This is a genomic window from Streptomyces sp. MK7, assembly GCF_032658145.1.
In the GTDB taxonomy this organism is placed as follows: Bacteria; Actinomycetota; Actinomycetes; order Streptomycetales; family Streptomycetaceae; genus Streptomyces; species Streptomyces spiralis.
Map to the genome: position 1 here is coordinate 57,435 of NZ_JAVACL010000022.1, position 54,789 is coordinate 112,223.

Below are 54,789 nucleotides of genomic sequence, written 5' to 3' on the forward strand. Positions count from 1 at the left end.
GTACGTCTTCGCGGGCGTCGCCGCCGCGTTCCTGCTGCACGTGGCCCTCGCCGTGGCGGCGGGCAGCGCGCTGACCCTGCTGCCGCAGCGGATCGTGCACGCGCTCACCGGCGTGCTCTTCCTCGGCGGCGCGGCGGTGCTGCTGCTCAAGAAGGACGACGGCGACGAGGAGATCCGCCGGCCCGAGGACCAGTCCTTCTGGAAGGTCGCCGGAACCGGCTTCATGCTCATCCTCGTCGCCGAGTTCGGTGACCTCACCCAGATCATGACGGCGAACCTCGCGGCCCGTTACGACGACCCGGTCTCCGTGGGCCTGGGTGCGGTGCTGGCCCTCTGGGCGGTGGCGGGCCTCGGCATCGTGGGCGGAAAGGCGCTGATGAGGCGGGTTCCGCTGGCCCTGATCACCAAGATAGCGGCCCTTTTGATGGCCGCGCTCGGCGCGTGGAGCCTGTGGGAGGCGGTGGCCTGAGCGGGCAGCGGAAGGGCCGGCTCCGGGTGAACGGCCGGCGGGGCGGTGGCGGGAAGCGGCTAGGTTTTGTACCGTAGGGGAACAAAGTGGTTCCCGCCCGCTTCCCCTGACCGGCGGGCGGGGCCGCCTTGTCCCTCCGGGAGCTCCGAGGGGCTCCGGGATTCCGGGGGCACCGGGGCCCGTCCTTACGCCCCTGCCGTACTTCCGTACGCCCGACCCTTCCGCCGCCTTGGAGCTGCCGATGACGGCCACCGCCGTGCTCACCGCCCGCGCCCTCCTGCTGGACATGGACGGCACCCTCGTCAATTCCGACGCCGTCGTGGAACGGATCTGGCGGCGCTGGGCCGACCGGCACGGTCTGGACGGCGACGACGTGCTGAAGGTCGTCCACGGCCGCCAGGGCCACGCCTCGATGGCGGTGCTGCTGCCTCACCGGTCCAAGGAGCAGAACCTCGCCGACAACGCCCGCATGCTCGCCGAGGAGACCGCGGACATGGACGGCGTCGTCCCGGTGCCCGGCGCGCCGGAGTTCCTCGCCTCCCTGCTCGGGGTGGAGCACGCGCTCGTGACCTCGGCCGACGTGGGCCTGTCCACCGCCCGGATGGCCGCCGCCGGCCTGCCGCTGCCCGACGTGCGCATCACCGCCGAGTCCGTCGGCGCGAGCAAGCCCGACCCCGAGGGCTTCCTCAAGGGCGCCGCCGAACTGGGCGTCGCCCCCGCCGACTGCGTCGTCTTCGAGGACTCCGGCGCGGGCATCGCGGCCGGGCGCGCCGCCGGGATGCGCGTGGTCGGCGTCGGCCCGCGCGCCGGCATCCACTGCCCGGACGCCGTGGTACGGGACCTCACCCAGGTCCGCGTCGAGCCGGCGGAGTCCGGCGCCGTCCGTCTGCACATCGGCTGACGTCCCGGGCTGACGTCCCGGGCTGACGTCTCGCCCGGGCAGCGGATGACGTCAGGGGCGTGACGTCTCCGACTCCAGGCTCGCCCGTGTCGCCGGGCCGTAGACCCCGAGGCCGTCCGAGGTGACGCCGCGGGCCCACTGGTAGGTGCGTACGGAGTTCTCCAGCCGCTGGCCGAAGACGCCGTCGATCCGGCCGGTGTACAGGGACAACTGCGCCAGGCGCTGCTGGAGTTCGGTCACCTCGGGACCGCGGTCGCCCCGGCGCAGGACGGGGGCGGGCTGCGCGGTCGCCGTGGCCCGGACGGTCGCCGCGGTCTGTGTCGGCGCGGGGGACTCCGTGCCCGGCCCGGAGCCGGACCCGGAACCCGACGGGGACGGCGTCGGCGAGGCACTCGTCGCCGAGGGCGACGGTGACGCCGACGGACTCGCGCTGCGGGACGGCGACGCGGTCGCCGACGCGGACACCGACGGCGAGGACGACGAGGCGGTGGCCGTCGCCGAGGACGGCGGAGCCGTGTGCGACGGGCCGTCCGGGATGCTCTCCCGCACCTCCTGGGCCGCGGCCCCGTCCCGCGCCGGGGACTCGTACGAGAACAGCCCGCTCGCGTACCCGGCCGCCGCCACGACCGCGACCACGGCTCCGGACACCGCGAGCAGGGCGCCGGGCCGGCGCCGGCCGCGTGCGGCGCGTCCCCGCGCCCCGTCCGCGCCGGGCCGGCCCGGCGCGCCCGCCGGGTCGCCGTCGCGGCCGTCGCGGCCGGAGTCGAACAGGCTGAGGTCCGAGGCACTCGGCTCGCCCGCCCGCGGCGCCAACGGAGTGGGCAGCGTGGCCGGCCGCAGCCGCATCGTCGCCTCGACGGCAGCCACCGGCCGCGTCTCCGCCTCGGGAGGGCCGGCGGCGCCCGCGCCGTTACGGGTGGGCACGGCCCCGGCGGAACCGGGGGTGCGCGCCGCAGCGCCCTCGCCGGGGTCGTGTACGTCGTCGGGGGCTCCGGGGGCGTGCACGGTGCCGTCCACGCGCGGGATGCGTACGGTGTCGCCCTCCCCGGAGGCGCGTACGGCACCGCCCGAGCCGGGGCCGTGCCCCGCGCCGCTTGCGTGGCCGGGGTGTGTCGTGCCGCTCTCGCCGGGGGTCTGCGGGGTGCTGCCGGTGCCGGGCGTGTGCCGGGTGCCGTCCGCGTCGGGTGCGTGTGCGGTGCCGTCCGTGTGAGGGGTGTACACGGCACCGCCCGAGCCGGGGCCGTGTGCTGTGCCGCCCGCATGGCCGGGGGGCGTCGGGGCGCTCTCGGCGGAGGCGTGCACGGTGCTGCCGGTGCCGGGCATCTGCTGGGTGTCGTCCGCGAGGGGGCTGGGCGCAGCACCGTTTGCGCCGCCGGGGTGTGCCGTACCGCTCTCGCCGCGGGCCTGTCCCGCGCCGCTCTCTGCGCCGGTCTGCCCCGTGTGGCCCATGTCCTCCCCGCGATCGCCGCGGCCCGTGCCGGGCGCACCCTCCGCCAGGCCCACGGCGTCCACCGCTCCCCGGCGGCCGGTCGCGGCGGACTCAGGGCCGCCCGCGTCCCCGGAGTGCCCGTCGGGCTCCGCGCCCCCGTGGCTCCCCGTGTCCCCGGCGCGCCGCGCGATCTCCGCTTCCTCCACCCCCGTAGCGCCCCTGGTCCCCGTCGTCCCCGTCGTCCCCGTCGCCCCCGGCGTCCTGCCCGCGTTCACGTATGGGCGTATGCGCAGGGGGTTGAAGTCCTCTGCTGCGGCTGCCTCGGCTGTGCGGGTGTCGCGCAGGGCATCGGCTGCCCGCCGGGCGCAGGCGCACGACGGGGAGTTGTCCGTGGCCCGGGGTGCTCCGCACTCCGGGCAGACGTGCCCGTTCGGCTGTTCCACGCGTCGGTCCCTCCCCTGGAGAACTCCAAGGATTATGCAGATCCTCTCCACACCGTCTCCCCGAAGCCCCCGGAATGGCGGCCTCCGGGCGGGACTCAACAGGCCATAGCGGGACACACCAATGAGGATGGAACAAGTCAGGCGAGCGTCGGGAGGTCTCCATGGCCGGGGATGGGCACGGCAGGACCGGGATAACGGGCACCGCGGGCGATGTGCCGGACGGTGACGGCACCCGGTCCGCTCACGTCGACGCCCCGGTCCGGCCGGACGAGCACGTCCCCGGGAACGTCCTGGTCTCGATCGGCGCCCTGCTCCTCGGCATGCTGCTGGCCGCGCTGGACCAGACGATCGTGTCGACCGCGCTGCCCACCATCGTCAGCGACCTCGGCGGCCTGGAGCACCTGTCCTGGGTGGTCACCGCCTATCTGCTGGCCTCGACGGCCGCGACCCCGCTCTGGGGCAAGCTCGGTGACCAGTACGGACGCAAGAAACTCTTCCAGACCGCGATCGTGATCTTCCTGATCGGCTCGGCGCTGTGCGGGATGGCGCAGAACATGCCCGAGCTGATCGCGTTCCGGGCGCTCCAGGGCCTGGGCGGCGGCGGGCTCATCGTGCTGTCCATGGCGATCGTCGGCGATGTCGTCTCGCCCCGCGACCGCGGCCGCTACCAGGGTCTGTTCGGTGCCGTCTTCGGCACGACCAGTGTGCTCGGGCCGCTGCTCGGCGGACTGTTCACCCAGCATCTGAGCTGGCGCTGGGTCTTCTACGTCAACCTGCCCGTCGGCGTCGTCGCCCTCGCCGTGATCGCCGCCGCCCTGCGCATCCCGCGCAAGTCCCAGCAGCACGTCATCGACTACCTGGGCACCCTGCTCATCGCCTCGGTCGCCACCTGCCTGGTCCTGGTGGCCTCGCTCGGCGGCACCACCTGGAGCTGGGGTTCGCCGCAGATCACCGGCCTGGCGGTGCTGGGGGTCGTCCTCGCGGTGGTGTTCGTGGCCGTGGAGCGCCGGGCGGCGGAACCCGTTCTGCCGCTCAAGCTCTTCCGCATCCGCACCTTCGCCCTCTCCGCCGTCATCAGCTTCATCGTCGGCTTCGCCATGTTCGGCGCGATGACCTACCTGCCGACGTTCCTCCAGGTCGTGAGGGGCATCTCCCCGACCCTCTCCGGTGTCCACATGCTGCCGATGGTGGTCGGCATGCTGCTGGCCTCCACCGGTTCCGGGCAGATCGTCAGCCGCACCGGCCGCTGGAAGGTGTTCCCGGTCCTGGGCACCGCCGTCACCACCCTCGGCCTGCTCCTGCTGCACCAGCTCGACGAGCACAGCACCACGGCCGAGATGAGCGGCTACTTCTTCGTCTTCGGCCTCGGCCTCGGCCTGGTCATGCAGGTGCTGGTGCTGATCGTGCAGAACGCCGTCAGCTACCAGGACCTGGGCGTGGCCACCTCCGGCGCCACCTTCTTCCGCTCCATCGGCGCCTCCTTCGGCGTGGCCATCTTCGGCACGGTCTTCGCCGGCCGCCTCGGCGACAAGCTCGCCGACGCATTGCGGGGGGTCGCGCTGCCCCCGGGGGTCTCGGCGGACTCCCTGAAGTCCGACCCGCGCGGCATCGCCGCCCTGCCGGCCGCGCTGCGCCCGGCCGCCCTGCACGCCTACGCCTCCGCCATCACCGACGTCTTCCTCTACGCCGCACCGGTCGCTCTGCTCGGCTTCGTCCTGGCCTGGTTCCTGAAGGAGGACAGACTGCGCGGCTCCGTCACGGCCCCCGACGGCACGGAGACCTATGCCACGAACCCCGTCGAGCGGTCCTCGTACGACGAGGTGTGCCGCGCGCTGTCCGTGCTGGGCACCCGCGAGGGGCGGCGGGAGGTCTACCGGAGGATCACCGAGCGGGCCGGCTACGACCTGAAGCCCGCGGCGAGCTGGCTGGTGCTGCGGATCAAGAAGTACGGCTGGGTGGAGCCCGCCGTGCTGGCCGAGCGCAGCCCCGTGCCGCTGAACGTCATCATCGAGGCCGCCCGCCAGGTCGAGGAGCGGCGCCTGGCCGAACGCCAGGGCCTGGACCTCGTACTGACCGCACAGGGCCGGGAGGTCGCCGAGCGGCTGGCGCACGCCCGCGAGGAGTCGCTCGCCGAACTGCTCGGCGACTGGTGGGGTCCCGAGCGGCAGACCGACCTGGTGCAGCTGGTGAAGGGACTGACCGAGGAGCTGTGCGGCTCCGACGCCGAACGCCCGCACGCCGAACCCGGGGAACGTCCGGTGCCCCGCCTGGCGTGATACCGGGCGGACCGGTGACGTGGCGGTCCGGCGGCCGGACCGGGGTCAGGCGAGGGACTTGGCGAACCAGTGCTCGGCGTACGGGGCGTCGTTGTGCGGTGTGGTCTCCCCGTAGCCGAGACGCGTGTACAGCGTGCGGGCCTCCACCAGGTCGCTGCGGGTGTCGAGGACCATCCGCCGGGCGCCGAGCGCGCGGGCCGCGTCCTCGGCCGCCGTGACCAGGAGGGTGGCGCCGCCCCTGCCGCGCAGCTCCTGGTGCAGGAAGACCCGGGTGAGCTCGGCGGTCGCCGCGTCCAGCAGCCGCACGCCCGCGGTACCGGCCGGCCGGCCGTCGTACCGGGCGAGCAGCAACTGCCCCGTGGGCGGCGCGAGTTCGGCGCCGGTGCAGGCGGCGACCTCCCGTTCCAACTCGTCGGGGTCGGTGCGGTGTCCCTCGTGGAGCAGGTACCAGCGGTCGCTGACCTCGGTGTAGTACGCCCGCCACAGCGCGGCGGCGACGGGGGAGCCGTACGGTTCCGGGGCCACGGTCCAGGTCATGCCGGACATTGTCGCCAGCGGGCCCACCGGCCGCGCAACCGGATATCCGGCGACGGCCGCCCCCGGCCCCGCGGTCACCCTGCTCGCGCTCGGTCACCTGCTCGCGCTCGGTCACCTGCTCGCGCTCGGTCACCTGCTCGCGCTCGGCCGCCGCTACTCGTGCTCGGCCGCCGCCCGAGCGGCCCGCCGTCGCCGCCACTCGTGGACGACTTCCTCTACGTCGTACCGTTTCAGGCCCAGTGGAGGGCCGGGCGGGGGCTTGAGCATCATGTCGAGGATCTTGGTGTTGATCTCGGCGATGATCTTCCGCACGATCCGCTCCGAGGGTGCGGCGTAGGCCGCCGCCAGGGCGTCCTCCGCCTCCTTGCGCAGGGCCAGCGTCGGCGGCAGGACGGACAGGCCCTCGCGGGCCATCTTCCGCTTGATCCACCACAGTTCGTCGTACGTCATGTCGTCCGGCAGCGGCTTGCCCGCGCCCGGCAACCGGTCGAAGTCGCCCCGCCCCTGTGCGTCACGGATCTCCTTCTCGACCCAGGACTCGAACGGAACACCCGGTGGCTTTCGCTCGGTCATGAACCCATTGTGCCGGACGGGCCACGGCCGGTCGATTTATCATGCCGCGCGGTGCGTCAATCAGGCGCTCCGCCACCGGTATTGGCGCCTGCGGCCGGGCACGGCGCAGCGGCAGAGGCAGCTGCGCGGGCAGCGGCTCGGCGCCCGAACACGAGGAGCGCACGTGCTCGAACTCACCATGGCCTCGGTCTCCGGGACGGACGCGGGCGCCACGGCCGGCATGCTGATGGCCGACGCGCCCAGCGACCCGGGTGCCGCGCTGCGGGTGGGCCGGGACGGGGCCGTGTGCCGCCTGGTGACGCCCGACGACTGGTTGTTCGTCTCCCGGGTCCACCTGGAGTTCCTGTGCGGACCCGACGGCGTCTGGCAGCTGACCTGGCTGCGCGGCTCGCATCCGGAGCCGTCCTCCGAGGTCCGTCTGACCTCCGGCGAGCACAGCCAGGCCCTCGCCTACGGCGGCACGGTACGGCTGCCCCGGGGCGGCTCCGGCGAGATCGTCGTCCAGGACCGCACGAGCCCGCGCAGCGTCAACGTCGGCTTCTACCACGAGGTGTAGAGGTGTGGGCGCGGACCCCTCAGGCCAGGACCCGGGCCAGGGCGAAGCCGTCGTAGCCCTTGCTGCCCACCGTCTGGATCGCCGTGCCCTCCAGTCTCGGGTGCCCGGCGATGAGCTCCAGGGCGGCCCGGGTGCCGAGCACGCTCGGGTCGGTGCTGGTCGGGTCGGTCACCTCGCCGCCGCGTACCACGTTGTCCAGGATGATCAGGCTGCCCGCGCGGGTCAGCCGGAGGGCCCACTCCACGTAGTGCGGGTTGTTGACCTTGTCGGCGTCGATGAAGACCAGGTCGAAGGGGGGCGGGTTCTCGTCGGCGAGCTTGGGCAGCGACTCCAGGGCCGGGCCGACCCGCACCTCCGCGATCCGGTCGAGGCCGGCGTACGCGATGTTGCGGCGGGCCACGTCGGCGTGGTGCGCGTCGTACTCCAGGGTGATCAGCAGGCCGTCCTCGGGGAGCGCGCGGGCCAGCCAGATGGTGCTGTAGCCGCCGAGCGTGCCGATCTCCAGGACCGTGCGGGCGCCTTGGAGCCGGGCCAGGAGCTGGAGCAGCTTGCCCTGGTTCGGCGTGACGTTGATGTGCGGCAGGCCCTCCGAGTCGCTGTCGCGCTGTGTGGCCTGTAGCGCTTCGTCCTCCGGGGAGAGCAGCGTGGAGAAGTAGCTGTCGACCTCGTCCCAGAGCTGCGGGTCGCTCATGCACCAAACCTTTCGTTTGTCTAGTTAGATTTCCTAACTAGCTGCACTCACGAAATATAGCCGGGGACTGGGGAATTCTCCGGGAATCTCAGACTAGCGGCGGAGACGGCCGCGGGCAGTCGCGCCTCCGTGCGACTGCCCGCGACTTCGGCCGTCCTTGGCCGTCCCTCGCTGTCCTTGTCCGTCCTTGTCCGTCCTTGTTCGTCCTTACGACTCCAGCGACGGTGCCGAGCCCGGCAGCGGCCGGCCCGCCGACTCCGACATGCGCCAGACCGCGAAGCCGCCGATCACGGCCGCCGCCATCATGTAGTAGGCGGGCATCATCATGTTGCCGGTCGCGCCGATGAGCGCCGTGACCACCAGCGGGGTGGTACCGCCGAACAGCGAGACGGAGACGTTGAAGCCGATCGACAGGGAGCCGTAGCGGCACCGGGTCGGGAACAGGGCCGGCAGGGCGGACGGCATCGCGGCCGTGAAGCAGACCAGGAGCAGGCCGAGCGCGGCCATGCCCAGGCCCACCGCCGCCAGGCTGCCCTGGCGGATCAGCAGCAGCGCCGGGATCGACAGGAACAGGAAGCCCGCACAGCCGGCCGCGATCACCGGACGACGGCCGACGCGGTCGGTCAGCGCGCCGGCGAACGGCTGGACGATCATCATCAGGGCCATCACGCCGAGGATCACCAGCAGGCCGTGCGTCTCGTCGAACTTGAGCTCACTGGTCAGATAGCTCGGCATGTACGACAGCAGCATGTAGTCGGTGACGTTGTAGACCAGCACCAGGGCCATGCACAGCACCAGCGCCTGCCACTGCCCCGCGATCATCTCGCGCAGCGGTACCTTCGGGCGGTCCTCCTCCGCCTTCTCGAGCTGCGCCGCGAACGCCGGGGTCTCCTCCAGCCGCATCCGCAGGTACAGGCCGACGACGCCTATCGGGCCCGCGATCAGGAACGGGATCCGCCAGCCCCAGGACGTCAGGTCGTCCGAGGACAGCAGTGCCGTCAGCAGGGTCACCAGGCCGGCGCCGCCGATGTAACCGACGAGCGTGCCGAACTCCAGCCAGCTGCTGAGGAAGCCGCGCCGCTTGTCCGGGGCGTACTCGGCGATGAAGGTCGACGCGCCCGCGTACTCACCGCCGGTGGAGAAGCCCTGCACCAGCCGGGCCGCCAGCAGGAGCAGCGGGGCGCCCACGCCGATCGTCGCGTACGACGGGATCAGGCCGATCGCGAAGGTGCCCACGGCCATCATGATCATGGTGGTGGCGAGGACCCTCTGGCGGCCGATGCGGTCGCCGAGCGGGCCGAAGACCATGCCGCCGAGCGGGCGGACCAGGAAGGCCGCGGCGAAGGCGCCGAAGGTGGAGAGCAGCTGCGCGGTCGGGTTGCCGGAGGGGAAGAAGACCTTGCCCAGGGTCACCGCGATGTAGCTGTAGACACCGAAGTCGAACCACTCCATCGCGTTGCCCAGCGCGGCGGCCTTCACGGCGCGTTTCACGAGCGCCGGGTCGGTCACCGTGGGGGGTGCGGCGGCGGTGGGGGACTTGATGAGGGACACGGAACGGGGAGCGGTGACTGTGGCAGCCGACAAGGCTTCGCTCGCCTACCTCTCGTCGGGGACAAGGACGCGACCCACGCGGCGGCGCTGACGAGCGGGTCCAACCGGCCGGAACGAGTCAGGCCGAAAATCGACCATACGACCACTTGCTCCCCTGACGTGCTGTGCGCGAGTCGATGCGCAGCGCACGTAAACGCGTGATACGCAGGTACGTCTGCCCGACGCCGGGCAACGTGCCCGGGCCCGCGCTGTGATCCTTGTCGCGCCCGGCGGACGCAACCACATCGGGGGCGGACTATCGTCATCCGGACAAAAGGCGGGCGGACGACAGGTGAACCCGGGGCTGCCCGCGTCTCTCCACGGAGGGAACCGCGAGTCTCCCGAGGGACCGCACGCCCCAGGGTTCGTACCGGGACGACGGGGCGGGAGGCCGGCGGGGCGTGACGGATGCGGAGCACAGCGGGGCAGGGGCCGGAGCGTTCGGAGCGGCGGCCGGTCACCCGGCCGGAGCACGGCTGCACGCGGCCCGCCTGGGCCTGTGGCTGATCGCCGGTGTCCTCGCGGTACGGCAGGTGGCCGCCGTCCTGACCACTCCGCCCGGACAGAGACTCACGGACCTGGAGACCTGGGCCGGGCCGGAAGGCGTCCTGCACGTCAAGGGATCGCTGTACGACTCGACCCGGTTCACCGGCACCCCGTTCAGCGGCCTCGTCCTCAAACCACTGACCAAGGCCGCCGAGGACGCCCTCGGCTGGGGCTGGATCTTCGGCACCCTGCTCCTGGTGGTCGCGCTCGGCCTGATCGCCGCCCGCGCCCTGCCCCATCCGGTCGGCCGCCGCACCTCCCTCCTGGCCGCACCCGTCGCGATCAGCCTGCTCATGGTGTCGCTGCCGGTACGCAACGCCCTGTGGCTCGGCCAGACCAGCATCATCCCGGTCCTGCTCGTGCTGCTCGGCTGCTTCGTCGTGCGCGGACAGCGGACCACGGGCGCCCTGATCGGCGTCGCCGCCGCGATCCAGCCCACGATGCTGCTGTTCGCGCCCCTGCTGTGGTTCACCGACCGCAGGAAGGCCGCCGCCTCCACCGGCGCCGTGTTCGCCGCCTGCACCGCGCTCGCCTGGGCCGCGCTGCCGCACGACTCGTACACCTACTGGGTCCACCACATGGCGGGCGCCGGCCTCGGGGGGCGCGCCGACGCCCTCGCCAACCAGTCCCTGCACGGCGCCCTGCTGCGCCTCGGCCTGACCGGCCCGCTGGAGATCAGCCTCTTCCTGGCCCTGGGCACGGTGATCGCCGTCCTCGGCGTCCGCCGGGCCGTGCGCTACGCCCGCGACGGCCAGCTGCTCCTCGCGGTCGCCCTCACCGGCTGCGCCGCGATCGCCGTGTCACCCACCACCTGGCAGCACCAGCTGCTGTGGATGCTGCTCGCGGTCGTCGGCCGGGTCGGCCGCCGCGCCTGCGACCGCTACGTCTGGCCGGTCGCCGTGGTCCTGGTGACGGCCCTCCCGGCGAAGATGCTGCTGCCGAACACGGCGGTCGTGTACCCGCTGCGGGACAACGTGGTCCTGCTGGCCGCGCTGGCCGCGGCGACGGCCGTCCCCTTCCTCTCCCGCACGTCGGAGCACTACCAGAGACCCGTCCCGGCCCAGTACGCCGATGAAGTCCCGGCCCGCTGGAAGCGCGTCCCGCTGGTCCCGTTCCTGCGCAGGGTCCTCACCCGCCCCAATCTGCTCCTGGAACTCCTGCTGATCCGCGTGACCTACGCGGCCTACGCGCAGGTACGGCTGGTCGCGCGAGGCGACCGCGCCACCGCCGAGGCGCACGGTCACCAGATCCACTCCGTGGAGCACGCCCTGCACCTGGACATCGAGCACCGGGTCAACCACACCGTTGTCGGTCTGCCCGGGCTGAGTCATTTTCTCAGCTTCTACTACGAGACGTTCCACTTCGTCGTCCCGCTGACGATCCTCGCCGTGCTCTACGCCCGGCGGCCCGCGGACTACCGCTGGGCGCGTGCCGCCCTGGGCTTCGCCACGCTGCTCGGCCTGCTGGGCTTCTGGCTCTACCCGCTGGCTCCGCCCCGGCTCATGCCGGGATTCGGCTTCGTCGACACGGTGCACGGTGTCCAGGACCTCGCCAAGCCCGACTACGGGGCGATGACCGCGGTCACCAACCAGTACGCGGCGATGCCCTCGCTGCACTTCGGCTGGTCCCTGTGGTGCGGGATCGTGATCGCCGTGGTGGCGCGGAGGTGGTGGATGAAGGCCCTGGGCCTGCTGCACCCGCTGTTCACGGTCTGCGCGATCGTGGCCACCGCCAACCACTGGGTCCTGGACGCGGTAGGCGGCGCGGTCGTCGTCGGCACGGGCTTCGGGCTGACGCATCTGCTCCAGGGGCCGCGCGGGCGGACGGTCACGGCCGCCTCCGAGATCGGCAGCGAGGCGGCCGTCCCGAAGGACCGTGCTCCGAGATGATCTCGTGCGCGCCCGGCGCGGCGAGGGCCGGCCGGCTGCGGAGGGATCCGGCAGCCGGCGGTCACCAGTCCCGGGTGGCGATCAGTTCCTCGACGTCCGCGTCCGCGAAGCCGTAAGCGGACGCCACGAACCAGAAATCCTCGGCGATCAGCTCTCGCGCGACCGTCTCGATCTCGCTCCCGGCCGCCTCGAACTCCGCTTCCAGACGGTTGAAATCCTCCGTCGCGGCTTGGGTCAGCACGTACAGGGCTGCCAGGTCCGACGGCTGCTCAGCCTCGATCCGGCCGCACAGCCGCAGCAGGATCGCCTTCCCCTTGTCCACGACATGATCGGGGAAGTACTCGTCCGCGTACATCTGCCGCAGAAACGCGTGCCCTGTCACCTGCTGGTTCGTGATCCGCATGGCGCACCCTCGTCCCCTCGGAGAACCGACGTGCCGATCATGCACCACGCCACTGACAGGGCGTGCAGGCGCTTTGGCAAGTCCGTGGCGCGGGCATTCGAACCACACGGTCTTCCCGCCCGTCCCGTGCTGTTCCACACCCCACTTGTCGACGACGGCGTCGAGCAGCAGCAGGCCGCGCCCGCTCTCCGCGTCCGGGGACAGGTCAGCAGGGGCGGCGGGAAGTCGGGGTGAGCCGTCGCTCACCTCCACCCGGACTCCGGCCGTCTGCCGCAGGACCAGCAGCGTGCAGCGGCGGTCCGGGACATGGCGCACGACGTTGGCGATCAGCTCGGTCACGGCGAGCTCCAAAGTGTCCGCCAGCTCCGTCAGGTCCCATTCGGTCAGCTGAGATCGGACGATCCGGCGGATGTGCCGCGCCGAGTGCTCACCGGCGGTGAGCGTCATCCGGTACTTGGTGGGGCGGGGGCCCGCGAGGATCGAGGGAAAGTAGTCGTTCACGGGACGAGGCTGACGTGCCGTCACTACTCTGGGCTACTACGTGAATACAACCGGCCGGCCTGTGGGCCGGCGTGCGTAAAGGGGACCGTGCGTGACCAACATCAACGTCCTCGACCCGGGGGCCTCACCGCTCGACTACTACGGCTTCGAGCTACGGCGACTGCGGGAGGCCGCCGGCCTGACGCAGCGCCAACTGGGGGACATCGTCAACTACACCGGGTCGCTGGTGGGGCAGATCGAGACGGCACGGAAGCTGCCGACGCCGGAGTTCAGTGAGCGGGTGGACGCGGCGTTGGGGGCGGACGGGTCGCTGTCGCGACTCGTCGTGCTGGTGATGCGGAGTCAGCTTCCGGCTTGGTTCCAGCAGGTTGCTGAACTCCAGGCGAGAGCCACCGAGATCTACTCCTTCGAGATGGGCATGGTGCCTGGCCTGCTTCAGACCAGGGGGTACGCGAGTGCCGTGCTGGGCGCGTTGGACGACGCTGATCTCGATGACCGCGCCGCGGTGCGGCTTGACCGTCAACGCATCTTCGATAAGCGAGAACCGCCGCTCTACTGGGTCGTCCTCTTCGAGACGGCCTTGTACCTGGAGATCGACGGTCCTGCGACCATGCGAGAGCAACTGGCTCGCCTGTTGTCTTACGAACGCAACCCGTTGATCAACATCCAGGTGCTGCCGTTCAAGGCCGGCGCGCATGCGGGAATGACAGGCTCGTTCGACGTCTACCGTTTCGCGAGTGACCCGACCATCGTCTACACGGAGGGCTACGGCAGCGCGCACCCGACTGCTAACCCAGAGACCGTCAAAGACTGCTCGCGCCGTTACGATCATCTGCAAGCCGCCGCACTCCCCCTCAAGGACTCGGCGGACTTGATCCGGCGCGTGATGGAGGACCGCTATGGAGATCAAGTGGCGTAAGTCCAGCTACAGCGGTGACCAGGGCGGCGAATGCGTCGAGTGCGCGCCGCTCGGACCGCTGGTCTGGCGTAAGTCGTCGTACAGCAGTGACCAGGGCGGCAATTGCGTGGAGATCGCCGAAACCCCCTGCGCCACCGTCGCCATACGTGACTCCAAAATCCCCACCGGGCCGGTGCTCACCCTCCGGCCGGAGGCCTTCACCAGCTTCGTCACCTGGGCCTCCACCGCGGACTGACCCCATTGTCAGTGGCCCGGTCTAGTGTGGTCGCAGATGGCACCGGCAGGCGCAAGGGGGAACCATGAGCACACTTCAGGACCGGCCCAACACCGCACTTCTCGTCGTCGACGTGCAGAACGACGTCGTGGGCAAGGCGCACGCCCGCGACGCGGTCGTCGCGAACATCGCCGACCTGGTCGAGCGGGCCCGGCGGGAGGAGACTCCCGTCGTGTGGATCCAGCACGCCGACGAGGGGATGGTGAGGGGCAGCGACGGCTGGCGGATCGTGCCCGAGCTGACGCCGGGTGAGGGCGAGCCGCTCGTCCACAAGAACTACGGCGACTCGTTCGAGGACACCACCCTCGAGACCGTACTGTCGGGCCTCGAGGTGGGCCGGCTGTTCGTGACCGGGGCGTCGACCGACGTGTGCGTCCGCTCGACACTGCACGGCGCGCTCGTGCGGGGATACGACACGATCCTGGTCGGCGACGCCCACACCACGGAGGACATGTCGGCCTGGGGCGCCCCGCCGCCGGAGCAGGTCATCGCCCACACCAACCTGTACTGGGGTTACCAGACGGCACCGGGACGCACGGCCGGGACCGTCGAGACCAAGGACGTCGACTTCGGCGGCAGATGACGTCATTCGCGGCCCGACGTCACCGCCGCCAGCACCCCCGCCGCCACCGCCGCGATCAGCAGCGGTGTGCCCAGGTCGCGGTGGACCACCAGCCAGGCGCCGAGGGCGGCGCCGGCGAGCATCGCGATCACTGACGCGGCGCGGCGCGTGGAGCGGTGGCCGGTGCCGCCGGCGGCCCGGGAGTCGGCGGCGAGGCCCGTCAGGGTCCTGGTCAGGACGGTGGTCGTCAGGTCGGGCACGCCCAGCTTGATGACCGTCGCGTTGCGCAGGCCCATCGCGAGGGCGGTCAGGGCGATCAGCGTGTACGTCGTGCCGGCGGCGCCCGGGGCGGCGAAGGCCACCGCCGCCGACGTCCCGACCAGGCCCGTCTCGACGGCCAACGTCACACGGGCCCAACTGCGCCGCGAGCGGCCGCCGTAGCGCACCGCGAGCCGGCCGCCGGCCAGCGCGCCCAGCTGGAAGCAGGCCAGGGAGGTGGCGGTGTGCGACACGGAGAAGCCGGGCGCCCCGGCGGCGGCGAAACCGAGGACCACCACGTTGCCGGTCATGTTCGCGGTGAAGACGTGGTGGAGCCCCAAGTAGCTCACCGCGTCGATGATGCCGCTGACCACCGTCAGCCCCAGCAGCACCGGCACCAGGCGCAGGCCACGGGCCTCGGGGGCGTCCGGGCGGGCGTCCCGCGGCGGGTCTGCTGCCATGGCACCAGGAAAGCAGACGTGCGTGGTCGCACGGTGTCCGGACACGGCGAGGGCGGCGGTCCCGGGGATCGGGGGACCGCCGCCCTCGCGTCGGTGGCCGGCTCAGAGGCCGGGCGTGGGATCGGCTCAGTACCAGCCGTGGGCCTGCCAGAAGTTCCAGGCCTTGGCCGGGCTGCCGTAGCGGGAGTTCATGTAGTCCAGACCCCACTTGATCTGGGTCTTGGGGTTGGTCTTCCAGTCGGTGCCCGCCGAGGACATCTTCGAGGCGGGCAGCGCCTGGACCAGGCCGTAGGCGCCGGAGGAGGCGTTGGTGGCGTGGGGGTTCCAGCCGCTCTCGTGCTCGACGATGTGGCTGAAGGCGTTGAACTGCGCGGCGTCCGGGATCATCTGGTGCGCGATCGCCTTCGCGTCGGAGGCCGAGGCGGGCGTGGCCGCCTGGGCGGGAGCCGAAGTCAGGGCGATGCCGGCGGTGGCGGCGGCCACGGCGGCGGTGGTGAGGGCCTTCTTCGGGGTGGCGATGCGACGGATGAAGGAGACGGGCACGGAGAACCTCTTGCGTCGGGGACGTGGGTGTCGCGAGCAGCCGGAGCCCGCGGGAGCGGGAGGAGGAGCTGCCCTGGCACCGAAGGCCCCGGAGTCCCGGATGTGTCCGGGGTCCGGGGACCGTCGGCTCCTGACGACGTCGTCCAGACAAGCAGGCGGCGCATCTGCCCGCAAACACCCCGTTTACTAGTCGTCGTCGCATCCGCAGTGGGGTGTGTGGGTGTGAGCGGGCTCTCAATGCGCAGGTCGGCGCGAGCAAACGCGCGCATGTGTCCCGGGCTGGGCGGCTACGACCCAGGGCCGTAGGTGATCCGCGTCATGTGGGCCGGTTCACGGTGCGGGCGGGTCGAATGTGACCGGCGCCTCGAAGGCGGCCCGCCGGGTGGCGCGGCGCAGTGCCCTCAGCACCGCCGGTCCGACGGCCAGGGTCAGGACGACGGTGACGGCGGCCCGGCCCAGGTCCCAGCCGAGCGAGGTGGCCAGGCAGTACGCGACGAAGCGGGCCAGGTTGGCGGGGACCGTGGCGTGCGGGTCGAAGGCGATGGAGGAGGCGAGGGTGCCCATGAAGGGCCAGCCCGCGAGGTTCATGACCGTGCCGTAGGCGAAGGCGGCGAGGAAGCCGTAGCCGGCCAGCATCAGCAGTTCCGTACGGCCGCGCAGGCGGTCCGGGCCCGGCAGCAGGCCCGCGCCCATGGTGAACCACCCCATGGCCAGCATCTGGAACGGCATCCAGGGCCCCACCCCGCCCGTGAGCAGCGCGGAGGCGAACATGGTCATCGAACCCAGCACGAACCCGAAGCCCGGGCCCAGGACACGTCCGCTCAGCACCATCAGGAAGAACATGGGCTCGATACCGGCGGTGCCGGCGCCGATCGGGCGCAGCGCGGCCCCCGTCGCCGCCAGCACGCCGAGCATGGCGACGGCCTTCGGGCCGAGACCGGACTCGGAGATCGTCGCGGCGAGGACGGCGACGAGCAGCACGAGCAGGCCCGCGAAGAGCCAGGGCGCGTCCTGGGCGTGCGCGCTGAGCCGCGAGGCCGGCGGGGCCAGGAACGGCCAGCTGAAGGCCACCGCACCGACGGCGCTGACCAGGGCCAGGGCGATCACGGAGCGCGGGCCGAACCGGACGGCCCGCACGGAGCCGTGGGACGCGTCACGGCCGGTCGTCATGCCAGTGCCTCGCGGACCTGGGCGACCGTGAGCCACCTGTGCGGGGCCAGGATCTTGGTGACCTGGGGGGCGTAGGAGGGGGAGGAGACGACCACCTCGGCGGTCGGGCCGTCGGCGATCACCTCGCCCTCGGCGAGCAGCACCACCCGGTGGGCGAGCTCCGCGGCCAGCTCCACGTCGTGCGTGGCCAGCACGATGGCGTGGCCGGCGGCGGCGAGCTCGCGCAGCACGGCGACCAGGCGGGCCTTCGCACCGTAGTCCAGGCCGCGGGTCGGCTCGTCGAGCAGCAGCAGCGGCGGCCGGGCGGTCAGGACCACGGCGAGCGCGAGCGCCAGCCGCTGCCCCTCGGACAGGTCCCGGGGGTGGGTGCCGTCGGTGACCCCGGGCAGCAGCTCGGAGACCCTGGCCCGGCAGGTGCCGGGCGCGGCCTGCGCGTCGCGGTCGGCGGCCGCGCACTCGGCGGCGACCGTGTCGGCGTACAGCAGGTCGCGCGGCTCCTGCGGGACCAGTCCGACGCGGCGCACGAGGTCGCGGGGCGGGGTGCGGTGGGGGTCCGCGCCGCCCACGCGGACCCGCCCGGCGGAGGGTTCCACCAGGCCGACCAGGGAGCCCAGGAGGGTGGACTTCCCGGCGCCGTTGCGGCCCATGAGGGCGATGGTCTCGCCGGGGGCGACGGCCAGGTCCACATGCCGCAGCGCCTGGACGCGGCCGCGCCGGACGGCCAGCGCGCGGGCCTCCGCGACGACCGGCGGTGTGTCCGTGGGGCCGGTGTCGCGGGGCGCGCGCCTGCGCAGGAGCGGGAAGAGGGTGCGCGGGGCGGCCGGACGCGCGGGCGCCGGGGTGGTTCCGGGCGCGGGCCCGGGCGCCGGTGCGGGCTCGCGGCCGGTCAGTCGCTCGCGCAGGTCCCCCGCCCGGCGGCGGGCGTCGCGGACCGTCAGGGGCAGCGGGGACCAGCCCGCCAGGCGGCCCAGGTCCACCACCGGCGGGTACACCGGCGAGACGGCCATGAGGTCGGCCGGGGCGCCGATCGTCGGGGCGGCGCCCGGGGCGGGCAGGAGGACGACCTGGTCGGCGTACTGGACGACGCGCTCCAGTCGGTGCTCGGCCATGAGGACCGTCGTGCCGAGGTCGTGCACGAGCCGCTGGAGGACGGCGAGGACCTCCTCGGCGGCGGCCGGGTCCAGCGCGGAGGTCGGCTCGTCGAGGACGAGGACCTTCGGGTGCGGGGTGAGCACGGAGCCGATCGCGACCCGCTGCTGCTGGCCGCCGGAGAGCGTGGCGATGGGACGGTCCCGCAGATCGGCCAGGCCCAGCAGGTCCAGGGTTTCCTCCACCCGCCGCCGCATCACGTCCGGGGCCAGGCCCAACGACTCCATGCCGTAGGCGAGTTCGTCCTCGACGGTGTCGGTGACGAAGTGGGAGAGCGGGTCCTGTCCGACCGTGCCGACGACGTCGGCGAGCTCGCGCGGCTGGTGGCTGCGGGTGTCGCGGCCGGCCACGGTGACCCGGCCGCGCAGGGTGCCGCCGGTGAAGTGCGGCACGAGCCCGCTCACCGCACCGAGGACGGTCGACTTGCCGACCCCGGACGGGCCGACGAGCAGCACGAGTTCACCCTCGGGCACCTCGAGGTCCACTGCGCGGACGGTGGGTTCGGCCGCCCCGTCGTACGTCACGGAGACATCCTCGAAGCGGATCACGACGGCTCCTCGGGGGACATGCGGGCGGGCGCGGGTGCGGCGGCGAAGGCGGGCAGCAGGCCCAGGAGTACGGCCGCGGCGGGCCACAGGGGGAGGGTGGGGGCGGTGAGCGGCACGACACCGGGGTGCAGGGCCTCGGGGTCGCGGGCGGCGGCGAGCGTGAGGAGCGCCGCGACGGCCGCTCCCGCTGCGGCGACCAGACAGGAGCGGAGGTTCCAGGTGTCGGGCCGGTAGCGGGTGCGCGGCGATCGCCGGCCGCCCAGCCGGAGCCCGGCGAGGGCGGCGGCGACCCCGGCCAGCAGGACCGGCAGGCCGTAGGAGCCGCCCTCGGCGGTGAGCAGTCCGTACGTTCCGGCGCAGACGCCGAGCAGGCCCCCGAGGGTCAGGGCGGCGGTGGTACGGCGCACGGCGGGCGCGACCTCGGCCGTACGGCCGTAGCCGCGGGCGTCCATCGCGGCGGCCAGGGCGACGGACCGCTCCAGCGCGCCCTGAAGGACCGGCAGTCCCACGTGCAGCAGGCCGCGGACGCCCCGGTCGGGCCGCCCGCGCAGCCGGCGGGCCGCGCGCAGCCGGCGGCCGTCGGCGACCAGATGCGGGGCGAAGGTGAGGGCGACGACGACGGCGACGCCCATCTCGTACAGGGCGCCCGGAAGGGACTTCAGCAGCCGGGCGGGGGCGGCGAGGGCGTTGGCGGCGCCGACGCAGACGAGCAGCGTGGCCAGCTTCAGGCCGTCGTACAGGGCGAAGACCAGTGCCTCGGCCGTGACCCGGCCGCCCAGACGGATGCCCTGCGCCCAGTGCGGCAACGGCACTTCGGGCAGGGTGACGAGCACATGCGTGCCGGGGATGGGGGAGCCGAGGGCGACGGCGAAGACGAGGCGGATGAGCAGCACGGCGAGCGCGAGCCGGACGAACGCGGTGTACGAGCGGGCGGAGGGGGTGTCCGGGCGGCAGGTCACCACGACATGGCCGGAGACCGTGAGAAGCAGGGCGAGCAGAAGGGGGTTGGTGGTGCGAGTGGCAGCCGTCCCGAGGGCCAGGGCCCACAACCACCAGGCCCCCGCATGCACACCAGCGGCGCCACGCGGGTTCGCGCGTGCCCCGCCGGGCACTTCGCGCGGGTTCGCGCGTGCGGCGCCGGGCACTTCGCGCACGCCTGTCCGTGCCCCGCCGGGCACTTCGCGCACGGTTGTCCGTGCGCCGCCGGGCGCGCCGCGCAGGCCCGAGCGTGCTCCGCCGGGCGCTGGGCGCGTGTTCGTGTCGGCCGGCGTCCCGCGTGGGTTTTCGTCGCTGGTGGCGTCGCGCAGATCCGCGTGGGTGCCGTCCGGCGCGGGATGTGTGTCTGCGTCGTCTGCCGTCCCGTGTGGGTCTGCGTCGCCGGTCGTGCCGCGCGGAACCGCGCGGGCGCCGTCCGGTGCCGGGCCCATGTCCGCGCCGTCGGGCTCTCCGCGCATGCCCGGACCGTCTGCCGTCCGGCTCAGGGCCGCGTCGGCGGAGGCCGGGCGCGGCCCCGTGCCCGTGGAGGCCGGAGGCTTGCCCGTGCCGGCGGACGCCTTACGCATCTCCGCGCCGTCGCCGGGACTGCCAGACGGCCGCTCCGGCCAGTGCGAGCACGACGGCACCGCCCGCGACGAGACCGACCGAGGGGCCGCCGCCCTCGTCGGTCTTCTTCGCCTCGCCGGCGCTCTTGGACGGGGTGCTCTTTCCCGACGTGACCTGCTCGCCGCACCCCTTCCGCGGATACCCGGCGATGGCGCAGAGCAGGGCGTTGGTGTCGTAGCGCAGGGGCCCCGCGACCGCCGCCAGGGCCTCCGCCGTCGTGGCGTCGGCGGGGACGCGGGCGCAGGCCGTACGCGGCGCGGGCGGGGTCTCGCCGGAGGGCGCGTCGGCCTTCGTGCCGAAGTCGAGGACCAGCGCGATCCGCTTCTTGCCCTGCTGGGCGGGGGTCTTGGCACAGATGGCCGCGAAGTCGGCACTCCCGCGCGGCTGGGCGGCGTCCTGGGAGTCCTGGCTCACCGCGAAGCGGAAACCCTGTACGTCGCCGTCGGCGGGGCGGGCCGTGGACGGCCCCTCGGTGGCGTAGGTCCAGTGGCCGCCGTCACGGTCCCAGAAGGACCAGTAGCGGTAACCGGCCGCCTGCGCCTGGCCCACGCCCGCCGACAGCAGGCACACGGCGGCCGGCAGCACGGCGGACAGTGCGCGGAAGCGGCGCGTCACGGCTGCCGCACCTTGTCGCCCCTGCCGCGGCTCAGCATCAGGCCGACGGCGATCACGACGACCAGGAGGATCCCGGCGGCCCACCAGACGGCGTGGCCGGAGTTGTCCTTCGCGACGTCCGTGGCGCCCTTCTTGTCCTTGGCGGCGGCTGCCTGAGGCGCCGGGCCGGTGGCGTTGAGCCGCTCGACCAGGTCGGTGCCGCCGAAGTCACGCGGGTCGGTGCCGCTGGCGTGGGCGGCGAAGACGAGCTGGGCGTACGCGGCGGGACCGCTCTGCTTCGCCCACGCCTCGGAGTGCTTCTCCAGCCACTGGAGGGGCTTCTGCGCCGCGGCGGCCCCGCCCTGCGCGGCGAGCGCGACGACCGCGTCGGCGGTGTTGCCGTAGTCGGGCTGGTCGGTGGCGCCGGGGAGTACGGAGGTGAGGTAGCCGTCCTTGCCGACGGCGCGCGCGAGATACGCGGCGCCGCCCGCGGCGGCCCGGGCGGGGCCGGCCTCGCCGGAGTCCGAGCAGCGGGCGCCGCCGCCGTTCCCGTCGCCGCTCGCGGCCTTGGCGGCCAGGCCCTGTCCGAGGGCGGCGACCACACCCGCGGCGGTCGCGTCCGCGTTCGCCGCGAGCTTGCCCTTCTTGTCGGGCTGGTAGGCGAACGCGCCGGCGCCCGCGGCGTCACCGGAGCACGGCAGGGCGAACTTCAGCAGGGCGTCGTAGGGAGACTTCCCGCTCTTGCGCACGGTCTCGGGCTTCTCGCCCACAGCGGTGAGTGCTCCGATGACGACCGAGGTGGAGTTGGTGTCGCTGGGCCCGCCGGGCGTGTAGCCCCAGCCGCCGTCGCTGTTCTGCACGGACTTCAGCCAGGACACCGCCTTCCCGGTCGTGGCGTCGTGGCCGTCGAGCGCGGCGAGGGCCTGGACGGCGGCGGCCGTGCTGTTGGTGTCGATCACGACCTTGGCGTCGCAGGCGCGGGACGTGTCGGCGCGGAAGGCGGCGAAGGCGCCGTTCGCGCACTGCTGCCCCGTCAGCCAGTCCACGGCCTTCGCGGCGGGCCGCACACCGGCCGTGTGCTGCGCGAGCAGGGCGAGGGACTGCCGCCAGACGCCGTCGTACTTGGGGTCGGTGGTGCCGTAGAGCCCCGAGGGCAGCACGGGGGACCCGGAGGGAGAGGGGGACGAGTCGGCGGCGACGGCGGGCGCCGATATGCCGATCAGGGCGACGGCGGCCAGGGCCGCGGCGCTGCGGCGGATGTTCATGATCGGCGGATGCCTCTCCCTGAAGGGAGCCGGGCAGCACGGGACATCCCGGCGGCTCGGCTCCGTATACCTCGACGGTGCCGTGCGGCGGCGGGCTGCCGACGCACGTGAGCCGGTCACGCTCCCGCCCGGGGCAGTCCGGCTCGCCGCCCACGAGGGGCGGCTCACGGTTGCGGGTCAGCGCCGGATTCGCACCGGCTTCCCCCCGGACAGGCGTGAAGACGACCGGCTCACTCTACCGGCCCGGTTCCTGCCCCAGGTCCACGGGTGTCGGACCGCCGAAGGGCAGGCGCAGCGTCCGGGAGGCCGGGAGCCAGGCGCCGGAGATGCGGCGGAACCGGTCCTCGTGACGACCCATCCGGACGGGCGGGCCGGCGGGCACCATGCCGCCCCTGTGGCCGTCCACGCGGTAGGTCGTGGAGCAGGAGACGGCCGTGGCCGTGTCCGGGAAGGTGACCGTGACGACGATGTTCGACATCGGACGGCGGGAGAGCCGGTCGGCGGGGCGGGAGGCGAAGTGGCGAGGCGCTCGCAGGCGCGCTCGGCGAGGAGGTGCTCCAGGATTCCAGAGGTTCCGGAGATTCCCGGGTGCTGTGTTCCATGGGGCTGTACGGCAGGAGCGTGCTGCTCAGAGCATCGGAAGAAAAAAATCTTCCCGTTCGGGTGTTGTGTCCGGGCTTGGGCGTTCTATCCTGGTAAGTGCCTACGGGGCGAGTGAGGGAGTTCGACCGGAGTAGCCGACTTTGGCGAGACGCCGAAAGGCATCCGCTGAGGCCGACGTCGACGGTCGGGCTGAGAGGCCGGAAGGTCGAAAGACTGGAAGGCGACCCCTAGAACCTGATCCGGGCAATGCCGGCGAAGGGAACCCGTCTCGTAGGTTTCATCGTGCCCGGGCCGTGTGCCCGGGCTTCTTCGTGCCCGGGTTTCTTCGCGTCCGGGGCGGTGGGCTCTTCAGCTCTCGCCGGCAGCCGTCAGGTCGATCAGCCTGCACACCGTCTCTATGTCTATCTTCACCTGGGCGATGGAGGCCCGGCCCGAGAGCCAGGTGATCAGCGCCGCATGCCAGGTGTGCTCGATCACGCGGACCGCGGACAACTGCTGCGGGGTCGGGTCGTCCTGGCCCATCGCGTCCAGGATGATCGCCGTGGTCTGGCGGGAGACCTGTTCGACCTCGGGGCTCACACTGCGGTCCGCGAAGGTCAGCGCGCGCACCATGGCGTCGGCCAGGTGCGGCTCGCGCTGGAGGCCGCGGAAGGCACGCATCAGGGTCTCCGCGACCCGCTCGGCCGGGCTCTCGCCGGCCGGCGGCTTCTTGCGCAGCGTGGCGTGCATCCGCTCCAGCTGGTCCTGCATGGTGGCGACCAGCAGGTGCACCTTGGACGGGAAGTACCGGTAGAGCGTGCCGAGGGCCACCTGCGAGGACTCCGCGACCTCCCGCATCTGCACCGCGTCGAAGCCGCCCCGCCCGGCGAGCTGCGCCGTCGCGCGCAGGATGCGACGGCGGCGCGCCTCCTGCCGTTCGGTCAGGGGCGGCGACATGGCCGGCCCGTGCTCGCGCGCGGGGGTCGCGGGCTTCGCGGACGGCCGCGCGGTGCTGGCTTCCACCTTGGCTTGCGCAGGCATGGGTACCGCTCCGTGACAGTCGGTGAGTGCGTGCGATCGGACAGCATGGCAGGGCGCCGCACACCGCGCGAGCCGTGGCGTGAATCACCTGATCCACTGCTCACAGCGAGGCTACCTGCCGGTAGATTCAGAGCCTCCTGGACGATCAAGTCTGAAACTTGTTCTAGATTAGCGTCCCGGCGTAATCTCGCGGGACGGTGCAGTCAGAAGGGGGCCCAGAGTGACCGCTGAGGCCAGTCAGGCGGGGTCCCCCACGGACCTCGCCGCGGACGGCGAGCGACCGCTCGACATCGCGCTCCTCACCTACAAGGGAAACCCGTTCTGTGGCGGCCAGGGCGTCTACGTCCGTCATCTCTCCCGCGAGCTGGCCCGCCTCGGCCACCGGGTCGAGGTGATCGGTGCCCAGCCGTACCCCGTCCTCGACGCCCTGGAGGACGGCGCCCCGGGCCGGCTGAGCCTGACCGAGCTGCCCAGCCTCGACCTCTACCGCCAGCCGGACCCGTTCCGCACCCCCGGCCGCGACGAGTACCGCGACTGGATCGACGCGCTGGAGGTCGCCACCATGTGGACCGGCGGCTTCCCCGAGCCGCTGACGTTCTCCCTGCGCGCCCGCCGTCATCTGCGGGCCCGGCGCGGCGAGTTCGACATCGTGCACGACAACCAGACGCTGGGGTACGGGCTGCTCGGCGACGTCGGCGCGCCGCTGGTGACCACCGTCCACCACCCCATCACCGTGGACCGGCAGCTGGAGCTGGACGCCGCCGACACCTGGCAGCGGCGGTGGTCCGTGAAGCGCTGGTACGCCTTCACGCGCATGCAGAAGCGGGTCGCGCGCCGGCTGCCGTCCGTGCTCACCGTTTCCGGCAGCTCCCGGCAGGAGATCGTCGACCACCTCGGCGTACGGCCCGACCGCGTCCACGTCGTGCACATCGGTGCCGACACCGACCTGTTCTCGCCCGATCCGTCGGTGCGGCGGGTGCCGGGCCGGATCGTGACCACCTCCAGCGCGGACGTGCCGCTCAAGGGCCTGGTCTTCCTCGTCGAGGCGCTGGCGAAGGTGCGGGCGGAACAGCCCGAGGCGCACCTCGTCGTGGTCGGCAAGCGGGCCGAGGACGGGCCGGTCGCACAGGCCATCGAGCGCTACGGCCTCGAGGGCGCCGTCGAGTTCGTCAAGGGCATCTCCGATGCCGAACTGGTCGACCTCGTGCGCTCGGCCGAGGTCGCGTGCGTGCCGTCCCTGTACGAGGGTTTCTCCCTCCCGGCGGCCGAGGCCATGGCCACGGGCACGCCGCTGGTCGCCACGACCGGCGGCGCGATCCCCGAGGTCGCCGGGCGCGACGGGGAGACCTGCCTCGCCGTACCGCCGGGCGACGCGGGCGCCCTGGCCGCCGCGCTCTGCCGGCTGCTGGGCGACCCCGATCTGCGCACCCGCCTGGGCGCGGCCGGCCGCGACCGCGTCCTGCGCCACTTCACATGGGCACGCGCGGCCGAGGGCACGGTGGCCCACTACCGCGAGGCCATCGCCACCTCCGCCACCCCGCCCCGCCGCCGCCCCACACCCCCGAACCCCCACTGCTCCACCGGCCCGGCGGCCTCCGATGGCTCCGGGGTTCCGGGCTCGGAGCGCCTTGCCGCCCCGGATGCGCGCGGCGCCGCGGGCGCCGGCACCGGCAGTTCCGCCGGTCCGGGCGTCGATGACTCCGGGACGCCGGGCCCCGACCGCTCCGCGACTTCGGAGCCCGATCACTCCCCGACCCCGGAGCCCGACCGCTCCGCGCCCCAGGGCGCTGATCGTTCACCGGCCCCGGGCGCTGATCGTTCCCCGGCTCCGGGCGGCCGCCGCTCCGCGGTGCACGATGCCGGCCGTTCCGCGGCCTCAGAGGTTGTCTACTCCGAAAGCAGGGCCACGTGCTGACCGTCGACTTCTCCCGGTTCCCGCTCGCCCCCGGCGACCGCGTCCTGGACCTCGGCTGCGGCGCCGGGCGGCACGCGTTCGAGTGCTACCGGCGCGGCGCGCGGGTCGTGGCGCTGGACCGCAACGGCGAGGAGATCCGCGAGGTCGCCAAGTGGTTCGCGGCGATGAAGGAGGCCGGGGAGGCACCGGCCGGCGCCACCGCCACCGCCATGGAGGGCGACGCCCTCGCGCTCCCGTTCCCCGACGAGTCCTTCGACGTCGTGATCATCTCCGAGGTGATGGAGCACATCCCCGACGACAAGGGCGTGCTCGCCGAGATGGTCCGGGTGCTCAAGCCGGGCGGCCGTATCGCGATCACCGTGCCGCGCCACGGCCCCGAGAAGGTCTGCTGGGCCCTGTCCGACGCCTACCACGAGGTCGAGGGCGGCCACATCCGCATCTACAAGGCCGACGAGCTGCTCACCAAGATCCGCGAGGCCGGCCTCAAGCCCTACGGCACCCATCACGCGCACGCGCTGCACTCGCCGTACTGGTGGCTGAAGTGCGCCTTCGGCGTCGACAACGACAAGGCGCTGCCGGTGCGGGCGTACCACAAGCTGCTGGTCTGGGACATCATGAAGAAGCCGCTGGCCACGAGGGTGGCCGAGCAGGCCCTCAACCCGCTGATCGGCAAGAGCTTCGTGGCCTACGCGACCAAGCCGCACCTGCCGCGGGTGGCCGCCGCGTGACCACACCCCGGACAGAACACCTCGTCCTGCCCGGGGTCCTCACCGCCGGGCAGGCCGCCGCGACCGTACGGGGCATCCTCGCCGTGCAGCGGGAGGACGGGGCGATCCCCTGGTTCCGCGGGCACCACCTCGACCCGTGGGACCACGTCGAGGCGGCGATGGCGCTGGACGCGGCGGGCGAGCACGAGGCCGCCGAGCGGGCGTACCTGTGGCTGGCCCGCCACCAGCTGGCGGACGGCTCCTGGTACGCGGCCTACGCCGACGGCGCCCACGACGACGTCACCGACCGGGGCCGGGAGACCAACTTCGTCGCCTACACGGCCGTAGGGGTCTGGCACCACTACCTCTCGACCGGCGACGACACGTTCCTGGACCGCATGTGGCCGGTGGTGTACGCGGCGATCGAGTTCGTGCTCCGCATGCAGCAGCCCGGCGGGCAGATCGGCTGGAAGCGCGAGGACGACGGGACCGCGACGGCGGACGCGCTGCTGACCGGCTCCTCGTCCATCCACCACGCGCTGTGCTGCGCCCTGGCGATCGCCGAACAGCGCGAAGAGCCCCAGCCCGACTGGGAGCTGGCGGTCGGCGCGCTCCGGCACGCGATCCGCAGGCACCCGGAGCGGTTCCTGGACAAGGACCGCTACTCGATGGACTGGTACTACCCCGTGCTGGGCGGCGCGCTCACCGGCGTGGAGGCCAAGGAACGCATAGAGGCCGACTGGGACCGCTTCGTCGTCCCCGGACTCGGCGTGCGCTGCGTGGTCCCCAACCCGTGGGTGACGGGCGGGGAGTCGGCCGAACTGGCCCTGACACTGTGGTCGGTGGGCGAGTCGGACCGCGCGCTCGACGTGCTCCAGTCCATCCAGCACCTGCGCGACGGTGAGACGGGCCTGTACTGGACGGGCTACGTCTTCGAGGACGACGCCATATGGCCCCGTGAACTCACCACCTGGACCGCCGGATCCCTGCTCCTCGCCGTCGCCGCGCTCGGCGGCCACGAACCCACCTGCACGGTCTTCTCGCCCGACCGCCTGCCCAGCGGCCTCGACCCGGACTGCTGCGACTGACGACGGCGGCGGGCCGGCGCGCGCGGCAGGCCGGTGCGACCGGGCCGCGCGCCGTCGGCGCACGCGCGGCGCGCGGGATGCGCACGGTCAGTACGCGGGCTGCGCGCGGTCAGTGCCGGTGCATGCGGTGGGCGACGGCGTGGCCGACGAAGAGGTAGACGACGGCGGCCAGGCCGTAACCGGCCACGACCCTGGCCCAGGCCTCGTCGAAGGTGAACAGGTCCCGCGACCAGCTCGCAAGCCAGTTGGCCGCGTGGTGGACGAACTGCACCAGGTCATTGGCCCGGTTCGCCTCCAGCAGGTACATCAGGATCCACAGTCCGAGGATGACCGCCACGATGTCCGCGACGACCGCGATGACGGTACCGGCGGAGTTGGAAGCCGTGCGATATCGAGAGGACATACCTTCCGTCTGGCCGCGGAAAGCTGCTTGAAACCTGTAATGCGCACGGGGAGTGACACCGACAGCACGTCAGGTGCCTTGTTTCAGGTGAGGCGCCCGGATCACACGGACCTCCGGAGTGCCTGAAGTACCTCGAGTCCCTCGGGCACCTGCAGCGATTCCCATTTCGGAGGACACCGTGCCCGTACCGATACGGCGCCTCGCTGTGGCGCTCACTGTCTGCTGCGCCCTGCTCGCCGGCTCCACCGCCTGGGCCGCGCCCCGGAGCATCGGGCAGCACACCACCCCGGCCGTCGCGGCGGCCGATCCCACGCCCAGCCCGACCACGTCCGCGGAGAAGCAGAAGTTCGCCAAGACCCGCTTCGTGGCGAACGCGGCCCTCGCTGCCGGCGCCACCTACCAGTGGATCTGGAAACCGTACAAGGAGGGCAAGTTCAAGAAGGGCGCCAAGCACCGCAAGACGACCCTCGTCAAGGCCGGGCTCGCCGGCGCGTTCACGTACAACCGGCTCAAGGCGGCCGTGCGCAACGCCCAGGGCGACCCGACGCTGTCCAAGGCGCTCGCCCCGCTGAACGCGGCCATCGCCGACCTGAAGGACCTGCCCAACAAGCTGCGCAAGGGCGACGGTTCGGCGGCGAAGAGCTTCAACGACACCATCAACAAGGTGAAGGACGCGGGCAAGAGCGCGGGCGCCCCGGTCAAGGACAAGGTGCCGTCCGCCTCTCAGCTCAGGAGCGGCTCCTGACGGCCGACTCCCACCGACCGGCTCCGTGGGCCGCCGACGGCAACGGCCCCTCGCCCTGAAGAGCGAGGGGCCGTGCGGCCGTTGAGGATGTGACTCAGCCGCGCTGGATGTTCGAGGCGTCCTGGAGGACACCGCGGCGACCGTCCTGCATCTCCGTCAGGAAGCCCTGGCCGCGCTGCTCGACGGCCAGGTACCACACGCCCGGGGCGAGTTCGGCGATCGGCGAGGGGGAACCGTCCTCCCCGAACAGCGGACGCGGCGCGGGCACCGCGAACCAGAACGGCGAGAAGGCCGCCCCCGCCGTACCGGCCCCAGCCGTGCCGGCCGCCGCCGGCGCCTGCTGACCCGGCTGCGGCTGACCCGGCTGCGGCTGACCGCCGCCGAAGGACTGGCCCTGCTGCGGCTGCGCGCCGTACGGCTGCTGCTGGGCGCCCGGGTAGCCGTAGCCACCCGGAGGCTGCGCACCGTAGGGCTGCGGCGCGACCGGCTTGGGCGCCGGGACGAGGGCGGCCTGGAGGGCGGGCACCAGCGGAGTGGCGACGGCGGCGCCCGCCAGCGCCAGGGCGGCGATGAAGCCGAGGATCAGGCCGGAGGAGGCGCTGGCCCCGTCGGGGACGTCCACCAGCGACCAGAACAGACTCCACGCGACGAGCACCGTGAACGCCGCGCCGACCGTCCCGAGGTCCAGGCCGACGACCTTGCGCGGCTGCGGCAGGCAGCGGTTGACGACGATCAGGGCGGCCCCGATGACTCCGCCCATGTACAGGCCGAGGCCGTCGCCGAGGTTGTCCCACGCGTTGGTGTCCAAGCTGAACCCGGAGACGGAGTAGAGCTTGAGGAACGACGCGATGAACAGCAACACCGCTGCTCCGATCACCACGCCGTCGCCTCGAGTGAGGGAGCGGATATTCACTTCAGGTCCTTCGTAGTCGTCGTCTCGTCGTCGGTAGAGGCGTCGCTGTCACCATGTCGCCGCATGGCCCTGGTGTGAAGCGCGGGGGTGGCCCCTCATCGAACGGTGACACTACCGTCCGTCCGGGCGGGCTGTCCGCCGGGACCGTCGCGCCGATCACTACCCGCGCAGGAAACTCACGATTCCCTCAGAGATCCCTTCCGCCGCCTTCTGCCGCCAGGCTCCGCTGGTCAGCAGTGCCGCGTCCTTGCTATCGCGCATGTTGCCGCACTCGATGAACACCTTGGGAACCGTTGACAGATTGAGACCGCCCAGGTCCTTACGCGTGACGAGACCGGTGCCGTCGCCGATGTAGTTGGAGGGCGGCTCGCCCGTCACACGCACGAAGTTGCCCGCGACGCTCGCGCCGAGTTCGTGAGAGGCGGCGGCGATCGGCCGGGTGTCGGCGGCGCCGGAGTGGACGGACGCCGGGAGGATGACGTGGAAGCCGCGGTTGCCCGGCGCGGAGCCGTCGGCGTGGATGGAGATCGCGGCGTCCGCGTGCGCCGAGTTGCCGATCCGCGCGCGCTCGTCGACGCACGGACCCCAGGACGGTGAGCCGTCGTCGTGGGTCAACTTCACCGTGGCGCCCCGCTGTTGCAGCAGCGCGCGCAGCCGGTGCGCCACGTCCAGCGTGAACCGGGCCTCGGTGTAACCGGCGTTGGTGGCCGTGCCCGTGGTGTCGCACTCCTTCCAGTTGGTGCCGATGTCCACCTTGCGGTTGATCTCGGACGCGTGCTGGAAGTTGCCCGGGTTGTGGCCCGGGTCGATGACGATCACCTTGCCCTTGAGGGGGCCGGAGGCGGCGGGCGTGTCCGCCCGCTTGCCGTCGTCGCCCGGGGAGGCCGAGGACGGTGCCTTGCCCGACGTGGACGAGGAGGCCGGGGAGGAGGTCCCGCTCGTCGCCGACCGCTCGGCCGCCGTGCTCGAACCCGGGCCGCCCGCCGAACCGCCCGTGCCCCCCGAACCGCCGGACGACCCCACCGCCGCGTACGCCGCCCACCCCAGCAACGCGCCGGACACCAGCGCGACCAGGGCGACCACGGGCCCGCGACGGAAGCGGCCGGCGCTCTCACGGCGTTCGGGCCGCGGGGGATCGAACTCGGGACCTACGTACGACACGACAGCGACTCTAACCGCGGGCGGGGGTGGCCGCTTCGGTTCGCCGCAGGACGCGCAGCGAGTCGGTCACCGAGACCTCGGTGAACTCGCCGGACTCCAGGGCCCTCAGGTACACGCGGTACGGGGCCTGCCCGGTGAACTCGTCCGCCGGGTCCGGGAACACGTCGTGGATGACCAGCAGCCCGCCCACGGCCACGTGCGGCGCCCAGCCCTCGTAGTCCGCGCCGGCGTGCTCGTCGGTGTGGCCGCCGTCGACGAAGACCAGCCCGAGCGGGGTGTTCCACAGGGCGGCGATCTGGGGCGAGCGGCCGACGAGCGCCACCACGTGCTCCTCCAGGCCCGCCCGGTGCAGCGTGCGCCGGAAGGCGGGCAGCGTGTCCATCAGACCGATCTCGGGGTCGACCGTCTCCGGGTCGTGGTACTCCCAGCCGGGCTGCTGCTCCTCGCTGCCGCGGTGGTGGTCGACGGTGAGCGCGGTGACCCCGGCCTCGCGGGCCGCGTCGGCGAGCAGGATCGTGGACCGCCCGCAGTACGTGCCGACCTCGAGCAGCGGCAGCCCGAGCCGCCCGGCCTCCACCGCCGCCGCGTACAGCGCCAGCCCCTCGCCGGTGGGCATGAAGCCCTTCGCGGCCTCGAACGCGGCCAGGATGTCGGGCTTCGGTGCTGCCGCGGGCATGGGGATGGGGTCCTTCCGGTCGTACGTCGGCTCAGGGCGCCCATCGTGCCGCACCCCCGGTCGGCGGTTCGACCGGGGGTGCGGTGGGGTTTGTCTCGCAGTGGCGTGCGTCTCAGCGGCGGGAGTCCTGGGTCAATGCGGAATCCCGGCTCGCGCGGGGGTCCTGGCTCGCGCCGGAGTGCCGGCTCACGCGGTGACCGACTCGCCCGGCAGGGACAGGTCCAGGTCGACCGGGCGGTCGTCGCCCGCGTGGGTCGCCGCGGAGGCGTGCGGGCCGTGGCCGGCGGCGCGGGCGGCCAGGACGTACGGGCCCTCGGCGGGGACCGCGAGCGCGTAGCTGCCGTCCTCGGCGGAGAGGGTGGCGCCCGCCTGGCGGCCGCGGCGGTCGATCAGGGTGACCTTGGCGCGGGCGACCGGGGCGCCGCCGGCGTCCAGGACCCGGCCGCGGAAGCCCCGCAGCACCTGCTCCGCGCGGGCCAGGTTGGCCTCCTCCTCGCTGCTGGCGCGCAGCTGCGAGGCGGCCCGGCGGTTCGGCCGGGGCAGGCACAGGGCGAGCAGCAGGCCGAGGGCGACGGCGGCGGTGGCGATCAGGAAGGAGACGCGGAAGCCGTGCATGGTCGGGACGGCGACGCCGCCCACGTGGTCGGCGGTGTTCGCCAGCACCATGCCGACCACGGCGCTGGACACCGAGGTGCCGATGGACCGCATCAGGGTGTTGAGGCCGTTGGCCGCGCCCGTCTCGGAGGCCGGGACCGCGCCGACGATCAGCGCCGGCAGCGAGGAGTAGGCCAGGCCGATGCCGGCGCCCAGCATGACGGAGGTGACGACGGTCTGCCAGGCCGCGCTCATCAGCCCGAGGCCGCCGCCGTAGCCGATCGCGATGACCAGCAGGCCGAGGATCAGGGTGACCTTCGGGCCGTAGCGGGCGGACAGACGGGCGTAGACCGGCGCGGTGAACATCATCGTCAGGCCCAGCGGGGCCACGCACAGGCCCGCGACCACCATGGACTGGCCGAGGCCGTAGCCGGTGGAGGTGGGCAGCTGGAGCAGCTGCGGCAGGACGAGGGAGACGACGTAGAAGGCGACGCCGACCATGATCGAGGCGAGGTTGGTCAGCAGCACCTCGCGGCGGGCGGTGGTGCGCAGGTCGACCAGCGGCGCCGCGACGCGCAGCTCAAGCAGGCCCCACAGCAGCAGGACGACGACGGACGCGGCGAACAGGCCGAGCGTGGTGGCCGACGACCAGCCCCAGTCGCTGCCCTTGGTGATGGGCAGCAGGAACAGGACCAGGCCCGCGGACAGGCCGAGCGCGCCCAGCAGGTCGAAGGAGCCCCCGGCCCGCATCGGGGACTCGGGGACGGTGAGGAGGGTGAGGGCGATGGAGAGCACGCCGAGGCCGGCGGCGCCGTAGAAGAGGGCGTGCCAATCGGTGTGCTGGGCGACCAGGGCGGCGGCGGGCAGCGCCAGTCCGCCGCCGACGCCGATCGAGGAGCTCATCAGGGCCATGGCCGAGCCGAGCTTCTCGCGCGGGAGCATGTCGCGCATCAGGCCGATGCCGAGGGGGATCGCCCCCATGGCGAAGCCCTGGAGGGTGCGGCCCACGATCATGAGGAGCAGGGTGCTGGTGAACGCGCTGATCAGCGCCCCGACCACCATCACCGCGAGGCTGGTGATCAGCATCCGGCGCTTGCCGTACAGGTCGCCGAGGCGGCCCATGATCGGAGTGGCCACGGCGCCCGAGAGGAGGGTGGAGGTCAGCACCCAGGTGGCGTTGCTGGGCGAAGTGTTCAGCAGCTGCGGCAGGTCCTTGATGACCGGGACGAGCAGGGTCTGCATCACCGCCACAACGATGCCCGCGAAGGCGAGCACGGGGACGACGGCCCCGCTCGCGCTCCGGGTGGGCAGACTGGTCGTCGTGAGCGTCATTGAGGAAGGCCTCCGGGCCGTGGAGTTCGAGTGGGTGGTCATCCGTGCGGATCAAGTGCCGGGTTAACCTCGTAGGCCGAGGCAACTATTCCGATGCTTTGGCGTACTAACGAATCCTTGACCGTTCCGTAAGAATCTGACTCGATTTCAGGAAGTGGCGGTGGGTTCGGGGAGGTCGCCGGAGGGACTAGGACTTCCGGACCAAGCGGCCCGGTGCGAAATCCCGATGCAAGGGGCGCGGGCGGCTTGAGACCATGACACCCATGCTCGAAGCCGCCGACCTCACTCCGACCATCCGCCGGCGCACGGCGCCCCCGCCCACCTGGCTCGTGGTGGCCCTCGCCTGCGCCGGCCAGTTCCTCGTCGTGCTGGACGTGTCCGTCGTGAACGTGGCCCTGCCGTCGATGCGGACCGACCTCGGGCTGAGCGAGGCCGGGTTGCAGTGGGTGGTGAACGCCTACGCCATCGCCTTCGCCGGGTTCATGCTGCTGGGCGGCCGGGCCGGCGACCTGTACGGGCGCAAGAGCATGTTCCTGGTCGGGCTCGGTCTGTTCACGCTGGCCTCGCTGGGCGGTGGGCTGGCCCACGAGGGCTGGCAGCTGCTGCTCGCGCGGGCCGTCCAGGGGCTGGGCGCGGCCGTGCTGGCACCGTCCACGCTGACGCTGCTGACGTCGGCGGTGCCCGAGGGAGCGGCGCGGGCGCGGGCCATAGCCACGTGGACGGCGGTCGGCGCGGGCGGCGGCGCGGCGGGCGGCCTGGTCGGCGGGGTCCTGGTGCAGGGCCTGTCGTGGCGGTGGGTGCTGCTGATCAACGTGCCGGTCGGCGCGGTGGTGCTGGCCGCGTCCGTACGCTGGCTGGTGGAGAGCAGGGCCGAGGGCGGGCGGCGGCTCGACCTGCCGGGCGCGCTGCTGGTGACGGCGGGGCTGGCGACGCTGGCGTACGGCATCTCGCAGACCGAGGCCGAGGGCTGGACGGCGGCGGCCACCGTGGTGCCGCTGCTCGCCGGACTGGCGCTCGTCGCGCTGTTCCTCTGCGTCGAGGCGCGCACGGCCGCCCCGCTGATGCCGCTCGGGCTGCTGCGGCTGCGCTCGGTGGCGTCGGCGAACGCGGCGATGCTGGTCTCCGGTTCGGCGATGTTCTGCATGTGGTTCTTCATGACGCTGTACGCCCAGAACGTGCTCGGCTACTCGCCGCTGGACGCCGGACTCGCCCTGGTCCCCAGCTCGCTGGCCGTCGTCCTCGGCTCCAAGCTGGCGCCGCTCCTGATGCGGGGGGCGGGTCCGCGCAACGTCGCCGTGCTCGGGACGCTGGTCGCGGCGGCCGGGTTCGCCTGGCAGTCGACGATGCGGGCAGACGGGGCGTACCTGACGGCGATCATGATCCCGGGCGTGCTGATGATGCTGGGCGCGGGCCTGGCGGCGACCCCGCTCGCCGCGCTGGCCACCTCCGCTGCGGCCCCCGGGGACGCCGGCCTGGTCTCCGGGCTGATCAACACCTCGCGCACGATGGGCGGTTCGCTGGGCCTCGCGATCATGTCCACCATCGCGGCGGCCCGCACGGCCGACCGCACCACCCCGGAGGCCCTCACGGAGGGCTACGCCCTGGTCTTCCGCACGGCGACAGCGGTGCTGCTCGTGGCGGCCCTGCTGATGCTGGCGTGGCTGCCACGGCGACGGTCGGCCCGGCAAGCGGACGGGCCCCGGAAGGCGGGATAGAGGCAGGAGGGGCCGGGCTCAGGCGGCGGCTCGGGCGGCGGCCCGGCCGGGGCGGGCCGGGCCGCCGACGGGCCGCGCCTGTCGGGCGGGGTCGGGCCCGAAGAGCGGGCCGGGCCGGAGGGCAGGCCGGGCTGTCGGGCGGGCCGGCCCAGGGAGTGGGTCGGTCCCGGGCGTGGGTCGGGGACGGACGGGCGGCCCGTGCCCGGGCAGCGGCCGGCGCACGAGCCTGGGGGCGCCGGGTGGAGTGGGCGTGGCGGGTCTCGGAGGGTGGGACGCACCGGCACCGGCAGGTGGAGCGAGTGCGGGGCGTTCTGCCGGGGGCTCCGCGGCCAGCCTTGCCGGCGGGTCTGGAGGCCGGCGGTCCGTGCCCGACGCGGGTCTCGGAGGGTGGGACGCACCGGCAGGTGGAGCGAGTGCGGGGCGTCCTGCCGGGGGCTCCGCAGCCAGCCTTGCCGGCGGGTCTGGAGGTCGGCGGTCCGTGCCCGACGCGGGTCTCGGAGGGTGGGACGCACCGGTAGGCGGAGCGAGTGCGGGGCGTCCTGCCGGCGGCGGCTCTACAGCCAGCCCTGTTGGCGGGCCGCGCGTACGGCTTCTGTGCGGTTGCGGGTGCCGGTCTTGCCGATCGCGGAGGAGAGGTAGTTGCGGACGGTGGACTCCGACAGGTGGAGTCTGCCCGCGACGTCGGCGACCGTCGCCCCGTCCGCGGACGCCTTGAGGACATCGCACTCCCGGGCGGTGAGCGGATTCGGTCCGGCGCTCAGGGCGGCCGCCGCGAGGGCCGGGTCGACCACCGTCTCGCCGCTGAGCACGCGGCGGATCGCGGCGGCCAGTTCCTCCACCGGCCCGTCCTTGACCAGGAAGCCCGCGGCGCCCGCCTCCATGGCCCGGCGCAGATAGCCGGGCCGGCCGAAGGTCGTCAGGATGAGCACCCGGCAGTCCGGCGCCTGCTCGCGCAGCTCGGCGGCGGCGTCCAGGCCGCTCATCCCGGGCAGTTCGATGTCCAGCAGGGCCACGTCGGGCCGGTGGACCAGGGCCGCGTCCACGATCGCGTCGCCCGCCGAGACCTGGGCGACGACCTCCATGTCCTCCTCCATGCCGAGCAGCAGGGCGAGCGCGCCCCGCATCATTCCCTGGTCCTCCGCGAGCAGCACGCGGACGGACTTGGCGGGCCGGTGGTCCCGGGGCATCTCGTTCACGGCTCAAGAGTAGGAAGGACGGTCAACCCGCTCCCGGCACCACAGCCGTGGCCGAGTCCGTGGCCGAGTCCGTGGGCGAAAAGGCCGCCGCCGAGAGTTCCTCCGCGTCCCTGGGGAGCTCCGCGGTGACCGTGAAGCCGCGCGGCGACGGACCCGCCCACAAGGAGCCGCCCGCCGTCGCCAGGCGCTCGGTCAGGCCCTTCAGACCGGTGCCGCCGACGCCCTCCACGGCCGGCTGGGCGGACGTGCCGTCGCCGTTGTCGGCGACCGTGAGCAGGACACGCTCGTCCGTGCCGGCCACGGTGATCTCGCAGCGGCTCGCCCCACTGTGCCGTACGGCGTTGGTGACCGCCTCCCGCACCACCCAGCCCAGCAGCGCCTCGGTCTGCGGGGTCAGCGGCGGACCCGAGCGGCGTACGACGGGCTCGATGCCGGCGGCCGTCAGCGCCGAGCGGGCACGGTCCAGCTCCGTGCTGAGGCTGCCCTCGCGGTAGCCGGTGACCGCCTCACGGATCTCGGTCAGCGCCTGACGGCCCACCGACTCGATGTCGGTGATCTGCGTCAGTGCCGCACCCATGTCGCGGGGCGCCAGACGGCGGGCCGCCTCCGACTTCACCACGATCACCGACAGGGTGTGGCCGAGCAGGTCGTGCAGGTCACGCGAGAAGCGCAGCCGCTCCTCCTCCACCGCCCGGCGGGCCAGCTCCTCACGCGCCGCGCGCAGCTCCCGCACGGCCTCGCTCAGACTCAGGATCGCCGCCGTCACCATGGTGGACAGGAACGTGGCGTAGGCGATGTTGATCCCGTCCCAGCCGTCGTGGACGGCCGAGACCGACCCGGCGAACACCGACAGCAGCACACCCGTCCTCCCCAGCCAGGGGCCGCGCAGGATCGCGCCCGTGGCCAGGCCCAGCAGCGGGAAGAACAGCAGCCAGCTGCCGCCGTAGCCGAGCGCGAGCCCGGTGGTCACCAGGCCCATCAGCAGCAGTGCGACCCGGGTGGAGACCGCCTCGCGCCGCTCCCTGTCGAAGGCGCGGAAGACGATGTGGATGTACAGGGAGTTGAAGGCGAGCAGGCCGACTCCACCGATCCACGGATTGGGGGTCTTGCCCTGGAGGATGTTCGACAGTGAGCCCAGCCCCATCAGCAGCCACGGCAGCAGCGAGAAGCCGGTGGGCGGCGGGCCGGGGGTGTCCGGCACCTTCCCGGCCCGCCGCCAGGTTCTCCAGTCCGCCTTGATCCGCTCCTTGTTCTCCTGCCAGTGCCGTCGCGCCTCCCGCGCCTCCCGGACGCCGTCCCGCACCGACGCGATGTGGCAGGTCACCCTGCTCGGCCACCTCATGTCCCTCTTCCCCCGATCGTCCTCCGGCTTCCCCCGGATCCTCCTGCGGACCTCCCCCGGAAATTCCCCGCCCACGACGCTACGGGCCCGGGGGCACCCCCGGGCAGATGCGGTTGTCCGGACTCGGGTAGGACAAATGTCACGGCCGGCCACGGCAGAACACGGCCGACCGCCCCGACGCCCCGCCAGGAGCCCCATGCCCATCGACGCCGCCAAGGCGCTCTCCGCCGCCCCCCGGACCGACACGATCGCCTGGACCGCCAAGGACGTCCAGCTCTACCACCTCGGCATCGGCGCGGGCGTCCCCGCCACCGACCCCGGCGAGCTGCGCTACACCCTGGAGTCCCGGCTGCACGTCCTGCCGAGCTTCGCCACCGTCGCCGGCGCGGGCCTGCCCGGCGTGATCCGTGCCCTGTCCGTGCCCGGGGTCGAGGTCGACCTCGCCCAGGTCCTGCACGGCGGCCAGAGCCTCGTGGTCCACCGGACCGTCCCCGCACGGGGCAACGCGACCGCCACCGCCCGCGTCACCGCGGTGTACGACAAGGGCACGGCGGCCCTCCTCGTCCTGCGCACCGAGGCTGCCGACGCCGACGGCCCGCTGTGGACGGACGAGGCCCGGATCTTCGTACGGGGAGAGGGCGGCTGGGGCGGCGACCGCGGGCCCTCCGCCCGGACCCGGGGCGAGGCGCCCGCAGGTGAGCCGGACCGCACCGTCGAGCGACGGACCCGCGAGGACCAGGCCCTCCTCTACCGGCTCAGCGGCGACGACAACCCGCTGCACGCCGACCCCGCGTTCGCCCGGGCCGCCGGGTTCGACCGGCCCGTCCTGCACGGACTGTGCACCTACGGCATGACGCTCAAGGCGGTCGTCGACACGCTGCTCGACGGCGATGTCACCCGCGTGCGCTCCTACGCCACCCGTTTCGCCAGGGTGGTGTACCCGGGCGAGACCCTGCGCATCCGCATGTGGCGGCAGGGGAGCGGCGGGGTCCGGGTGGCGGTGACCGCCGTCGAGCGGGGCGAGGCACCGGTGCTGGCCGACACGGCCGTCGAACTCTCCTGAACCCCGATGGATACGGAGCGGCCCCGTCCTTCGCGGAAAGGACGGGGCCGCTCGTCGTTCTCTGCGCGCTGTGCGCCGTGCGTGCCGTCAGGCCGCCACTTCGGTCTGCTCCTGCGCCGGCTTGCGGTGCCGGCCGCTGGGGGCCGTCTCGCCGTCGTGGGAGGAGACCGGGCCGCGGTGCTTGCCGTGTCCCCCGGACCGGGGAGCCTCGGCGGAGGGCGGCTGGGTCGTGCTGGCGTCGCTCATCTGAACAATTCACCCCGTCAACATCATCTTTCGTACAGCCGGGCGAGTGTAACCGGTACACCTCGGGCGAAATCCAGGCGGCCACGCCAACCGGCACGACTTCGTTACCTGGTCGCCATACGGCCTGTCAGCCGGTCGCCATCCGGCCTGTGAGCGCGGCCTGTTGCAGCGGTACGGGGCGGGCCGCGGCGGACGCCGGAGATTCCGTTTCCGGGGCCTCGGCGTGGGGCGGCCGCGGCACCTCGTCCGTCGAGGAGGGCAGCGGAAGCGAGAGGGGGAGCGGGACCCGCGGGGGAGCCGGGGGCGGCGTCCGCGGGGGATTGTGCGGTGTCTGCGGTGCCTGCGGTGTCTCCGGAGCCGGCGCGGTCCGCGGTGCCCGCTGAGTCCCTGCTGTCTGCGCCGGCTGCGCCACGTGTGACGACTCCTGAGCCGGGTGCGCCGCGCCCTCGGGGGCCGCCGGACGGGCGGCCCGGGGTCCAGGCCGGTGGGCTTCTTCCTGCCGTTCGGGCCGGTGGGCCTCCCGAGGCCCCGGCAAGCGGGCCGCCGCGGGCGCCGCCGGCTCCCGTACCGTCGCTTGCCCGTGTGCCGCCGTCGGCTCCTGCATCGCCGCCTGCCCGCCTGCCTCCGCCGCCGCCGTCCACCGCGCCACCCCGCACGGCACCGCCGCCGTGGCGTACGGCAGCCGCAGCACGCCGTCCTCCGTCCACAGCCCGGCGCCCGCCAGCCACCCCTCGGGCGCGGGCAGATGACGTACCGCGCGCTCGGTGGGCCGCCACACGCCGATCCAGCTGCCGAACGGGCCCTGGCAGTGCAGCGCCACCGCGCACTGCTCCGGCGTCAGCACCTGCCCCGGCTGGATCGCGAACGGCGTCATCGCGCAGTCCGACGACATCAGCAGGCACTCCGGGAAGCGCACCGGCAGGGTGCTGCCGAGCACCCCCCAGCCGAGCCGTTCCCGCCCGGGCGAGGCCGCGTCCGAGCCGATCAGCAGCAGCCCGCTGTCGGGGTCGGCGAGCAGCAGCCGGTCGTCGCTGCCGGGAGTGATCTGCAGCAGCGGCGACACCGCGCCGCCGTCGACCAGGTCCACCACGACCGTCTTGGTGCGCCCGCCGGCCCGCCGGTCCAGCGCCAGCATCCGTCCCGTGCGGTCCAGCCAGACCCCGCCCGAGCAGTGGCCCGGCACCTCGGCCAGCAACTCGGGACCGAAGCTGCCGCCCGCCACCAGCCACACCGCCGAGGAGCGCGATCCGGCGGCGAGGGCGTACGCCCGCTCGCCGCCGGGCGCCGGGGGCAGCAGGCGCAGCACGGTGCCCTCCGGGGACTCGACCGCGCCCAGCGGCAGTTCACCGGTGCCCGGGCCGGTCGGGTAGAGCAGCGAGAAGGTGTGCCGGCCGTCCACCAGCCGCCGGATGAGGACCCGGCCGTCGCCCATCGGCTGCACCTCCGTGCCGGGCTCCTCGGGCTGGTTGCCGGGCAGCGGCACCGCGTACGGCTCGGGACCGTCCAGGGTCCAGCGCTCCGGGTACCAGGACTCCCCGCTGTGGGTGAGCCGGGCGGCGTAGGCGCCGTCCACCGTGATCGCGCAGCCCGCTCGCGCCGCACCGCCGTCCTCGTCGGCCGCCGGCGGCGGGGGACCCTCCTGCTCGTGTGCTGCCGAGAGCCCCGGAGAGGCACAGAATGTCATCGTTCGGTCACCTCCTGTGAGGACGCTAGTTTTCGTACGCACAGACGGGAGACCGGCGGGCGGGGGCTTCACCCGGACGGGTGGCCCAGGAACGATTCGCCTGAGAAAAGCGGAACGTTTGTGCTGGGGCGTGTGCGACCCGGTTCAAACGGCTCGGTTCGCCTTCGGCCGGTGCGGCGGCATCGGTTCAGCCGCGGCGAACACCCAGGTAGCCTTGCACTCGTGCCCCGTCTGTCTGAAGTCATCGCCGCGCTGGAGAACCTGTGGCCCGCGGAGCGGGCCGAGTCCTGGGACGCGGTCGGCACCGTCGTGGGCGATCCCGGCCAGGAGGTCGGCCGGGTCCTGTTCGCCGTCGACCCGGTCCAGGAGATCGTCGACGAGGCGGTGAAGCTGGGCGCCGACCTGCTCGTCACCCACCACCCGCTCTATCTGCGCGGTACGACGACCGTGGCGGCCTCCACCTTCAAGGGCCGCGTGGTGCACACGCTGATCCGCAACGACATCGCCCTGCACGTGGCGCACACCAACGCCGACACCGCCGACCCGGGCGTGAGCGACGCCCTGGCCGGAGCGCTGGACCTCAGGGTCGTACGGCCCCTCGTGCCGGACGTCACCGACCCGGAGGGCCGCCGGGGCCTGGGCCGGATCTGCGAACTGGACCACCCGCTGACCGTCCGCGAGCTCGCCGCGCTCGCCGCCCGGTGCCTGCCCGCCACCGCGCAGGGCATCCGGGTGGCCGGCGAGCCCGAGGCCGTCGTCCGCACCCTCGCCGTCAGCGGCGGCTCCGGCGACAGCCTCTTCGACGCCGTACGGGCCGCGGGCGTCGACGCCTTCCTCACCGCTGACCTGCGCCATCACCCGGCCTCCGAGTTCGTCGCGGACCGCGCCGCCCACAGCCCCGTCGCGCTGCTCGACGCGGCGCACTGGGCCACCGAGTGGCCCTGGTGCGAGCTGGCCGCGGCTCAGCTCGACGAGATCTCCGACCGGCACGGATGGGAACTGCGCGTCCACGTCTCCAAGACGGTCACCGACCCCTGGACCGCCCACGCGGCGTCCACCGACACCACCGACGAATCCCTGGGAGCCCCCAACTGAACGCCGCGCCCGCCGACCAGATCCGACTCCTCGACGTCCAGGCCCTCGACGTCCGCCTGCAGCAGCTCGCGCACAAGCGGAAGTCCCTGCCGGAGCACGCCGAGATCGAGTCGCTGACGAAGGACCTCACACAGCTGCGCGACCTGCTCGTGGCCGCGCAGACCGAGGAGAGCGACTGCGCCCGCGAGCAGACCAAGGCCGAGCAGGACGTGGACCAGGTGCGCACCCGCGCCGCCCGCGACCAGCAGCGCCTGGACTCCGGCGCCGTCACCTCGCCCAAGGACCTGTCCAACCTCCAGCACGAGATCGCCTCCCTCGCCAAGCGCCAGGGTGACCTGGAGGACGTCGTCCTGGAGGTCATGGAGCGCCGCGAGTCCGCGCAGGAGCGGGTCGCCGAACTGACCGAGCGGGTCGCCTCCGTCCAGGCGAAGGCCGACGACGCCACCGCCCGCCGGGACGCGGCCCACGAGAAGCTCGACGGCGAGGCGGCCTCCGTCACGAAGGAACGCGAGGTCGTCGCCGGCTCCGTCCCCGCCGACCTGCTCAAGCTGTACGACAAGCTGCGCGAGCAGCAGGGCGGCATCGGCGCGGCCAAGCTGTACCAGCGCACCTGCCAGGGCTGCCGCCAGGAGCTCGCCATCACCGAGCTGAACGAGATCCGCTCCGCCGCCCCCGACACGGTCGTACGGTGCGAGAACTGCCGCCGCATCCTGGTGCGCACCGCCGAGTCCGGCCTGTAAGGGGCGGTCGGCGTGCGGGAGTCCGGTGTGCGGGAGTTCGTCGTCGAGGCCGACGGCGGGTCGCGGGGCAACCCGGGGCCCGCGGGCTACGGGGCGGTCGTGCGGGACGCGGCGACCGGCCAGGCCCTGTCGGAGGTCGCCGAGTACCTCGGCGTCGTCACCAACAACGTGGCCGAGTACCGGGGTCTGCTCGCCGGTCTGCGTGCCGCGCGGGCGCTGGACCCGGCGGCGACCGTGCACGTCCGCATGGACTCCAAGCTCGTCGTCGAGCAGATGACGGGCCGCTGGAAGATCAAGCACCCGGACCTGAAGCCGCTGGCCGCTGAGGCCGCCCGCGTCTTCCCGCCGGAGCGGGTGACGTACGAGTGGATCCCGCGCGAGCGGAACAAGCACGCCGACCGGCTCGCCAACGAGGCGATGGACGCGGGCGCGCGCGGCGAGCAGTGGTCGGCGTCGGCGTCCACGGCGGAGCCGGAGGCGCCCGCCGCCGGCACCACAGCCGGCACCGTCGCCGGCCCCGATGCCCTGGCCGCCGCCCGCGAGGCCGCCGACGTACGGGCCGCGCGCACCGCAGCCGCCGACGTACAGGCCGCAGGCTCCGCTGCCGGCGGTCGGGCCGCGCGGACCGTCGCCACCCCCGGCTGGGCGCCCGCCGACCTCGGCGCACCGGCCACCCTGGTGCTGCTGCGCCACGGCGAGACGCCGCTCACCCCGCAGAAGCGGTTCTCCGGCAGCGGCGGCACCGACCCCTCCCTCTCCGCCGTCGGCCGGGAGCAGGCCGAGAAGGCGGCCGTGGCGCTCGCCCGGCGCGGCACGATCCAGGCCGTCGTCTCCTCCCCGCTCGCCCGGACCCGCGAGACCGCCGCCGTCGTGGCCGCACGCCTCGGCCTGGACGTGACGGTCGACGAGGGTCTGCGCGAGACCGACTTCGGCGCCTGGGAAGGCCTCACCTTCGCCGAGGTGCGCGAACGGTACCCGGACGACCTCGACGCCTGGCTGGCCTCCGCCGACGCCGCACCCACCGGCGGCGGCGAGAGCTTCGCGGCGACCGCCACCCGGATCGCCGCCACCCGGGACAAGCTGGTCGCGGCCCACGCCGGCCGCACGGTCCTGCTCGTCACGCACGTCACGCCGATCAAGACGTTCGTCCGCCTCGCCCTCGGCGCCCCGCCGGAGTCCCTGTTCCGCATGGAGCTGTCGGCGGCATCGTTGTCGGCGGTGGCGTACTACGCCGACGGCAACGCCAGCGTGCGCCTCCTCAACGACACGTCCCACCTGCGCTGAGCACGGCGGCCTCCCGCGCCAGCCCCTCGATCCGGGACCAGTCCCGCGCGGCCACCGCGTCCGCCGGGACCATCCAACTGCCGCCGACGCAGCCGACGTTGGGCAGCGCCAGATAGCCGGGGGCGGTGTCCGGGCCGATCCCGCCCGTCGGGCAGAACCGGGCCTGCGGAAGCGGCCCGGCCAGGGACTTCAGATACCCCGTGCCGCCGGCCGCCTGCGCGGGGAAGAACTTCATCTCCCGCACCCCGCGCTCCAGCAGCGCCACGACCTCCGAGGCCGTCGACACCCCTGGCAGGTACGGCACCCCGGAGCCCGCCATGGCCTCCAGCAGCGCCTCCGTCCACCCCGGGCTGACCAGGAACCGAGCCCCGGCGGCCACGGACTCGGTCACCTGCCCCGGCGCGATCACGGTGCCGGCGCCGACGACCGCGCCGGGCACCTCCCCGGCGATCGCCCGGATCGCCTCCAGTGCGGCGGGCGTCCGCAGCGTCACCTCGATCGCGGGCAGCCCGCCGGCCACCAGCGCGCGAGCGAGCGGTACGGCGTCGGAGGCGTCCTGGAGAACGACGACGGGCACGACGGGGGCGAGGTCCAGCACGGAGGCAGGCGCAGCGGCAGAGGAAGCAGAGGGCATGTCCTCATCCTGCCGATGCGATGCAATGCACGCAAAGGTCATTGCATATGATGCAACGCGCGCCTGTGGCCCTCTCAGTGAACCTCGGTGACGATCACATCCAGCGCCCAAGCCTTCCCCGCCTTCGCGGGCGGCTCCGCCTCCACCACGAATCCGAGGTCACGCAGCGCCTCCACCAGCTCGGCGGGGTGCTTCGGGGCGGTCCCCTCGGTCAGCAGGCCGCGGACGATCCGCCCCTTGGTCGCCTTGTTGAAGTGGCTGACCACGGACCGCTTCTCGACCCCGTCCACGACCTGGGAGTGCAGCACGCGCACGGTCGCCGTCCGCGTGGCGACCTCGCCCTTCGGCTTCCAGGCGGCGGCGTAGGCGGCGGACCGCAGGTCCAGTACGAGCCCGTCCCCGGCGGCCTCCGGCAGCACCGAGGCCATCGGCGTGCGCCAGTACGCGCCCAGCGCGCCGAGCCCCGGCAGCTTCACGCCCATCGAGCACCGGTAGGGAGGAATCCGGTCGGTCACCCGCACGGCGCCCCACAACCCCGAGAAGACCAGCAGGGAGCGCGCGGCGCGCTGCTTGGCGGCGGTGTCGAGGGAGGACAGCCCGAGGGCGTCGTAGAGCACCCCGGTGTAGATCTCTCCGGCGGGCCGGGTGCCCGCGGTGCGCAGGGCGGCGTTCTTGGCGACCTCGCCGCGCAGCCCCTCGCTCAGCCCGAGCACCTCGCGCGCCTTGAGGTTCTCGTCGGGGTCCCCCGAGCACAGCTCGACCAACTCGCCGAGCACCGCCTCCCGGGCGGCGGTCAGCCCCGGCAGCGACAGCGACTCCGTCCTCAGCGGGGCGCCGCGGCCTGCGGAGGCCTTGCCTTCGGACGGGGGCAGCAGCACAAGCACGGGGTTTCTCCTTCAGCTCTTCATGGGGCTCCGCGCCAGCGTACTGAGGGTCTGCGCCAGCCGTTCGGCGTCCTCCGCGTGGAAGCGGATCACCCGCACGGCCCGGCGCCGGCCGAGGAGGGTGACATGGGTGACGGGGACGGAGAGTTCGAGGGTGAGCGAGGTCCGGGAGCCGACGGGGAGGTCCAGCTCGCCGTCGGTGCGCCGGCGCGTGGTCCGCCCCTCGCGGCGTACGGACGCGATCGCCTCCAGCGGAACACGCAGATCCACGTGGGCGGCCGACCGCAGGCGCAGGGTGTCCGCGGTCAGCAGGTGCGGCCGGAGCACACAGGCCGCGTGCACACCGACCACGAGGACGATCGTGCAGAGGCCGAGGAACGGCAGCACCGCGTGTGCGGCCGGCCAGTTCCGCAGCAGTACGGACATGGTCAGCGTCTCGATCCCGCACACCGACGCCAGCCCGGCCGTGACCGGCCCCCGCGCACGGGCGTACCCGAAGGCCTGTGCCCGCCCGCAGCCGGCGGCGGCGCGTTCCGTGATCCCCATGCGAGCAGTACAGACGTTGACGTTGCGGGAGGGTCAAGGCGGCGGTTCGCCGACTGACGGGCGTGGTGCTCCTGTGCCACGATCGAGGGAACGGTTCCCGATCTCGTGGACAGGTGATCTTGGGATGTCCGAGTCTGGCGAGCGACCGAAGGAGGGGCGCGACATGAGTGCCGTAGCGCATGAGCCCATCACGCCGGCCGAGGGACTGCTGGACATCTTCCTGTCCCTCGACACCCCGGAGGGCTTCCGGGCCGAACTGATCGAGGGGGAGATCGTCGTGACGCCGCCGCCGGACGGGGACCACGAGGACTACGTCAGCCAGATCGTGAAGCAGGTGATCAGGCGGTCCCGGACCGACATGGACTTCTCCGGGAACAAGGGCCTGAAACTGAAGAGCGGCGGTGACTGCCCGAAGGACCACGTGATCCCGGACGGCACCTTCGCCCCTGCGGCACTGCGCCTCTACCGTGGCGCCGACTCCTGGATGCCCTGCGAAGGCGTCGCCATGGTCCTGGAGGTGACCTCCACCAAACCCAGGGCCGACCGCGAGACCAAACGCCGCTGCTACGCCCGCGGCGGCATCCCGCTGTACCTGCTCGTCGACCGGGAGGCGTCATCGGTCACCCTGTTCAGCCAGCCGGAGAACGACGACTACCGCGGGGTGTGCACCCTACCCTTCGGCAAACCCCTCACCCTTCCCGAGCCGTTCGCCTTCGACCTGGAGACGACCGACTTCCTCTGACCCGTGCCGGGAGCGGCGCGCCCGGCGCGCCCGGTACCATGGTCGGCACGGCAGACGAGCCGGGCGGACGGCCGCGTGGAGTTCCCGCGAGGGGGCTTCCCGAGGAACGTCCGGGCTCCACAGGGCAGGGTGGTGGCTAACGGCCACCCGGGGTGACCCGCGGGACAGTGCCACAGAAAGCAGACCGCCCGGGGCTTCGGCCCCTGGTAAGGGTGAAACGGTGGTGTAAGAGACCACCAGTGCCCAGGGTGACCTGGGCAGCTAGGTAAACCCCACCCGGAGCAAGGTCAAGAGGGAACCCTCCGGGGTTCCTGCGCGGACGTTCGAGGGCTGCCCGCCCGAGTCCGCGGGTAGACCGCACGAGGCCGGCGGCAACGCCGGTCCTAGATGGATGGCCGTCGCCGGAGGGCCCGTGAGGACCCCCCGGAACAGAACCCGGCGTACAGCCCGACTCGTCTGCCTTATGGCCTTGACCTGGCGTTTTACCCGGTTCAGGGTCATTTTTGTTTTGGTCGGGAGCAGGTTCCCGCTCATCCCCGCCGCGATGCCGGCCCCGCCCACGCCTGGCGAATCGTCCACGAGGCCGGCGTAGGGCTCCTCGACGAGCCGGCGCGGGGCGCCATCGCGTGTCGTGTCCCAGGTCGGCGTCTGTCCGGAGACGGCCGGCCCGGTCGGTTCGGTGGCCTGCGGACCCTGGGGGTTCGGCCCGTACTCCTCGGCGCTCTCCCCGGTCATGACCACCTGGGAGGCCGCTCATGGATGTCCGGCACCGGAGGTGTCATGATCACGCGAGTGTCCGGCGCGGGTCCGGCTCGCAAGGAGGCAACATGCGGCTCTACGTCGGCATACCGGTCGTTCTGCTGGCGCTGCTCATCGCCGCCTCGGCCATAGCGGCGATCACTCACGGATGGGTGCTTCCCACGAACCGGAAACCCGTCCCCCGCCCGCGGCTCTACGGCTGGGGTCAGTTGGTCATTGCCATCGCCCTCTGCTGTCAGGCGGTCTTCGGGCTGATGACCGACGACCTCGACGCCCGGCAGTGGGGAACCCTGACCGGCAGCGTGCTCATGGTGACCGGCATCATCGTGATCGCGGTGAGTCAGCGCACGGCTGGTCATCGGCAAGGTGGTAGCGCTTGACCGGGGTCCTGGACCAGTCAGCCTCTGGTGGAACACGCTCACACCCCGAGGACCAGGCCGTACCCGAGGACCAGGCCGTACCCGAGGACCAGGCCGTACCCGAGGACCAGGCCGCACCCGATGACCGCGGTCCGCAAGATTCCCGCATCCCCGGAAGCCCTGCGGGCCGCCCTGACGGAGCTCGCCCCGCGGCGGCTCGCCGACCGGTGACCGGGCCGACCGGCTCGGCGACCTGCGGCTTCAAAGCCTGAGCAGGTTCCGTATCGTGAGCTGATGGGCGATGACACCTGGGCCGGCGGGCTGGCCGAACGGTTTGCCGGCGCGTACGGGACAGTCAAGGGATACGTGCGGACGTACGTGATGCACCAGCAGCTGCTGGAGCATCTGCCGCCGCCTCCGGCGTCCGTGCTCGATGTCGGCGGTGGTGCGGGGCATCAGTCGTTTCCGCTGGCCGAAGCCGGTTACGACGTGACACTGCTGGATCCGTCGCCGGCCATGCTGGACAAGGCCCGGCGGCGACTCGAGGGGCTGCCCCACGAGGTCCGGCGACGGGTGACGTTCGTGGAGGCCGACGGTGAGCACGCCGACCAGGCGGTGAACGGTCGGCGCTTCGACGCCGTGCTGTGCCATGGCGTGCTCGGGTACGTGGAGCAGCCGGAGCCGCTGATCGACCAGTTGTGCCGGTGCGCCGCCCCGGGCGGCATCGTCTCGGTCATGACGGGCAACGCCGAGACGACGGCGGTGCGCCCGGCCCTGGAACGGCGCTGGGACGACGCTCTGGCGGCGTTCGACACCAGATCCGGTGTCGGGGTGCTCGGAGTGCGGGCCCGGGCCGACACGGTCGAGGAACTCGGCGAGCTCCTGCGCGGCCGCGACGTGGAGCCGCTGCGCTGGTACGGGGTGTGGCTGTTCGTCGACTGGCTCGAGTTCAGCGGAGCCGAGCTGGACCCCCGCGACACGAAGCAGCTGGCGGCGACGGCCGCGGTCGAGCTGGAAGCCAGTCGACGAGACCCCTACCGCCGGCTCAGCCGCGTCTTTCACCTCGTGGGGCGCAAGGGTTCCGCCTCGTAGGACGGGGACGGGGTCAGGTGTTGAGGAGGACGGGGAAGGACTCGAGGTCGTTCTGGGTGAGGACGGGGAGGTTGCGGATCTCCTCCACGGGGACGGCGAGGGCCAGGCCGGGGAAGCGGTCGAAGAGGGCGGGGAGGGCGATCCGGGCCTCCAGGCGGGCGAGCGCCGCACCCGGGCAGATGTGCGGCCCGTGCCCGAAGCTCATGTGCCGGATCGGATCCGGCCTGGTGATGTCGAAGGCGTCGGCGTCCGGGCCGTGCTGCCCGGTGTCCCGCCCGATCGCACGGTAGGAGATGACCACCCCGTCGCCCTTGGCGATCAGCGTGCCGCCGATCTCGATGTCCTCGGTGGCGAACCGCATCAGCAGGTGGGTGGTCGGGGTGTCCCAGCGCAGGGTCTCCTCGATCACCGTCTCCCACGGAATCTCGCCGTCGAGGACCATGCGCAGCTGGTCGGGGTGGGTGAGCAGGGCGCGTACGGCGTTGAGGATCAGCCCGATGGTGGTCTCGTGGCCGGCCGCCACCATGGCCTTGAGGTTGCCCACCACCTCGTCCTCGGTGAGCGGTTCACCGCCCTCGTCGGCCAGGATGAGCGCGCTGGTGAGGTCGTCGGTGGGCCGGGCGGTCTTCTCCCGCACCATGGCGGTGAACAGGACGTCCATCTCCTCGATCACCGCCAGCCGCTCATCCTGCGGGGTGAGCATGGAGAAGAACGCCTTGTATATGCGGTGCAGCTTCGGGTGCTCGGCCGGGTCGACGCCCATCAGCACGCTCACCACGTTCAGCGGGAGCGGCAGGGCGAACCGGGTCTTCAGGTCCACCGGCCCGTCGGCGCCCGCTTCGGCCAGGTCGTCCAGGAGACGCCCGGTGATCTCCTCGACGAGCGGCGGCAGTTCGGCGACCCGGCGGGGGGTGACCGCCTGGGCGGTCTTGGTCCGCAGCCGCCGGTGCTCGGGGCCGTCCGCGGTGAACATGGAACGGCCTGTGTCGATCATGCCGATCAGCGGCCACTCCCGGGTGACCTCGCCGGTCTGCCACAGCCGCCAGACGTCGATGTCCTTGACCAGGCGAGGGTCGGTGAGCAGCTGCCGGGCCTCGGCGTGCCGGGTGACGGTCCAGGCCCGGGCGCCGAGCAGGTCGATGCGGGTGAGGGGCCCCGCGGCACGCAGCTGCCGGGTCTCACCCGCCAGGTCCCGCACCAGCGGGTCGATGACGAGGGCGTCCCCGGAGAAGGGGCATCCGCCGGCCGCCTGGTCCCCGGTGTGCTCGGCGGTGGTGTGCGGGCTGTTCAACGGTGGCCTCCAGTCGTGGGCACGGGGGTGAACCGTACGGGCAGCGCCGACATCCCGCGCAGAAAGGCGGACGGCCGGCGGGCCAGCGTCTGTGCGGGGACCGCCAGATCCAGGTCGGGCAGCCGGTCCAGCAGCACCTCGATCCCGGTACGGGCGATGACCTCGGCGATCTCCTGGGCCGGGAAGGGACAGCGGTACTCGCCGTAACTGAAGGCGAAATGCGCGCTGTTGCCCGTGTGCGGTCCGTCGGTCGCCCGCGGCCCGTGCTGCCGTACGGCAGGGTCGGCGTTGGCCCCAGCGAGGCCCAGCAGCAGCATGTCCCCGGTGCGGATGGCACGGCCGCCCAGCTGGGTGTCCCGGGCGGCCCAGCGTCCGGAGAGGATCTGGGTGGGGGTGTCCTCCCACAGGACCTCGTTCATGGCCTGCGCGACGCTGTGGCGGCCGCCGCCGAGGGAGGCGGCGAACCGGTCGTCGGTGAGCATGAGCCGTATCGAGTTGCCGAGCCAGTCGGCGGTGGGCAGGTGCCCGGCGGCCGTGACGGCCATCAGGTCGAGCATGTACTCCTGCTCGGTGAAGGGTTCCGGATGGGCGAGCATCCGCGAAGTCACATCGGCGCCCGGCTGTGCCCGTCTGGTCTCCACCAGGCGCTGTATGAGCTCGCCGAACCGCACATGGGCCTGCTGCGCGTCCGCTCCGCCGTCGGCGAGCGCGTTGAGCACCCGGGCCATCTCCGGACCGTCCTCGAAGGGGAATCCGATGATCCGGGCGAGCGCCAGCACCGGCAGCTGCACGGCGTACTCGGAGACCAGCTCGGCCGAGCCGCGGCCGCAGAAACCGTCGATCAGCTCGTCGGCCAACCGCTCGGTGATGCCGCGCAGTTCGAAGAGGTCGACGCCCTCCAGGGCCGGTACGGCCATCTCGCAGTGGCGGCGGTGCTCCGCGCCGACGGTGTAGTAGATGGACGGCTGGCGTTGGCCGACCATCGGCAGCAGCGGCCAGTCCGGGGGGATGTTCTCCCACTGGTTCCACAGGCCCACGTCCCGGGGAAAGAGCGCGGAGTCGCTGGTGACCTGGTGGAGTTCGCGGTAGCCGATGACCAGCCAGGCGGGGAACCCGCCGAGCTCCACGGGGACGACCGGGCCGTGCTCGCGGCGGATGTCCCGGTAGAGCCCCAGCGGGTCGGTGTGGAACCGGGGGCCGCTGAGCGGCACGGCGTCGGTGCCCGTGTGGGCCGGGCACCCCACGGGGGGCGCGGGGTGCGGCCGTCCGGCGGACGGCGCGTCGGGGGAGGGCGCGTCGGGGGAGGGCGCGTCGGGGGAGGGCGAGGTCGTCACGATGCGGTCTCCCGGGCGGAGGCGAGGGCCTGCAGATGCTCTACGAGCGTGATCAGCACGTTCTTGCTGGATGCGCGGGAGCGTGCGTCGCAGCCGACCAGGGGCACCCGCGGGTCCAGGTCGAGGGCGTCACGCAGCGCCTCCGGGGAGTGCCGCGGGCCGCCGAAGTCGTTGCGGGCCACGATGAACGGCGTTCCGTGGTGCTCCAGCCGGTCGATGGCGTACCAGGAGTCGGCCAGCCGCCGGGCGTCGACCAGGACCACCGCGCCGAGGGTGCCGGCGAACAGCCGGTCCCACAGGAACCAGAAGCGCTCCTGACCGGGCGCGCCGAACAGGTAGAGCACCGTCCGCCGGTCGAGGGAGATGCGCCCGAAGTCGAAGGCGACGGTCGTCGAGCTCTTGCCCGCCACGCCGCCGAGGTCGTCGACGCCCCGGCCGGCCTGGGTCATCGTCTCCTCGGTGCTCAGCGGGCGGATGTCGCTGACCGAACGCACCAGGGTGGTCTTGCCGACGCCGAAACCGCCCACGACGACGATCTTCAGTCCGTTGTCGGCGGTGCGGCTGAGCGGGGCGCGGGCCACCGGGGCGTCAGAGGTTGCGTAGTCCAACGAGCACCTGCTCCAGGAGGATCGGGTCGAGTAGTTGCGCCCGGGCGGGGGCGGTGCGCGGATGCCGGGCGGTGATCACACCCATGTCCAGCAGGTCGGCCAGGAGGATCCGCACGATGCTGACGGGCAGCCGCAGGTCCGCCGCGATCTCCACGACCGCGGTGGGCAGACGGCACATGCGCAGGATCGCGGCGTGCTCCGACTGCATGCCCGGGCGCGGCTCGGATTCGCTGACCACCAGGGTCACCAGGTCGAACTCGTGCCCGTCCGCCCGGCTGCGGCCCCCGGTCAGGGTGTACAGCCGGTCGGGGTCGTCGTCCCGGCCCGGGCGGCTCATGCCGCGCCGTCCCCGGCGGGCTGCCGCGGCGGAGCGCTGAGGTACTCCCCGAGCTGCTCGACCAGTTCGTGCATGTTGTGGCCGATCAGACCGGGCTCGGCGTCCTCGTCCGCGACGACCGCCACATGAGCCCCTTCGCCGGCCTCCACGATGAAGAGGATGCCGCCGTAGAACTCGGTCATCGACTGGCGCACCCCGCCGGTCCCGTCCCCGAACTCCACGGAGGCGCCGTGGGAGAGGCTCTGGATGCCGGCGGAGATCGCCGCGAGCTGGTCGGCCCGGTCCTCGGAGAGCTCGCGGGTGTGACAGAGCTTGAGCCCGTCACGGGACAGCACCAAGGCGTGCCTGGCCCCCGGCGTACGCTCCAACAGGCCCTCCAGCAGCCAGGTGAGCTCGGTCACCGCTGCGGCGGGTGCAGTCATCGGTCGTCCTCCGAGTGGGAAGCGGTAGCAGTGGAAGAGGGCCTGCCGTCGACCGGGTCCCCCGGCGCGGCTTCCACCGCGGGGCCCTGCCCGGTGACGGCTCGGCGGAACGCGCCGAGGCGGTGGGCGGAGGCGGCCGGCGTCGGGCGCGGTGCGCCGGCCGGCGCGGGCCGCCGCTCCGCCACGGGGATCCCTTCCGGGTGGGCGGCGGCGAGGGTGCGGCCGCGGCGCCGCTTGGGGAGGGCGCCGGCGTCGAGGGGCGTCGCGGCCGTGGGGTCCGCGGCGGTGAGATCTGCGGCGGTGGGGTCTGGCGCGGTGGGGCTTGCGGCCGTGGGGTCCGTGGTGGTCGGGTCCGTGGTGGTCGGGGCGGCGCCCGTGGGATCCGCGGCCGTGGCGTGCTCCGGGATGGGGCCCTTGGCGGACGGGAGTGCCACCGGCGTCGGCGGCGCGGAGGTCTTCGGGGCCGGCCGGGCCGGGACCGCGACCACCTCGGCCTCCGGCGTCCGGACGGCCTCCGGCGTCCGGACGGCCTCCGGCGCCCGGGCAGCCTCTGGTGCCCGAGCGGGCACCGGTTCCGGGCCGGGCTGGGGCCGGGTGATCAGATCCTGCGGCAGCAGGACGACGACACCGGTACCGCCGCTCGCCGAGGGCCGGAAGGAGACCGTCAGAGCGTGCTTGCGGGCGAGGCGCCCCACCACGGCGAGGCCGAGGCGGGTGCCGGACAGTTCGGCCAGGTCCTGCGAGGCCCCGCCGACGGAGTGCTCGGCCCGGCGAAGAGCGACGTCGCTCATCACCAGGCCGCTGTCCTCCACGGTGATCACGACGCCGGCCGGAACCTCCGAGACGTAGACGTGGACCTCGGTGGTGGGCGGCGAGAAGTTGCAGGCGTTGTCGAGGATCTCGGCCAGGGCGTGCATGACGCCCTCGGCGGCGTAGCCGGCGACCGCGACGTCGGTGATCGAGTGCAGCCGCACCCGCTGGTAGCCGGCGATCCGGCCCATGGCGCCGCGCAGCACCGATTCCATGACGATGGGCTTGGCCCAGCGGCGTCCGGAGCGGGCACCGGTGAGCACCGCGATGCTGTCGGCCAGCCGGCCGGCCTGGGCGGTGCGGTGGTCCAGGTGCAGCAGGTCGCCCAGGACATCGGGGTCGATGTGCCGGTGCTCCATCTCCCGCAGGTCCGCCAGCATGCCGGTGGCCAGCGCCTGCATCCGGCCGGCGACGTTGGCGCAGGCGGCGAGGGCCGCGGCCCGGCGGTTCTCGCTGCGGCCGAACTCCTCCGCCAGCCGGCGCAGCGCCCGCTGGTGGGCCGGGTCGGCCGGCTGGGGAACGGCGGCGAGCGCGGTCTCCCACGCGGAGCCGCCGCGCAACCGCTCCAGCAGCGCCGGTACGGTCTCGTCGGCGAACGCCCGCGCCGAAGCGGCCGCCTCGGTGGCCGCGGCCTCGGCCTGCCGCCGCGCACGGCCGGCCTGCTCGCGCTGGTGGACCGCGGTGGCCACGGCGGCGCAGAGCGCCAGGGCGGCCGTACCCGCTCCGATCGCCAGGGGAGTACGGAACGACGCGGGGGCGGAGGCCACCGCCCACACCACGACGGCCGCGGCCACGACCGCGGTGGCGAACAGCACCCGCGGGGTCCTGCGCGGCGAGGGACGCCCCGCCCGCGGGCCGGCCGCGTCTGTGTGCACTCTCATCGACTGGGTCCTCGGGGCCGTGACGGTTGCCGGTCGGTCGATGAACGACACAGGGAAGGTCGTGTTCTCGACAATTCGCGGTCATCATATGGGGAGTTGACGATTACCAGGGAGCGGAACCTGAGACGGTTGAGTCGCTGTGTGACCGAAAATGAACGGTGCGGTGACCGGCTTCTGTCGCCCAGTGAACGTCCCGACCCTCGGTCTCGCGACCCGCAGGGGTCCGTGCGAGCCGGCCGGGGTTGCTACGGCGACTGTCGCGGGGGCAGGCGGCGGACGCCGACAGACGTCCAGCGGCACGGAACAGGGGGCCGGGGGGAGGAGGCGTAGCCCGGTTGCCCACCTCGACCAAATGCCCTCGCACTGTCGTCATACGCGTATTACGATGGCTTCATGGCAAAGGCACGGATCAGTATCAG

General features: G+C 73.1%; 53 protein-coding genes, 1 other RNA gene, 2 pseudogenes and 2 riboswitches (2 of these 58 running past the window's edge). Of the genes and pseudogenes, 22 read left to right on the top strand and 34 right to left on the bottom strand.

Annotated features, from left to right (window positions below):
* A protein-coding gene (locus R2S09_RS23270; protein ID WP_306191583.1) for a TMEM165/GDT1 family protein crosses the window boundary here: on the top strand, positions 1-469 show its 3' portion. It extends 110 nt beyond the left edge of the window; the window shows 469 of its 579 coding nt (coding positions 111-579); the start codon falls outside the window, past its left edge; its stop codon occupies positions 467-469.
* Positions 470-710: 241 nt separating this feature from the next.
* The gene (locus R2S09_RS23275; protein WP_316743007.1) at positions 711-1,370 is read left to right on the top strand and encodes an HAD-IA family hydrolase; all 660 of its coding nucleotides are present in this window, start codon (positions 711-713) and stop codon (positions 1,368-1,370) included.
* A gap of 51 nt (positions 1,371-1,421) precedes the next feature.
* Here R2S09_RS23275 and R2S09_RS23280 read toward each other — a convergent pair whose 3' ends face one another.
* The gene (locus R2S09_RS23280; protein WP_316743009.1) at positions 1,422-3,242 is read right to left on the bottom strand and encodes a peptidoglycan-binding protein; all 1,821 of its coding nucleotides are present in this window, start codon (positions 3,240-3,242) and stop codon (positions 1,422-1,424) included.
* A 161-nt stretch (positions 3,243-3,403) separates the two neighbouring features.
* Between R2S09_RS23280 and R2S09_RS23285 the strand changes: the two genes are divergently transcribed.
* Positions 3,404-5,518, top strand: a complete 2,115-nt coding sequence (locus tag R2S09_RS23285; RefSeq protein ID WP_316743010.1) for an MDR family MFS transporter — start codon at positions 3,404-3,406, stop codon at positions 5,516-5,518.
* 45 nt (positions 5,519-5,563) lie between these two features.
* On the opposite strand, the gene R2S09_RS23290 is transcribed toward R2S09_RS23285, so the two are convergent.
* Together R2S09_RS23290 and R2S09_RS23295 are read right to left on the bottom strand one after the other, a co-directional pair.
* Positions 5,564-6,055, bottom strand: a complete 492-nt coding sequence (locus R2S09_RS23290; protein ID WP_306191623.1) for a GNAT family N-acetyltransferase — start codon at positions 6,053-6,055, stop codon at positions 5,564-5,566.
* Positions 6,056-6,208: 153 nt separating this feature from the next.
* Positions 6,209-6,628: a DUF1992 domain-containing protein gene (locus R2S09_RS23295; RefSeq protein ID WP_306189332.1), complete on the bottom strand. Its 420-nt coding sequence runs from the start codon at positions 6,626-6,628 to the stop codon at positions 6,209-6,211.
* A 163-nt stretch (positions 6,629-6,791) separates the two neighbouring features.
* Here R2S09_RS23295 and R2S09_RS23300 point away from each other — a divergent pair, with 163 nt between their 5' ends.
* On the top strand, positions 6,792-7,184 hold the full coding sequence (locus tag R2S09_RS23300) for an FHA domain-containing protein (protein WP_306189331.1): 393 nt from the start codon (positions 6,792-6,794) through the stop codon (positions 7,182-7,184).
* A 19-nt stretch (positions 7,185-7,203) separates the two neighbouring features.
* Here the strand turns inward: R2S09_RS23300 and R2S09_RS23305 are convergent, their stop codons facing one another.
* Positions 7,204-7,875, bottom strand: a complete 672-nt coding sequence (locus R2S09_RS23305) for an O-methyltransferase (protein ID WP_306189330.1) — start codon at positions 7,873-7,875, stop codon at positions 7,204-7,206.
* 207 nt (positions 7,876-8,082) lie between these two features.
* On the bottom strand, positions 8,083-9,459 hold the full coding sequence (locus tag R2S09_RS23310; protein WP_372337730.1) for an MFS transporter: 1,377 nt from the start codon (positions 9,457-9,459) through the stop codon (positions 8,083-8,085).
* A 407-nt stretch (positions 9,460-9,866) separates the two neighbouring features.
* On the opposite strand from R2S09_RS23310, the gene R2S09_RS23315 reads away from it, so the two are divergent.
* The gene (locus R2S09_RS23315; RefSeq protein ID WP_316743012.1) at positions 9,867-11,900 is read left to right on the top strand and encodes a bifunctional glycosyltransferase 87/phosphatase PAP2 family protein; all 2,034 of its coding nucleotides are present in this window, start codon (positions 9,867-9,869) and stop codon (positions 11,898-11,900) included.
* 61 nt (positions 11,901-11,961) lie between these two features.
* On the opposite strand, the gene R2S09_RS23320 is transcribed toward R2S09_RS23315, so the two are convergent.
* Together R2S09_RS23320 and R2S09_RS23325 are read right to left on the bottom strand one after the other, a co-directional pair.
* The gene (locus R2S09_RS23320) at positions 11,962-12,303 is read right to left on the bottom strand and encodes a DUF5713 family protein (RefSeq protein ID WP_306189344.1); all 342 of its coding nucleotides are present in this window, start codon (positions 12,301-12,303) and stop codon (positions 11,962-11,964) included.
* Positions 12,304-12,390: 87 nt separating this feature from the next.
* Positions 12,391-12,804: pseudogene (locus tag R2S09_RS23325) on the bottom strand (ATP-binding protein); the annotation flags it as partial.
* 91 nt (positions 12,805-12,895) lie between these two features.
* On the opposite strand from R2S09_RS23325, the gene R2S09_RS23330 reads away from it, so the two are divergent.
* The 3 genes from R2S09_RS23330 (at position 12,896) to R2S09_RS23340 (ending at position 14,580) form a co-directional block, all read left to right on the top strand.
* Positions 12,896-13,723: a helix-turn-helix transcriptional regulator gene (locus R2S09_RS23330; RefSeq protein WP_316743014.1), complete on the top strand. Its 828-nt coding sequence runs from the start codon at positions 12,896-12,898 to the stop codon at positions 13,721-13,723.
* Positions 13,704-13,958, top strand: a complete 255-nt coding sequence (locus R2S09_RS23335) for a DUF397 domain-containing protein (RefSeq protein WP_306189327.1) — start codon at positions 13,704-13,706, stop codon at positions 13,956-13,958. Before R2S09_RS23330 ends, R2S09_RS23335 begins: the two co-directional genes overlap by 20 nt.
* A gap of 64 nt (positions 13,959-14,022) precedes the next feature.
* The gene (locus R2S09_RS23340) at positions 14,023-14,580 is read left to right on the top strand and encodes an isochorismatase family protein (RefSeq protein ID WP_306189326.1); all 558 of its coding nucleotides are present in this window, start codon (positions 14,023-14,025) and stop codon (positions 14,578-14,580) included.
* A gap of 2 nt (positions 14,581-14,582) precedes the next feature.
* Here R2S09_RS23340 and R2S09_RS23345 read toward each other — a convergent pair whose 3' ends face one another.
* The 9 genes and pseudogenes from R2S09_RS23345 to R2S09_RS23385 all read right to left on the bottom strand — a co-directional run bounded on the left by R2S09_RS23345 (position 14,583) and on the right by R2S09_RS23385 (position 23,772).
* On the bottom strand, positions 14,583-15,278 hold the full coding sequence (locus R2S09_RS23345; RefSeq protein ID WP_306189325.1) for a YoaK family protein: 696 nt from the start codon (positions 15,276-15,278) through the stop codon (positions 14,583-14,585).
* Positions 15,279-15,404: 126 nt separating this feature from the next.
* Positions 15,405-15,821: a transglycosylase SLT domain-containing protein gene (locus R2S09_RS23350; RefSeq protein WP_306189324.1), complete on the bottom strand. Its 417-nt coding sequence runs from the start codon at positions 15,819-15,821 to the stop codon at positions 15,405-15,407.
* Positions 15,822-16,151: 330 nt separating this feature from the next.
* Positions 16,152-16,991: an ECF transporter S component gene (locus tag R2S09_RS23355; RefSeq protein ID WP_316743018.1), complete on the bottom strand. Its 840-nt coding sequence runs from the start codon at positions 16,989-16,991 to the stop codon at positions 16,152-16,154.
* Positions 16,988-18,688 (bottom strand): ABC transporter ATP-binding protein, encoded by a 1,701-nt coding sequence (locus R2S09_RS23360; protein WP_306189322.1) that lies wholly within the window; start codon positions 18,686-18,688, stop codon positions 16,988-16,990. The genes R2S09_RS23355 and R2S09_RS23360 overlap by 4 nt, the downstream gene beginning before the upstream one ends.
* Complete coding sequence (locus R2S09_RS23365) at positions 18,685-19,800, bottom strand: CbiQ family ECF transporter T component (RefSeq protein WP_306189343.1); 1,116 nt, start codon at positions 19,798-19,800, stop codon at positions 18,685-18,687. The genes R2S09_RS23360 and R2S09_RS23365 overlap by 4 nt, the downstream gene beginning before the upstream one ends.
* A 442-nt stretch (positions 19,801-20,242) precedes the next feature.
* Positions 20,243-20,905, bottom strand: a complete 663-nt coding sequence (locus R2S09_RS23370; protein WP_399144468.1) for an SCO2322 family protein — start codon at positions 20,903-20,905, stop codon at positions 20,243-20,245.
* Positions 20,902-22,149, bottom strand: a complete 1,248-nt coding sequence (locus R2S09_RS23375; protein ID WP_316743020.1) for a prenyltransferase/squalene oxidase repeat-containing protein — start codon at positions 22,147-22,149, stop codon at positions 20,902-20,904. The genes R2S09_RS23370 and R2S09_RS23375 overlap by 4 nt, the downstream gene beginning before the upstream one ends.
* A gap of 131 nt (positions 22,150-22,280) precedes the next feature.
* Positions 22,281-22,354: riboswitch (cobalamin riboswitch) on the bottom strand.
* 30 nt (positions 22,355-22,384) lie between these two features.
* A pseudogene (locus R2S09_RS23380) lies at positions 22,385-22,720 on the bottom strand (nuclear transport factor 2 family protein); the annotation flags it as partial.
* Between the two features lie 135 nt (positions 22,721-22,855).
* Positions 22,856-23,030, top strand: a riboswitch (TPP riboswitch).
* Between the two features lie 70 nt (positions 23,031-23,100).
* On the bottom strand, positions 23,101-23,772 hold the full coding sequence (locus tag R2S09_RS23385) for a TetR family transcriptional regulator (protein WP_316743022.1): 672 nt from the start codon (positions 23,770-23,772) through the stop codon (positions 23,101-23,103).
* Between the two features lie 220 nt (positions 23,773-23,992).
* Here R2S09_RS23385 and R2S09_RS23390 point away from each other — a divergent pair, with 220 nt between their 5' ends.
* Genes R2S09_RS23390 through R2S09_RS23400 form a run of 3 tightly spaced genes read left to right on the top strand, consistent with a single transcriptional unit; the run spans position 23,993 to position 27,482 of the window.
* Positions 23,993-25,687: a glycosyltransferase family 4 protein gene (locus tag R2S09_RS23390; protein ID WP_316743024.1), complete on the top strand. Its 1,695-nt coding sequence runs from the start codon at positions 23,993-23,995 to the stop codon at positions 25,685-25,687.
* Complete coding sequence (locus tag R2S09_RS23395; RefSeq protein WP_306189317.1) at positions 25,681-26,415, top strand: class I SAM-dependent methyltransferase; 735 nt, start codon at positions 25,681-25,683, stop codon at positions 26,413-26,415. Before R2S09_RS23390 ends, R2S09_RS23395 begins: the two co-directional genes overlap by 7 nt.
* Complete coding sequence (locus R2S09_RS23400) at positions 26,412-27,482, top strand: prenyltransferase/squalene oxidase repeat-containing protein (RefSeq protein WP_306189316.1); 1,071 nt, start codon at positions 26,412-26,414, stop codon at positions 27,480-27,482. The genes R2S09_RS23395 and R2S09_RS23400 overlap by 4 nt, the downstream gene beginning before the upstream one ends.
* Positions 27,483-27,591: 109 nt before the next feature.
* On the opposite strand, the gene R2S09_RS23405 is transcribed toward R2S09_RS23400, so the two are convergent.
* Positions 27,592-27,885, bottom strand: a complete 294-nt coding sequence (locus R2S09_RS23405) for a hypothetical protein (protein WP_306189315.1) — start codon at positions 27,883-27,885, stop codon at positions 27,592-27,594.
* 178 nt (positions 27,886-28,063) lie between these two features.
* Between R2S09_RS23405 and R2S09_RS23410 the strand changes: the two genes are divergently transcribed.
* Positions 28,064-28,630, top strand: coding sequence for a hypothetical protein (locus R2S09_RS23410; protein ID WP_306189314.1), 567 nt, complete (start codon positions 28,064-28,066; stop codon positions 28,628-28,630).
* Positions 28,631-28,724: 94 nt separating this feature from the next.
* Here the strand turns inward: R2S09_RS23410 and R2S09_RS23415 are convergent, their stop codons facing one another.
* From R2S09_RS23415 to R2S09_RS23430, 4 genes are all read right to left on the bottom strand, one after another.
* The gene (locus tag R2S09_RS23415) at positions 28,725-29,543 is read right to left on the bottom strand and encodes a DUF5336 domain-containing protein (RefSeq protein ID WP_306189313.1); all 819 of its coding nucleotides are present in this window, start codon (positions 29,541-29,543) and stop codon (positions 28,725-28,727) included.
* A 159-nt stretch (positions 29,544-29,702) separates the two neighbouring features.
* Positions 29,703-30,704: an N-acetylmuramoyl-L-alanine amidase gene (locus R2S09_RS23420; protein WP_316743029.1), complete on the bottom strand. Its 1,002-nt coding sequence runs from the start codon at positions 30,702-30,704 to the stop codon at positions 29,703-29,705.
* Between the two features lie 10 nt (positions 30,705-30,714).
* Positions 30,715-31,380 carry a class I SAM-dependent methyltransferase gene (locus R2S09_RS23425; RefSeq protein WP_306189311.1) on the bottom strand — a complete coding sequence of 222 codons (666 nt, stop codon included), beginning with the start codon at positions 31,378-31,380 and terminating at the stop codon, positions 30,715-30,717.
* A 186-nt stretch (positions 31,381-31,566) separates the two neighbouring features.
* On the bottom strand, positions 31,567-33,306 hold the full coding sequence (locus R2S09_RS23430) for an MFS transporter (RefSeq protein WP_316743031.1): 1,740 nt from the start codon (positions 33,304-33,306) through the stop codon (positions 31,567-31,569).
* 254 nt (positions 33,307-33,560) lie between these two features.
* Between R2S09_RS23430 and R2S09_RS23435 the strand changes: the two genes are divergently transcribed.
* Complete coding sequence (locus R2S09_RS23435; RefSeq protein ID WP_316743033.1) at positions 33,561-35,021, top strand: MFS transporter; 1,461 nt, start codon at positions 33,561-33,563, stop codon at positions 35,019-35,021.
* Between the two features lie 554 nt (positions 35,022-35,575).
* Here R2S09_RS23435 and R2S09_RS23440 read toward each other — a convergent pair.
* A complete protein-coding gene (locus R2S09_RS23440; RefSeq protein ID WP_306189341.1) occupies positions 35,576-36,208 on the bottom strand; it encodes a response regulator transcription factor in 633 nt (210 codons plus the stop codon).
* A 31-nt stretch (positions 36,209-36,239) separates the two neighbouring features.
* The gene (locus tag R2S09_RS23445) at positions 36,240-37,559 is read right to left on the bottom strand and encodes a sensor histidine kinase (protein ID WP_316743034.1); all 1,320 of its coding nucleotides are present in this window, start codon (positions 37,557-37,559) and stop codon (positions 36,240-36,242) included.
* Between the two features lie 196 nt (positions 37,560-37,755).
* Between R2S09_RS23445 and R2S09_RS23450 the strand changes: the two genes are divergently transcribed.
* Positions 37,756-38,622 (top strand): MaoC/PaaZ C-terminal domain-containing protein, encoded by an 867-nt coding sequence (locus R2S09_RS23450; RefSeq protein WP_316743036.1) that lies wholly within the window; start codon positions 37,756-37,758, stop codon positions 38,620-38,622.
* Positions 38,623-38,709: 87 nt separating this feature from the next.
* Here the strand turns inward: R2S09_RS23450 and R2S09_RS23455 are convergent, their stop codons facing one another.
* Together R2S09_RS23455 and R2S09_RS23460 are read right to left on the bottom strand one after the other, a co-directional pair.
* Positions 38,710-38,868 carry a hypothetical protein gene (locus tag R2S09_RS23455; protein WP_306189306.1) on the bottom strand — a complete coding sequence of 53 codons (159 nt, stop codon included), beginning with the start codon at positions 38,866-38,868 and terminating at the stop codon, positions 38,710-38,712.
* A gap of 127 nt (positions 38,869-38,995) precedes the next feature.
* Positions 38,996-40,552 (bottom strand): hypothetical protein, encoded by a 1,557-nt coding sequence (locus tag R2S09_RS23460; protein WP_316743038.1) that lies wholly within the window; start codon positions 40,550-40,552, stop codon positions 38,996-38,998.
* 222 nt (positions 40,553-40,774) lie between these two features.
* Here R2S09_RS23460 and R2S09_RS23465 point away from each other — a divergent pair, with 222 nt between their 5' ends.
* The 3 genes from R2S09_RS23465 to R2S09_RS23475 are packed head-to-tail and all read left to right on the top strand — an operon-like array spanning position 40,775 to position 43,671.
* Positions 40,775-41,647, top strand: coding sequence for a Nif3-like dinuclear metal center hexameric protein (locus R2S09_RS23465; protein ID WP_306189304.1), 873 nt, complete (start codon positions 40,775-40,777; stop codon positions 41,645-41,647).
* A complete protein-coding gene (locus R2S09_RS23470) occupies positions 41,644-42,387 on the top strand; it encodes a C4-type zinc ribbon domain-containing protein (protein WP_316743095.1) in 744 nt (247 codons plus the stop codon). The genes R2S09_RS23465 and R2S09_RS23470 overlap by 4 nt, the downstream gene beginning before the upstream one ends.
* 27 nt (positions 42,388-42,414) lie before the next feature.
* On the top strand, positions 42,415-43,671 hold the full coding sequence (locus R2S09_RS23475) for a bifunctional RNase H/acid phosphatase (protein WP_316743097.1): 1,257 nt from the start codon (positions 42,415-42,417) through the stop codon (positions 43,669-43,671).
* On the opposite strand, the gene eda is transcribed toward R2S09_RS23475, so the two are convergent.
* The 3 genes from eda to R2S09_RS23490 all read right to left on the bottom strand — a co-directional run bounded on the left by eda (position 43,646) and on the right by R2S09_RS23490 (position 45,735).
* Positions 43,646-44,305, bottom strand: coding sequence for a bifunctional 4-hydroxy-2-oxoglutarate aldolase/2-dehydro-3-deoxy-phosphogluconate aldolase (eda, locus tag R2S09_RS23480; protein WP_306189303.1), 660 nt, complete (start codon positions 44,303-44,305; stop codon positions 43,646-43,648). The genes R2S09_RS23475 and eda overlap by 26 nt on opposite strands.
* Positions 44,306-44,379: 74 nt before the next feature.
* A complete protein-coding gene (gene yaaA, locus R2S09_RS23485) occupies positions 44,380-45,189 on the bottom strand; it encodes a peroxide stress protein YaaA (protein ID WP_316743039.1) in 810 nt (269 codons plus the stop codon).
* Positions 45,190-45,201: 12 nt separating this feature from the next.
* Positions 45,202-45,735, bottom strand: a complete 534-nt coding sequence (locus tag R2S09_RS23490) for a hypothetical protein (RefSeq protein ID WP_316743041.1) — start codon at positions 45,733-45,735, stop codon at positions 45,202-45,204.
* Between the two features lie 163 nt (positions 45,736-45,898).
* Between R2S09_RS23490 and R2S09_RS23495 the strand changes: the two genes are divergently transcribed.
* The 4 genes from R2S09_RS23495 to R2S09_RS23510 all read left to right on the top strand — a co-directional run bounded on the left by R2S09_RS23495 (position 45,899) and on the right by R2S09_RS23510 (position 48,687).
* Entirely contained in the window at positions 45,899-46,477 is a 579-nt protein-coding gene (locus R2S09_RS23495) for a Uma2 family endonuclease (RefSeq protein ID WP_316743042.1), read from the top strand.
* Positions 46,478-46,532: 55 nt separating this feature from the next.
* An RNA gene (gene rnpB / locus R2S09_RS23500) (RNase P RNA component class A) lies at positions 46,533-46,936 on the top strand.
* Positions 46,937-47,304: 368 nt separating this feature from the next.
* On the top strand, positions 47,305-47,616 hold the full coding sequence (locus R2S09_RS23505; protein ID WP_316743045.1) for a hypothetical protein: 312 nt from the start codon (positions 47,305-47,307) through the stop codon (positions 47,614-47,616).
* Positions 47,617-47,889: 273 nt separating this feature from the next.
* Positions 47,890-48,687 (top strand): bifunctional 2-polyprenyl-6-hydroxyphenol methylase/3-demethylubiquinol 3-O-methyltransferase UbiG, encoded by a 798-nt coding sequence (locus R2S09_RS23510; RefSeq protein ID WP_306189298.1) that lies wholly within the window; start codon positions 47,890-47,892, stop codon positions 48,685-48,687.
* Between the two features lie 13 nt (positions 48,688-48,700).
* On the opposite strand, the gene R2S09_RS23515 is transcribed toward R2S09_RS23510, so the two are convergent.
* The 6 genes from R2S09_RS23515 to R2S09_RS23540 form a co-directional block, all read right to left on the bottom strand.
* The gene (locus R2S09_RS23515; protein ID WP_399144479.1) at positions 48,701-49,978 is read right to left on the bottom strand and encodes a cytochrome P450; all 1,278 of its coding nucleotides are present in this window, start codon (positions 49,976-49,978) and stop codon (positions 48,701-48,703) included.
* Positions 49,975-51,222, bottom strand: coding sequence for a cytochrome P450 (locus R2S09_RS23520; protein ID WP_316743101.1), 1,248 nt, complete (start codon positions 51,220-51,222; stop codon positions 49,975-49,977). Before R2S09_RS23520 ends, R2S09_RS23515 begins: the two co-directional genes overlap by 4 nt.
* Before the next feature lie 86 nt (positions 51,223-51,308).
* Positions 51,309-51,920, bottom strand: a complete 612-nt coding sequence (locus tag R2S09_RS23525) for an ATP/GTP-binding protein (RefSeq protein ID WP_316743047.1) — start codon at positions 51,918-51,920, stop codon at positions 51,309-51,311.
* On the bottom strand, positions 51,901-52,257 hold the full coding sequence (locus R2S09_RS23530; protein ID WP_306189295.1) for a DUF742 domain-containing protein: 357 nt from the start codon (positions 52,255-52,257) through the stop codon (positions 51,901-51,903). The genes R2S09_RS23525 and R2S09_RS23530 overlap by 20 nt, the downstream gene beginning before the upstream one ends.
* The gene (locus tag R2S09_RS23535) at positions 52,254-52,679 is read right to left on the bottom strand and encodes a roadblock/LC7 domain-containing protein (protein WP_306189294.1); all 426 of its coding nucleotides are present in this window, start codon (positions 52,677-52,679) and stop codon (positions 52,254-52,256) included. Before R2S09_RS23535 ends, R2S09_RS23530 begins: the two co-directional genes overlap by 4 nt.
* Positions 52,676-54,370: an ATP-binding protein gene (locus R2S09_RS23540; RefSeq protein ID WP_316743050.1), complete on the bottom strand. Its 1,695-nt coding sequence runs from the start codon at positions 54,368-54,370 to the stop codon at positions 52,676-52,678. Before R2S09_RS23540 ends, R2S09_RS23535 begins: the two co-directional genes overlap by 4 nt.
* Before the next feature lie 393 nt (positions 54,371-54,763).
* On the opposite strand from R2S09_RS23540, the gene R2S09_RS23545 reads away from it, so the two are divergent.
* On the top strand, positions 54,764-54,789 hold the 5' portion of the coding sequence (locus R2S09_RS23545) for a plasmid mobilization protein (RefSeq protein ID WP_316743051.1). Its footprint extends 307 nt past the window's final position; only the first 26 of its 333 coding nucleotides appear in the window; it begins with the start codon at positions 54,764-54,766; the stop codon falls past the right edge of the window.

What these genes read in the sequence shown, in the direction of transcription:
- R2S09_RS23495 (WP_316743042.1), top strand. Translation starts at nt 45,899, where the DNA reads ATGAGTGCCGTAGCGCATGAGCCCATCACGCCGGCCGAGGGACTGCTG.
- R2S09_RS23375 (WP_316743020.1), bottom strand. Translation starts at nt 22,149, where the DNA reads ATGAACATCCGCCGCAGCGCCGCGGCCCTGGCCGCCGTCGCCCTGATC.
- R2S09_RS23530 (WP_306189295.1), bottom strand. Translation starts at nt 52,257, where the DNA reads ATGAGCCGCCCGGGCCGGGACGACGACCCCGACCGGCTGTACACCCTG.
- R2S09_RS23385 (WP_316743022.1), bottom strand. Translation starts at nt 23,772, where the DNA reads ATGCCTGCGCAAGCCAAGGTGGAAGCCAGCACCGCGCGGCCGTCCGCG.
- R2S09_RS23450 (WP_316743036.1), top strand. Translation starts at nt 37,756, where the DNA reads ATGCCCATCGACGCCGCCAAGGCGCTCTCCGCCGCCCCCCGGACCGAC.
- R2S09_RS23455 (WP_306189306.1), bottom strand. Translation starts at nt 38,868, where the DNA reads ATGAGCGACGCCAGCACGACCCAGCCGCCCTCCGCCGAGGCTCCCCGG.
- R2S09_RS23505 (WP_316743045.1), top strand. Translation starts at nt 47,305, where the DNA reads ATGCGGCTCTACGTCGGCATACCGGTCGTTCTGCTGGCGCTGCTCATC.
- R2S09_RS23335 (WP_306189327.1), top strand. Translation starts at nt 13,704, where the DNA reads ATGGAGATCAAGTGGCGTAAGTCCAGCTACAGCGGTGACCAGGGCGGC.
- R2S09_RS23440 (WP_306189341.1), bottom strand. Translation starts at nt 36,208, where the DNA reads ATGCCCCGGGACCACCGGCCCGCCAAGTCCGTCCGCGTGCTGCTCGCG.
- R2S09_RS23435 (WP_316743033.1), top strand. Translation starts at nt 33,561, where the DNA reads ATGACACCCATGCTCGAAGCCGCCGACCTCACTCCGACCATCCGCCGG.
- eda (WP_306189303.1), bottom strand. Translation starts at nt 44,305, where the DNA reads ATGCCCTCTGCTTCCTCTGCCGCTGCGCCTGCCTCCGTGCTGGACCTC.
- R2S09_RS23445 (WP_316743034.1), bottom strand. Translation starts at nt 37,559, where the DNA reads ATGAGGTGGCCGAGCAGGGTGACCTGCCACATCGCGTCGGTGCGGGAC.
- R2S09_RS23295 (WP_306189332.1), bottom strand. Translation starts at nt 6,628, where the DNA reads ATGACCGAGCGAAAGCCACCGGGTGTTCCGTTCGAGTCCTGGGTCGAG.
- R2S09_RS23320 (WP_306189344.1), bottom strand. Translation starts at nt 12,303, where the DNA reads ATGCGGATCACGAACCAGCAGGTGACAGGGCACGCGTTTCTGCGGCAG.
- R2S09_RS23275 (WP_316743007.1), top strand. Translation starts at nt 711, where the DNA reads ATGACGGCCACCGCCGTGCTCACCGCCCGCGCCCTCCTGCTGGACATG.
- R2S09_RS23285 (WP_316743010.1), top strand. Translation starts at nt 3,404, where the DNA reads ATGGCCGGGGATGGGCACGGCAGGACCGGGATAACGGGCACCGCGGGC.
- R2S09_RS23405 (WP_306189315.1), bottom strand. Translation starts at nt 27,885, where the DNA reads ATGTCCTCTCGATATCGCACGGCTTCCAACTCCGCCGGTACCGTCATC.
- R2S09_RS23355 (WP_316743018.1), bottom strand. Translation starts at nt 16,991, where the DNA reads ATGACGACCGGCCGTGACGCGTCCCACGGCTCCGTGCGGGCCGTCCGG.
- R2S09_RS23340 (WP_306189326.1), top strand. Translation starts at nt 14,023, where the DNA reads ATGAGCACACTTCAGGACCGGCCCAACACCGCACTTCTCGTCGTCGAC.
- R2S09_RS23305 (WP_306189330.1), bottom strand. Translation starts at nt 7,875, where the DNA reads ATGAGCGACCCGCAGCTCTGGGACGAGGTCGACAGCTACTTCTCCACG.
- R2S09_RS23535 (WP_306189294.1), bottom strand. Translation starts at nt 52,679, where the DNA reads ATGACTGCACCCGCCGCAGCGGTGACCGAGCTCACCTGGCTGCTGGAG.
- R2S09_RS23490 (WP_316743041.1), bottom strand. Translation starts at nt 45,735, where the DNA reads ATGGGGATCACGGAACGCGCCGCCGCCGGCTGCGGGCGGGCACAGGCC.
- R2S09_RS23425 (WP_306189311.1), bottom strand. Translation starts at nt 31,380, where the DNA reads ATGCCCGCGGCAGCACCGAAGCCCGACATCCTGGCCGCGTTCGAGGCC.
- R2S09_RS23345 (WP_306189325.1), bottom strand. Translation starts at nt 15,278, where the DNA reads ATGGCAGCAGACCCGCCGCGGGACGCCCGCCCGGACGCCCCCGAGGCC.
- R2S09_RS23290 (WP_306191623.1), bottom strand. Translation starts at nt 6,055, where the DNA reads ATGACCTGGACCGTGGCCCCGGAACCGTACGGCTCCCCCGTCGCCGCC.
- R2S09_RS23540 (WP_316743050.1), bottom strand. Translation starts at nt 54,370, where the DNA reads ATGAGAGTGCACACAGACGCGGCCGGCCCGCGGGCGGGGCGTCCCTCG.
- R2S09_RS23460 (WP_316743038.1), bottom strand. Translation starts at nt 40,552, where the DNA reads ATGACATTCTGTGCCTCTCCGGGGCTCTCGGCAGCACACGAGCAGGAG.
- R2S09_RS23430 (WP_316743031.1), bottom strand. Translation starts at nt 33,306, where the DNA reads ATGACGCTCACGACGACCAGTCTGCCCACCCGGAGCGCGAGCGGGGCC.
- R2S09_RS23510 (WP_306189298.1), top strand. Translation starts at nt 47,890, where the DNA reads ATGGGCGATGACACCTGGGCCGGCGGGCTGGCCGAACGGTTTGCCGGC.